Annotated in this window: 43 protein-coding genes; 4 read left to right on the top strand and 39 right to left on the bottom strand. The window is 39.2% G+C overall.

Translation table 11 applies throughout. The features are described 5' to 3' along the window. Positions 1-442: 442 nt before the first annotated feature. From BM000_RS12545 to BM000_RS12530, 4 genes are all read right to left on the bottom strand, one after another. Complete coding sequence (locus tag BM000_RS12545; protein ID WP_091498972.1) at positions 443-808, bottom strand: hypothetical protein; 366 nt, start codon at positions 806-808, stop codon at positions 443-445. Positions 809-844: 36 nt separating this feature from the next. Further along, the gene (locus tag BM000_RS12540; protein WP_091498971.1) at positions 845-2212 is read right to left on the bottom strand and encodes a dipeptidase; all 1368 of its coding nucleotides are present in this window, start codon (positions 2210-2212) and stop codon (positions 845-847) included. Between the two features lie 15 nt (positions 2213-2227). Continuing rightward, positions 2228-2698: an S-ribosylhomocysteine lyase gene (locus BM000_RS12535; RefSeq protein WP_091498970.1), complete on the bottom strand. Its 471-nt coding sequence runs from the start codon at positions 2696-2698 to the stop codon at positions 2228-2230. Between the two features lie 128 nt (positions 2699-2826). Next, a complete protein-coding gene (locus tag BM000_RS12530) occupies positions 2827-3456 on the bottom strand; it encodes a YhcN/YlaJ family sporulation lipoprotein (RefSeq protein WP_091498968.1) in 630 nt (209 codons plus the stop codon). A gap of 165 nt (positions 3457-3621) precedes the next feature. On the opposite strand from BM000_RS12530, the gene BM000_RS12525 reads away from it, so the two are divergent. After that, positions 3622-3858 carry a YhdB family protein gene (locus tag BM000_RS12525; protein ID WP_091498967.1) on the top strand — a complete coding sequence of 79 codons (237 nt, stop codon included), beginning with the start codon at positions 3622-3624 and terminating at the stop codon, positions 3856-3858. A 39-nt stretch (positions 3859-3897) separates the two neighbouring features. Here BM000_RS12525 and BM000_RS12520 read toward each other — a convergent pair whose 3' ends face one another. Beyond that, a complete protein-coding gene (locus tag BM000_RS12520; RefSeq protein WP_245751659.1) occupies positions 3898-4716 on the bottom strand; it encodes a S1C family serine protease in 819 nt (272 codons plus the stop codon). Positions 4717-4841: 125 nt separating this feature from the next. Here BM000_RS12520 and BM000_RS12515 point away from each other — a divergent pair, with 125 nt between their 5' ends. Continuing rightward, a complete protein-coding gene (locus BM000_RS12515) occupies positions 4842-5387 on the top strand; it encodes a beta-class carbonic anhydrase (protein WP_091498965.1) in 546 nt (181 codons plus the stop codon). 95 nt (positions 5388-5482) lie between these two features. Here the strand turns inward: BM000_RS12515 and BM000_RS12510 are convergent, their stop codons facing one another. The 26 genes from BM000_RS12510 to BM000_RS12380 all read right to left on the bottom strand — a co-directional run bounded on the left by BM000_RS12510 (position 5483) and on the right by BM000_RS12380 (position 34244). Next, on the bottom strand, positions 5483-6553 hold the full coding sequence (locus BM000_RS12510; protein ID WP_091498963.1) for an undecaprenyldiphospho-muramoylpentapeptide beta-N-acetylglucosaminyltransferase: 1071 nt from the start codon (positions 6551-6553) through the stop codon (positions 5483-5485). 73 nt (positions 6554-6626) lie between these two features. Further along, on the bottom strand, positions 6627-7127 hold the full coding sequence (locus tag BM000_RS12505; RefSeq protein ID WP_091498961.1) for a hypothetical protein: 501 nt from the start codon (positions 7125-7127) through the stop codon (positions 6627-6629). A gap of 584 nt (positions 7128-7711) precedes the next feature. Continuing rightward, complete coding sequence (locus BM000_RS12500; RefSeq protein WP_091498956.1) at positions 7712-13657, bottom strand: Ig-like domain-containing protein; 5946 nt, start codon at positions 13655-13657, stop codon at positions 7712-7714. Then, on the bottom strand, positions 13650-14099 hold the full coding sequence (locus tag BM000_RS12495; RefSeq protein ID WP_091498954.1) for a hypothetical protein: 450 nt from the start codon (positions 14097-14099) through the stop codon (positions 13650-13652). Before BM000_RS12495 ends, BM000_RS12500 begins: the two co-directional genes overlap by 8 nt. Before the next feature lie 11 nt (positions 14100-14110). Next, positions 14111-16036: a serine/threonine-protein kinase gene (locus BM000_RS12490; protein ID WP_091498952.1), complete on the bottom strand. Its 1926-nt coding sequence runs from the start codon at positions 16034-16036 to the stop codon at positions 14111-14113. A 15-nt stretch (positions 16037-16051) separates the two neighbouring features. Continuing rightward, entirely contained in the window at positions 16052-16819 is a 768-nt protein-coding gene (locus tag BM000_RS12485) for a PP2C family protein-serine/threonine phosphatase (protein ID WP_091498951.1), read from the bottom strand. A gap of 26 nt (positions 16820-16845) precedes the next feature. After that, a complete protein-coding gene (locus tag BM000_RS12480) occupies positions 16846-17763 on the bottom strand; it encodes a PP2C family protein-serine/threonine phosphatase (protein ID WP_091498949.1) in 918 nt (305 codons plus the stop codon). 6 nt (positions 17764-17769) lie between these two features. After that, positions 17770-19302 carry a DUF6382 domain-containing protein gene (locus BM000_RS12475; protein ID WP_091498947.1) on the bottom strand — a complete coding sequence of 511 codons (1533 nt, stop codon included), beginning with the start codon at positions 19300-19302 and terminating at the stop codon, positions 17770-17772. 36 nt (positions 19303-19338) lie between these two features. Next, positions 19339-19854 carry an A24 family peptidase gene (locus BM000_RS12470; protein WP_091498941.1) on the bottom strand — a complete coding sequence of 172 codons (516 nt, stop codon included), beginning with the start codon at positions 19852-19854 and terminating at the stop codon, positions 19339-19341. 22 nt (positions 19855-19876) lie between these two features. Then, positions 19877-20470 carry a TadE/TadG family type IV pilus assembly protein gene (locus BM000_RS12465; RefSeq protein ID WP_091498939.1) on the bottom strand — a complete coding sequence of 198 codons (594 nt, stop codon included), beginning with the start codon at positions 20468-20470 and terminating at the stop codon, positions 19877-19879. Positions 20471-20626: 156 nt separating this feature from the next. Further along, positions 20627-21250, bottom strand: a complete 624-nt coding sequence (locus tag BM000_RS12460) for a DUF4352 domain-containing protein (protein WP_091498938.1) — start codon at positions 21248-21250, stop codon at positions 20627-20629. A gap of 121 nt (positions 21251-21371) precedes the next feature. Next, a complete protein-coding gene (locus tag BM000_RS12455) occupies positions 21372-21971 on the bottom strand; it encodes a DUF4352 domain-containing protein (protein ID WP_091498936.1) in 600 nt (199 codons plus the stop codon). A gap of 462 nt (positions 21972-22433) precedes the next feature. Beyond that, positions 22434-23054, bottom strand: coding sequence for a DUF4352 domain-containing protein (locus BM000_RS12450; RefSeq protein WP_177178299.1), 621 nt, complete (start codon positions 23052-23054; stop codon positions 22434-22436). 257 nt (positions 23055-23311) lie between these two features. After that, positions 23312-23950: a DUF4352 domain-containing protein gene (locus BM000_RS12445; protein WP_091498927.1), complete on the bottom strand. Its 639-nt coding sequence runs from the start codon at positions 23948-23950 to the stop codon at positions 23312-23314. A 17-nt stretch (positions 23951-23967) separates the two neighbouring features. Then, positions 23968-26334, bottom strand: a complete 2367-nt coding sequence (locus BM000_RS12440) for a DUF5702 domain-containing protein (protein ID WP_091498926.1) — start codon at positions 26332-26334, stop codon at positions 23968-23970. Between the two features lie 34 nt (positions 26335-26368). Beyond that, entirely contained in the window at positions 26369-26980 is a 612-nt protein-coding gene (locus tag BM000_RS12435; protein WP_091498924.1) for a hypothetical protein, read from the bottom strand. Between the two features lie 36 nt (positions 26981-27016). Further along, a complete protein-coding gene (locus BM000_RS12430; protein ID WP_091498923.1) occupies positions 27017-27196 on the bottom strand; it encodes a Flp1 family type IVb pilin in 180 nt (59 codons plus the stop codon). Between the two features lie 71 nt (positions 27197-27267). Continuing rightward, on the bottom strand, positions 27268-28134 hold the full coding sequence (locus BM000_RS12425; protein ID WP_091498922.1) for a type II secretion system F family protein: 867 nt from the start codon (positions 28132-28134) through the stop codon (positions 27268-27270). Between the two features lie 5 nt (positions 28135-28139). Further along, on the bottom strand, positions 28140-29039 hold the full coding sequence (locus BM000_RS12420; RefSeq protein ID WP_091498921.1) for a type II secretion system F family protein: 900 nt from the start codon (positions 29037-29039) through the stop codon (positions 28140-28142). A gap of 20 nt (positions 29040-29059) precedes the next feature. After that, positions 29060-30277 (bottom strand): TadA family conjugal transfer-associated ATPase, encoded by a 1218-nt coding sequence (locus tag BM000_RS12415; protein WP_091498920.1) that lies wholly within the window; start codon positions 30275-30277, stop codon positions 29060-29062. Next, entirely contained in the window at positions 30267-31376 is a 1110-nt protein-coding gene (locus tag BM000_RS12410) for an AAA family ATPase (RefSeq protein ID WP_091498919.1), read from the bottom strand. The genes BM000_RS12415 and BM000_RS12410 overlap by 11 nt, the downstream gene beginning before the upstream one ends. 596 nt (positions 31377-31972) lie before the next feature. Beyond that, the gene (locus BM000_RS12405; RefSeq protein ID WP_091498918.1) at positions 31973-32449 is read right to left on the bottom strand and encodes a hypothetical protein; all 477 of its coding nucleotides are present in this window, start codon (positions 32447-32449) and stop codon (positions 31973-31975) included. Positions 32450-32716: 267 nt separating this feature from the next. Then, positions 32717-33160 (bottom strand): hypothetical protein, encoded by a 444-nt coding sequence (locus BM000_RS12395; protein WP_091498915.1) that lies wholly within the window; start codon positions 33158-33160, stop codon positions 32717-32719. A gap of 10 nt (positions 33161-33170) precedes the next feature. Continuing rightward, positions 33171-33386 carry a hypothetical protein gene (locus BM000_RS12390; RefSeq protein WP_143063939.1) on the bottom strand — a complete coding sequence of 72 codons (216 nt, stop codon included), beginning with the start codon at positions 33384-33386 and terminating at the stop codon, positions 33171-33173. Between the two features lie 143 nt (positions 33387-33529). Next, positions 33530-33787, bottom strand: a complete 258-nt coding sequence (locus BM000_RS12385) for a hypothetical protein (protein ID WP_091498905.1) — start codon at positions 33785-33787, stop codon at positions 33530-33532. A gap of 244 nt (positions 33788-34031) precedes the next feature. Next, complete coding sequence (locus tag BM000_RS12380; RefSeq protein ID WP_091498904.1) at positions 34032-34244, bottom strand: hypothetical protein; 213 nt, start codon at positions 34242-34244, stop codon at positions 34032-34034. 1073 nt (positions 34245-35317) lie between these two features. Between BM000_RS12380 and BM000_RS12370 the strand changes: the two genes are divergently transcribed. Next, the gene (locus tag BM000_RS12370) at positions 35318-36211 is read left to right on the top strand and encodes a helix-turn-helix domain-containing protein (RefSeq protein WP_218144101.1); all 894 of its coding nucleotides are present in this window, start codon (positions 35318-35320) and stop codon (positions 36209-36211) included. 23 nt (positions 36212-36234) lie between these two features. Here BM000_RS12370 and BM000_RS12365 read toward each other — a convergent pair whose 3' ends face one another. From BM000_RS12365 to BM000_RS12345, 5 genes are all read right to left on the bottom strand, one after another. Beyond that, positions 36235-37434 (bottom strand): amidohydrolase, encoded by a 1200-nt coding sequence (locus BM000_RS12365; protein ID WP_091498899.1) that lies wholly within the window; start codon positions 37432-37434, stop codon positions 36235-36237. 105 nt (positions 37435-37539) lie between these two features. Next, entirely contained in the window at positions 37540-38184 is a 645-nt protein-coding gene (locus tag BM000_RS12360) for an ABC transporter permease (protein WP_091498895.1), read from the bottom strand. A gap of 19 nt (positions 38185-38203) precedes the next feature. Next, positions 38204-39112, bottom strand: coding sequence for a glycine betaine ABC transporter substrate-binding protein (locus tag BM000_RS12355; protein WP_091498892.1), 909 nt, complete (start codon positions 39110-39112; stop codon positions 38204-38206). Between the two features lie 37 nt (positions 39113-39149). After that, positions 39150-39791 (bottom strand): ABC transporter permease, encoded by a 642-nt coding sequence (locus BM000_RS12350; protein WP_091498889.1) that lies wholly within the window; start codon positions 39789-39791, stop codon positions 39150-39152. Next, positions 39788-40903 carry a betaine/proline/choline family ABC transporter ATP-binding protein gene (locus BM000_RS12345; protein WP_091498885.1) on the bottom strand — a complete coding sequence of 372 codons (1116 nt, stop codon included), beginning with the start codon at positions 40901-40903 and terminating at the stop codon, positions 39788-39790. The genes BM000_RS12350 and BM000_RS12345 overlap by 4 nt, the downstream gene beginning before the upstream one ends. Before the next feature lie 413 nt (positions 40904-41316). Here BM000_RS12345 and BM000_RS12340 point away from each other — a divergent pair, with 413 nt between their 5' ends. Beyond that, positions 41317-41862 carry a GbsR/MarR family transcriptional regulator gene (locus tag BM000_RS12340; RefSeq protein WP_091498883.1) on the top strand — a complete coding sequence of 182 codons (546 nt, stop codon included), beginning with the start codon at positions 41317-41319 and terminating at the stop codon, positions 41860-41862. Positions 41863-41874: 12 nt separating this feature from the next. Here BM000_RS12340 and BM000_RS12335 read toward each other — a convergent pair whose 3' ends face one another. From BM000_RS12335 to queG, 3 genes are read right to left on the bottom strand one after another with little or no spacing between them, the layout of a single operon-like run. Further along, entirely contained in the window at positions 41875-42354 is a 480-nt protein-coding gene (locus BM000_RS12335; RefSeq protein ID WP_091498881.1) for a tRNA (cytidine(34)-2'-O)-methyltransferase, read from the bottom strand. Between the two features lie 33 nt (positions 42355-42387). Continuing rightward, the gene (locus BM000_RS12330; RefSeq protein WP_091498879.1) at positions 42388-43260 is read right to left on the bottom strand and encodes an amidase domain-containing protein; all 873 of its coding nucleotides are present in this window, start codon (positions 43258-43260) and stop codon (positions 42388-42390) included. A 45-nt stretch (positions 43261-43305) separates the two neighbouring features. Continuing rightward, on the bottom strand, positions 43306-44445 hold the full coding sequence (gene queG / locus BM000_RS12325; RefSeq protein WP_091498877.1) for a tRNA epoxyqueuosine(34) reductase QueG: 1140 nt from the start codon (positions 44443-44445) through the stop codon (positions 43306-43308). Positions 44446-44554 lie beyond the last annotated feature (109 nt).

Genomic DNA, 44554 nt, shown 5'->3' with positions numbered 1-44554 from the left:
TTAATCTTTCAATTTATGCTCACACAAATAAAAGAAGGGGTAAGCATACCTATCATCAAGCATTCAGCAGTCCCGTAGACTCCTATGGGAACAAATCACTTCGATGGGGTGAGTAATCGCAACCCCAGCGCGAGCCGAAGATCCACTTTGTCTAGTGTTCTGTGCTTGACAAAGTTAGCTGAGGCCGTGCCCATGGCTAGCGCGAAACTGAGGAAACGAAGATGTCTCGTTTGTGCCAGTGGGTGAAAGCGAAGGGACTGCTGAATGCAACACGCTATGCTAGTTAGTGGATTTTTTCATGTCTTTATTTTTAGCTAACTACATTTAAAAACTCAATAATAAGTTTTAATGTTCGCATTTTCCTATGTTAATATGAATTATGAAATTGACTCACCTAAAAAACCTTTGTCATTATTTTTTAAATAATGACAAAGGTTTAATTTTAAACATATTTGGAATTCCATTTCTTGCAACAACAATGCTTTTTTTCAACAGTGTAACCAACAACATTATGCCCTAATCGCCTTAATAAACGAATTCCGATGTTTTTTTCTACCGAGTTTGCCGCCATAACATATAGGTCAGTCTTTGGTAAAAGCTGATGGTTTCGTTTAATATAGGCGATTGGCAAAGCAATTTTATTAGCTTTCGTGCTTTTTGCGGATTGATGGTAATCTCTTAAATCAACCTGAATCTTCTTCTGATTAAACTGGCACTCATCTAGACATACTGCTCGTCGCACCGGAACATATCTAACATAGCTCAAATAAACAACACATAATGTTATGATCGTTAATATAATGATCAATTTCTTTCCTCCGATTTTTTAAGTGATCTCGCTTACTTAAGAAAGAACTGAGCGATAAAAATCGACTAATGTAAGGATACCACGATCGTAGTTATTAAGTGGAAAGCTTTCATTCGGTGAATGAAGCCGGTCATCCGGTGTACCAAAACCAAGTAGAACAATTGGAATATTAAAAATTGAATCAAGCCATTCAACTACTGGAATTGAGCCACCCATTCTGACAAATACAGCTTCTTTATTAAAACCAATCTGATAGCTTTTTGCTGCCTGCTTAATTAGGGGGTGATTAGGGTCAACTTTATAAGCTTTAGCAGATAGTGGCTCTTTTTTTATTGATACGCGCACACCCTTTGGCGTATGCTGATTAATATGATCAATTAAGTAATTCTGAATATCAACCGGGTTCTGACCAGGAACTAATCGACAGGTTAGCTTTGCCGTAGCATATGATGGAATAATCGTTTTGGTACCTTCACCCTGGTACCCACCAAACATCCCATTAACCTCTAAGGTCGGACGCCCCATCGTATGCTCGGCTGCAGTATAGCCTAATTCAGAGACTGTTTCAGGAATGCCAATTGATGATACATAGTTTTCTGCTGGGACATCGGCAATCAGTTGACGCTCTTCGTCTGACAAAGGTTCAATTTGATCATAAAAATGCTTAACTTGGACAACCTCATTTTCATCCTTCATTGTTGACAGAATATGAGCCAGCGCCATTAACGGATTCTTCACCGCACCACCATATAAACCCGAATGAAGATCATTATCTGGACCACTTACGGTAAATTCGAGACCTGTAAATCCTTTTAAACCATACAGAATGGTCGGTTGATCATTTGCAACCATACCAGAATCTGAGATAATGGCAAAGTCAGCCCGATATTGCTCCTTTTTTTGTTCAAGTAACTCATAAAGGTGTTCTGACCCAATTTCTTCTTCCCCTTCAATACAAACCTTTACATTTAACGGTAATTTACCCTCTGTTTTCAAAAACGCCTCAAATACTGCTAGATGCATAAAGGTTTGCCCTTTATCATCACTTGCCCCTCTTGCATATAAGCGACCTGCTTTTACGGTCGGCTTAAATGGATCTGAGTCCCAAAGCTCAAGTGGATCAGCTGGTTGCACATCATAATGACCATAAACAAGCACTGTAGGTGCACCTTCTCCTGCGCCCAACCATTCTCCATAAACAACCGGGTGACCAACAGTGTCTTGAAGTTCAATCTGTTCAAATCCAATTTGTTCAAGATATTGTTTGACAAAGTGTGCCGCTTCACTAACATTTTGCTGATATTTTTGATCAGTGCTAATACTTGGAATACTTAAGAAGGTACAAAGCGACTCTAACTGTTGATCACGATGCTCCTCTAGATATTTAATTACTGCATCTTTCATCTTCATCCCCACCTTCTATTCGGAAAAAACATTTGGCCAGCTATGTTTTTTGGCTAGCATTTGCTCAGCAATTTGTTGTGCATCACTCAAGCTGTGACTTGCAGCCCAGCCACACTGAACCTCATTACAGGCTGGTACTTCAGTAGCTATTAAAACATCTAGCAACGTTTTTTCGAACGCTAAAGTGACTTCTTCAAAGGAATCATTATTTAAAATACTTAAGTAAAAACCGGTCTGACAGCCCATTGGCCCAATATCAAGCACATTATCCAAGTGATTACGAATTAATTCTGCCATTAAATGCTCAAGGGAGTGCAATCCAGGCATTTCCATATGTTCTTGGTTAGGTTGGCAAAAGCGTAAATCATATTTATAAACCTTATCGCCATTTGTACCTGTTGTGACACCAACAAGTCTTATGTATGGTGCAACAACTTTAGTATGGTCTAGATTAAAGCTTTCAACATTCATTTTTTCCATTTTCATGCTCCTTTACGTGATCATCTCTTTATTTAAGATACCACATAAATAATCTGAATCCAATTAATGAACCCCGTAGATTATGCAAAAAAAAAAACGCAAAGACTGGTGATCTTATCTTTGCGTTTAACTAATTAACGATTGCGATTTGGAAAAATACGGTCTACCATTTCACCGAATTGATCGAAAAAACCTTCAATAGGATGGCCGTTCTCAACATCATTACGATAATTTGCCGCCAAATCAACAAAATCGGGGTTTGAAGAAACAAAAACATTGTTTATTTCTTTATCTGAATTTTTAACTGCCTCAGTTACTTTTTCTTCAATATCATCAGACACATTGTTATCATCTTCTGTTACTTCATTATTATCTATTTCACAAGCAACATAAGCATTATCACCCATTTTTAAAACGTAAGCACCGTCAATTTCATCAACAGATTGGTTTACTTGCTCAGCAAGTTCATCAGCAACGTGATATTGATCACTTCCCGTGTTTCTATTTACACCTTCTCGCCCTCTACGATCTAATGGACCATCTTCAAAAACAGTGTCACGCTGATTTTGATCAAGCATTTGACCTGGGGCACCAGGGTACTGATAATTATCATATGATGGATCATATTGCGTGTTCTGACGATTTCTAACGGGCTCAATGTTATTCATATTACGATCTTGCATAGTTTGACCGTTATTGGTACCGCAACCAGCTAATAAGGTTACTGTTATGCCGGTAGCAAAAAGCACTTGCTTTATTTGCATTGTTCATCCCTCCTTAATTATTTAATCTTTTATAATCTGTGCATTAAGGAAAGTACGATACAATGAAATGGCAGGAATACAAACCAGAATTATCCACGCTTCTTAATTAATGAACTGGCTATACTATTAGTGTCCCAATTTGTTCTGTAAAGGAGCGATGGCTATATGTGTGGTCTTGATTACGACAAAGCACTATACTATACAATGTGGCAACAATGGGATGACCTTTTAGTCGTCATGGTCAGGACAACTGATGATATTTTAGCCAAGAAAATTGAAAGCTTTCTTCACGCCTTTCGATTTGAAAAAAACACGCAAAAAATAATTGGCTTACACGAAAATTTACTTCACTATTTAGACCATGCCATGCATTCCAATGTTGCAACTATAGTTAATGCCTAGTCTTTTTCCAACAGGGGCCCTACTTACGGGCCTCTTTGTTTATTGTAGCTCTTGTAAAGCTTGAATCGGTATTGCTAAACCAACTTTTCCATGTTGGTCGTTATTACTAACTGCGTATATAACACCAATGACAAGACCTTGGTTATTAATAACCGGACTTCCACTGTTTCCTCGATACACAGGTGCATTAATTAACATAACATCGGTATTCAGACTTGTTGCGTTAGTTATGCCAATCCAATCTCCTTTGTTGGCAATGCCATTAAAACGAAGCGGATTACCAATGAAACGAATAGATTGCTGTTGGTCAAAATGGGCTTCGTCAGCTAACTCTAAGAACGGTAACCCGGTTTCGTCAACTTTAATAATAGCAAGATCTAAATCATCGTCTTTTCTTACAATTTCACCATGATAAAGACCGTGATTAGGATAAGCTACTGTTACAGCTTCATTATCCTTAACAACATGTGCATTTGTCACGATATAGCCATCCATACTAATACCAAAGCCAGTTCCTTTGCTATCAGTTGTTTCAATCACGACTACAGCTTCCTTGTACATTTGAATATCTGGATCAGCGGATAATTGAGCCGATGTAATTAAAAAATCAATGGCTGGAATTGAAAATGTTTTAGGCAATAGGGCGATAGCATTTAGCAACAAAGCCGCAATAATAATCGCATAAATCCATTTAGGAAATCTGCGTTTACGTAACATATTTCTCTCCTTTTCTCGTCTTCTTTTTTCAGCGATTATTTGCTTATCAGCCTCCAAAATGGCTAACATTTCATCCTCACTTAAGTCTTCAAACAAGTCTCTATCTATTACTTGCTCAGCTACATCTTCTTCCTCTCGCAAATTGAACACCTCATTTGTGATAGCAAATTTTTTGTTATTACCCAGGAAATAAAACAAAAAAGTTCAACATACAATGTTTTTTTTGATATAATTTATTATAAAATAAAAATAGGGGGGATTTTTAAATGTTACTTGATGATATTTTAGAGCACAACTATAAATTTGTCGAAAATAAAGAGTACATCGATTATGAAACCGATAGTGTGCCCACAAAACACGCCGTTATTTTGACTTGTATGGATACAAGATTAACAGAACTTTTACCGAAAGCCATGAGCTTTAAGAATGGCGATGTAAAAGTTTTAAAAACAGCTGGGGCCCTGATAAAAAACCCTTACGGTAGTGTCATGCGCAGTATTTTAGTAGCTGTCCATGCCTTGCAAGCTGATGAAGTGTATGTAGTTGGCCATCATAATTGTGGGATGAGCAATTTAGATACAGACTTTTTATTTGAACGTATGAAAATTAATGGTGTAAGTGAAGCGGACTTTGAAAGTATAGAAATTGATGTCCATGAATGGTTTAGAGGGTTTGATCAAATTGAGGATTCAGTTAAAAGCTCTGTTGAATTAATTGAGAGCCATCCCCTTCTCCCAGATGATGTGCCTGTGCATGGGCTAGTCATTGACCCAGCAACAGGCAAGCTAGACATGGTCGTTAACGGGTACTAGCTGTTAAACAAAATGCTCACTTAACCAGAAATCATATTAGTTAAGAAAACGAATGATCCCTCTGAGAATGGATCATTCGTTTTGTACTTTCATCATCATTTAGCTAACTTGTAAATCTCTTCAATCACGAGTGCTGTTGCATTCTGACGTTGATAATTCTGCATGTTTACTTTCATATTTGCCGACGCATTAACTAACTGATTAAACTTCTCTGTAAAATACGTTGCGCTCAAATTTTCCTCATATAATACTTCAGCATAGCCCTGCTTTTCAAAGGCAGCTGCGTTTAACAGTTGGTCACCTCGACTTGCTTGTTTCGAGAGCGGAATAAGGAGCATCGGTTTCTGTAAAGCAAGAAATTCAAAGATCGCATTGGCTCCCGCACGTGAAATAACTAAATCAGTTGCTGCTAATAGGTCTGGTAACTCCTCACCAACATACTCATATTGCATATAACCATATTTCTTTAGCGATGGTTCAAGATTACCTTTTCCGCAAATATGAATAATTTGATGACTTTTTGTTAAAGCGTCTAGTTCAGCCCTTACTGCCTCATTTATTCGTTGTGCACCTGCGCTACCGCCCATCACCATTACAACCGGCTTAGCCTCCGAGAGTCCAGCGATTCTTAGCCCTTTCCTTCGATCACCGTTAAACAACTCAGGACGGATGACCGCACCGATCCATTTAGCTTTATCTGCTGGTAAGTGCGCTAATGTCTCGGGAAAAGTTGCTAAGATTTTTTTGGCAAAGGGCATTGCTAGCTTATTGGCTAAGCCTGGTGTCAGATCTGATTCATGAATAACTGCAGGTACACCTTTTAAGCGCGCACCAATTAAGACTGGTACTGAAACAAATCCACCCTTGGAAAAAATGACGTTAGGCCTCGTCTTTCTTAAAATTCCCAAAGTTTGCCTAATGCCATTTAGCACCTTAAATGGATCTTTAAAGTTCTCAATTGACATGTATCTACGTAATTTTCCAGTTGAGATTGGGTGATAGGTTACCCCTTCAATATCAGCAATTAAATTACGTTCAATGCCATTTTTCGATCCAATATAATCAATCTGCCATCCATCTTGTTTAAGAATCGGTATAATAGCTAGGTTGACCATTACATGGCCGGCAGTGCCACCACCCGTTAGCACAATTTGCTTCTTATCCATCTTTTCAAAACCTTTCTACATAACATTGATTCAATATGATTTTAGCATATAAATACGATCTAAGGTTAATCATTTATAATTGAAACGATTGGGCAACCTTGAGCAACTCTGCTTTTGTTACCCTTCCAGAGGATGCTTCTTTTCCAATAATACTGGATCGGAATTCAAGCTTATAGCTCAATCCATCTTTTTCCCACACTAAAACCTGAGCGAAATCATTTGTCATATACTGACCATTTATCGCTCGATCTAATTCAACAATTTCTCCATCAGCAAGCTCTTCAAAGAAACCATCAGTAACCTGATAGGTCAACAAATCATTGTTTCTAGAGTAAAAGCTTATATCTAGAGCTTCATAGGTAGTACCAGAAATTTGATAAGGATCTGAAATGATGAATTCAACTTGCATCGGGACATATTGTGGTGTTTCAGGATTAAAGGAGACTGTTGAAATGGCTTCTGCCACAGGTGCCTTTTCATAATCATAATAGCCTTCTGGAATCTGCTCAGTTGCTTGACAACCAACTAATAAGACAAGCAGTGTGAACCAAAAAAACGTTTTCCATTCTTTCATTGTCATGCCTCCTTAGATTCATTTTAACAAATAATCCCACATAAAGATAGACGAGCTTAGATTAATTTTTGTTACAAAATACTTTCTAATTGACTACAAAACATTACAGTTAGAAAGGCCTGTCCGCTCACTTCATTAGCTAAAATAAATTCAGGTACTTATGTCGAGCTTTACGTATTGCATAATCCGTTATTACCCATACTTAAGATGCGTAGGGATATGATGAAGGATTTCAAATGAACATTTTATACACTGCCATTCTTTTATCTTCTCTTTGTTCTGGTTTATGATCTGCATACCTCCATTAAACACGTTCCCAGTCATAATTCTCAATCCCAACTAACTATCTCCCTCCCTATATATTAGCAACCGCCTTTGCGTTACCCAAACACAGTCTCTACTTTACTCGTTAACAAAAACCGTTCCTAAGTTGCTAGGTTTTATTTAATTACTTTCTATACAGTTATTTTTGTCTCCTTGAATAGGCAGCCATTTTAGTTAAAAATACGAATAAAGATGAATTCGTCCTTTACTAGAAACTAAAAAAGATGCACATTATAAAATGCGCATCTTTAACTAGTCATTTATTTGTCTATTCTTCTTTTTTTATATAGAATTGCACCACCCGTTCCACTAAGTGCGAGAAGGCCGATAAGGGAACCTGCGAATAGTGGCCGGTTTTCATACCACTTCATAAATACAGTTTTCTCAGCGATCTCAAAGCTAAGATCAAGCGTTGTTTCGTTTCCAGCAAGATCATAGGCTTGTGCACTAATCTGGTAGTTAGCAGGATCAGTAAAGCGGATTTGTGCTGAGCCCTCTGCAAGCTCATCAAGATGATCTTCACCATTAATTGTTAACGATTGAATAACATCCTCATCATTAAGGAGTGTCAAATCAACTGAGACATTTTCATAATAGCGAGCTTCATCTTCCACCCCTTCAATAATAAATTCTGGTGGGGTCATATCAATAATAAATTCAACCGTTAACTGTTTGATATTACCGGCACGGTCAACAACCTCAAAGTACAGAACATGCTTTCCTTCTGTTTCAATTGGTTGACCAAGCTCATAAGGCTGACCATTTAGTGTTAACGCAATAATTTCATAATCTGTCATATCCTCAATGAAGAATTCAGGAATAACAACATCGTTAAAATATTGATTTGATAATGGTTCTGTAAAACGAATAATTGGCGCTGTTTTATCAATCGTAAACACAATCGTCCGCTCAGTTACGTTTTCAGCTAGATCGGCAATTGAAGCGCGTAACACATAATCCTGTTCATCCACTAATGTTGTTCCATTTACAAATGTGTCACCATTCAGTGTAACCGTTGAACCTTCTTCATCTAAGTGTAAATCTGAATAAGTGACGATCGGCGTCATTGATTCATTAAAATAGCCTTCAATAATTCCCGAAATATCTAGTTCTGGTCTCGTTGTATCAACGGTAAAGCTTACATTTAATGTTGTCACATTTCCCGCACGATCAGAAGCAGTGACCTCATAATTGTACTGCATTTCTTCAGAAGCCGTTGGGACATTTCCTGCTATATTTGAGCCGCCGTTTAGAACGACTGAATCAATCGTATCGACGTCTGGCTGATCAAGCTCAAAAAATGGTGTGAAGACACGATTAATATACGAACCATCCTCAATAATTTCGCCACCCACACTCATTCTTGGTGTAATTTCAGGTGCTGTTTTATCAACGGTAAAGCTTATTTCCATTTGGTCTTGGTGACCTGCTTTATCAACAGCATTGACAATCATTTGATAATCGCCTTCCTCAGTAAACGTGTGACTTAACGTAGCTGTTGATTCCCGATAGGCTTGTTCATTAACAGAAAAATTACCTAATGGGTAATTGACACCATCTCGCGTTACGGACACTGTTTGCTGGTCTAGGTTTACATCACGAACACGAATCGTAACTGGTCGGTCCATGTTATAATATTCACCATTCTCAACACCTTCAATCTCAATAACAGGACGAATCGTATCAATTACAAACTGCTTGTTAACAGTACTGGCAGCATTACCAGCGGCATCAGTAGCCTCCATGGCAATCGTATAGGCACCATCTTGATCAAACCGATAGTTTAACCTAGACTCGAAACTACTAGTACGCCAGCCTGGACCACGATTACCTTCTACAGTATCAGTATATGTTTGACCATTTCTAGTAATCTCAAAATTAACTGTATTTGAACTAAAGTGACGCTCTCTCACTAGAAACTGAGCTGTTTGAGCTGACGGGTAGTAGGTACCATCCGTAATTTGATTGGCCTGAAGGACAGGCGCGGTTGCATCAACCGTAAAGCGGATCGTCTCATGTTCACTCGTATTCCCCGCTCGATCTGTAGCACGCAATCTAATCTCAAAGACACCCTCATCATTGGTACGAAACACATGTCGCCAGTCAGCGCTGGTATCACTAAATGAAACATTCGCTACATCACGATAACGTTCCATCTCACCAGACTGATAATTCAACTTGTATACTGCTAAGTTCGTTCGATCTGGGTTAAGATTATCGTCAGTTACACGAACCGTAACAGGCCGATTACGATTATAGTATTGCCCATCTGCAACACCAGTCAATGACAGCGTTGGTGCAGTCTGATCTACAGCAAAGGTTTGAGTTGCTGTGTCAGCGACGTTACCAGCTGCATCAATAGCATCAACGACGACACGGTAAGTCCCATCTTGATCAAAGTCTAGCGCAAGCTGGCTTCTACGACCACTATTACGCCAGTTGGACAGCTGTTGATGATCATAGCGGACATAGTTGCCATTACGATTACGACGATAAACCCGGATTGTGACGTCATTTGTTTGGTAATTATTTTCAATAACCTCAATGTCCTGCCTTACCGGCTGATTATTGTAACGGGCAAGATCACTTAACTGAATGACAGGCTTGGTATTATCAACAACAAAGCGAATTGATTGCTTACGCGAATGTCCGGCATAATCCTCAACCGACACCGTTAACGTATAGTCACCATCAGCTTGATAAAAATCTTCGGTAAAGACAAACTGATAAGTCTCCTCATCAACATGCTCCCAGACTCCAAGTTCATCATTTGTCCATCCCTGTGTTGTACTATCTGGTGCAGTTTTTTCTATTCTTACCGTCTGTTCTTTAATATGAAGCTCTGTTAATTCAATCGGCACAAGTTTATTAATGCCTTCACTTCGAATAAATTCTGCTATAACAAACTCACCATCTAATTGCTTACCAACTGAAAGGACAGGAGCAGTCTTATCAATGGTAAAGCTGATTGACTCAGTTGAACGATTGTCAGCTCGGTCAATCGATTCAATAAAGACGTCATAGCTTCCTTCCTCGGTAAAGCCATAATTTAAACGGGCAATCGATTCTCGGAAAATGCGACGGGTAATTTCAAACTCACCCACCTCGTAAGGTTCACCGTCTTTTGTTACTTCAATCCGATTTATATCAAAGTCATGATCAGTAATCTCGATTTCCATGAGGCGATCTTCCTCATAGTGAACGTCACCTTCAATACCTCTAACAGTAATAGACGGGAAGGCGGAATCAATGGTGAATTCTGTTTCTACTGCTTCAGCTTGATTACCAGCTGCATCTTCCGCCTCGAGTCTAACTCTATAGAAGCCATCACGGAAAGTCTCAAAAACAGCCGACGACTGTTCACCGTGATGCATCCACTCAGGACCAATTTGGTTTAAGACACTGTCAGAGATATCCTCTCCATTGCGCGACATCGTCAAGTCAACCTGATTTGTTGGGAAGTATTTTTCAAATACCGATAGAGTCAAGGATTGATTTTCACTATAAAAGCCGCCATGATCAACTCCCGTTATTCCGACAACTGGTGCCTCTTTATCAATGGTAAAGCGGACTACCTTTGTTTCGGCAATGTTACCAGCTAAGTCAGTACCATCAAGCGTAAGACGATAAACACCCTCTGCTGCAAATGTCTCCGCTAAGGTAATCGTTTGGGCGGTCGTAACAGGTTCATTGTCAGTATGATAGCTTTCAAATACGCCACTTTGTTCATTCCATTTCTCTACCGTTAATGATGACTGTTCTAGATTAAGAAATGGACTGCCAATCGTAATTGACACATCACGTGGATGGTTATAATGGCGATGATCGTCAACCCCATCGACAATTAATTCAGGTGCGGACTGGTTGATCGTAAACGTCTTTGCAGCTGAATTTGCTTGATTACCTGCCTGATCTGTCGCGCTAACGGAGAGTCGATAGGTCCCGTCCTCATCAAACAAGTAAGTAGCACGAGTTACGCTACCATCATTGCGCCACTCAGGAAAAGCATGTTGATAATCCTGAAAATGACCATCCCGATCCTGCTTTTCAATTGCAACTGTAACCGTATTGGACTGATAGTGCTCCTCGGTAACAATAATTTCAGCAATAGCCTGCTCATTGTAATACCGATCTAATTGGCTGACTTCAATAACAGGTGCGGTATCATCTACTACAAATGAGAAATAATCATTGCTAACACGACCTGCCCGATCCTCAGCCATAATTTCTATTATATAGTATCCATCCTCTAACCAAAGATTGTTCTCAACAATAAAGTCATAGCGCTTTTGATCTGTTTCAGCTTGAAGCCATTGACCAAGCTGGTCTTGCGCATATATTGTCTCTGAACCATCAGCTAAGATCCTGGTCATCGTTAACTGTTTGGTATCAAGGTGAGGTTCTTCAATGATAATGTTGAGGAACTGATCAAACCCAAGCTCCTCAATATCTGTCTGATTAATATGGGCGCCTTGCTCAATCGAACTATTCAGTTCAATAATTGGATCATGTTCATCCACCAACACGGATCCGTTATAGCTGGTCTCTCGGCCAAATTGATTAACAGCTGTTACGTCAATTTGATAATACCCTTCAGCTAACGCTTTAGTTACCGAGGTGTAGAGGCCATCTGTACTTAAGTCAGTTTTTGTTAAGAAATCCTCCATCTCACCAGTGGTGGGATTTTGCTTTTGTACACTGAAATCAGTTGCGTCTAAATCAAGGGTAAGATCCGCTAAGGTAAAGGTGAGAACGACCGGTTCAAAATAAACATCCGTCACGTCTTCTCCCTGTTCGTCAGTAACTCGAACAGTTGGCTGATCAAAATCAACCACAACTGTCTGATTATATGTTGTTAGGTTCCCAGCGTAATCACGTGCTTCTACCTCAATATGGTAAACACCTGACCGATTCATATTAAATAACACGTTTAGTCGATCATCTTCTTCACGAGTAGATAGACGGACTGCTTCACGACCAGTGAGATCCTCTCGTTCAATTGACACATTGGTTTGGTCGATGTCTAAATTAAGATCGGCAACCTCAAGGGTGACCCTCCCAATCGCTTCATCAGATCGGTCAGGGACCTGCTCGCCCTGCTGATCAATTAAGTCAATAACAGGTGCAGTGCTATCGACGGTAAAGCTTAATTGATCAAGCTCATGAGTTACGCCACCAGCGTCTTCAACAGCTAAGTCCAGCTGATAAAAACCATCAGGAAGTGCTTCTGAGAGAGTAGCTGTTGTTCCATCTCTGACAATCCCCTCAGTTAGCTCATAGGCTGCGCCATCACGGGTAATATCGAGGGCAACAGCAGCAATTGGCGCTTGGTTTTCCAGTACCAAATAAAGATCACCTGACTGAACATGGGCAGCTGATTGAATTGGTTCGCCGTCAACACTTAGTTCAAGAACTGGACCATCATTGTTGATGTAAAAAGTTAGACTTTCTTCACGATGATGACCAGCTCGATCTGAAGCGAGGACCTCTACGTGATAGATCCCATCCGAATCAGTTGTGAATTCAGTCGAAAATGTAGAGCTATCGCCATTCCTGCTTATTGACTGCCCTTCACCATTAACGTTAACTTCGAGTAATCCTTCAGAGGTGTACAGATCATCTATTTCAACTGTTACAGTCGGATAATCTTCACCTATCCACCATCTGTCGTCAGGGTAATAAACAGCTCCATCCGCCACACCAGAAATATTAATCACTGGTGCTTGCGTGTCTTTAATAATGGTTAAATTAATTGGGTTCTGATCACTTGGAATGCCCCAATCATTGGATTCAGCAATATTGAGAGAGAGCTCAAGCCAACCATCTTCCTCAGGTAATGAATAACGCACCTCAAATAGGCCTTGAAACTCATCCTGATCAGCTCCAACTGGTGCAAGCAAATCTGGCTCAATCGTGTTCCCTTCAAAAGTAGCCGTTAATGAAAAAGGCTGTTCCTGCCGCTCATTATCTTCATCAAAATATTGACTTAAATCAAGCGTTAGCTTGACCTGATTATCAATTGTAAACCACTCTTGGTCAAATGGAAATGTCTCACGCGCATCCCATTCTATACCGTCATAGGTCACCTTTATTTGTAACTCACTTGAAGAAAAAGCATCGCTACTAAAAATGATTAAAAAGAGTAAAGTAATAGCAATAGTCGGAAATATAAATATCTTTTTCTTCTTTTGATATAATTCAGCCAATTTTTTCCCCTCCATTTGATATGACTTCTTCTGCATCGGTGATGACAAAATCATCCTCAACAATAAAATCAGCTTGTTCATTTGTCAGCAGTGTGGTTGCATCCTCATCATCTGACAATAGTTCTGTCTCGGGTAGATACGCTTCTGCTTGAACGTTTACCGGTTCCCCAGCCTGTAAAAGTTCTGTTTCCTCTGTCTGTCCCGTAGTAAAGGGAGCAGCTTGATCTTTACGAAGCACAATTTGGCTCGTTGTCCGCTTGCCACTCTCAGTTAAATCAGCCTGATAGTGAAATGATTTTGGCTGCTTTGACTTTAACCAACTTGAACCCGTCAGGTCGGCTAATGCTTGCTTAATATCTAGCTTAATAAACAACCAGATTGCTAGCACTAAGCAAATAGCAGCCAACGCAAGTCCGCCATAAAACATAATTTGATAACCCATCTACTCCCCTCCTATAGTACTGACAAATTTTCAAGTCGTCGTCTTAAGCGTTGTAAATTCTCATGTTCTGTTGCACCATCCTGCTCATTTGCTTGCTCATATAAATCTCGAGCCGCCTGATAGCTTCTTTCCACTTCATCGCGTTCCTGCTCAAGGTCAATTAACAGGTTTGCTAAACGGACATAACCTTCGATTAAGTCAGGATTATCGTCAATAATTTGCTCAAATTGGGCGATTGCTAGTGAATGACGGCCCATTTCCTGATAAATAGAGCCAATTGTTATACGCACCCGTTCCTCGTTAGCAATGCCTTCCTCAAGTAAGCGACTGTAGTAATCAATGGCTTGCTCAAAATCAGCAATCGCATCATTCTCTATCCCTCGACTGTAATATGCTTGGGCAAGGTTTCGGATAAACAGCTCCTGGTACTGAATCGATAATGTTTCATCATTTAAAATAGTCAACAATTCATTTGCCTTTTCTAAAATATCAATTGCACGGGTATTGGCCTGATCAATCTGTGCTTTATAAGATAAATAAATATTTGCTAATGCTTGATAATTATCAATTTTCTTTTGATCATTTGGCAAAGAATCGGTGTATGCTTCCAAGTCATGTAATTCTTCTGAGAAAGCTTGATACTCAATATTTAAGCTACTAAGTGTTGTCGCTAAGGTTTTATAGTAAATAACATCAGGTAGCACTTCTTCATTAATCTGGCGAAAATAATGGAGGGCCCGACTATAATCACGTTTAAGATCGAAATAGGTCATCCCGACTTTAAATAGCACGTTATCGTCTGTGTCAATACGGCCATAGCCTTGATTAATATACTGCTCAAGTTTGTCTAAGCCACTATCGACGTCACCGCGATTAATATAGATATTTAAAATATTGATATAGGCCTCAGCACGGCGATTATCTTCTTCAATTGCTGCCTCCATTAATTGAATGGCACGCGAATCATTACCATCAATCAACTCACTCCGAGCTTGATTAATTAAATCAACATAATGCTCAAATTGCTCTTGGCGCATGCCATTATAGCCTAGAATCGTTGTCGTCGAAAAAACAAAAAAGAACAAAAATGGAATAATAAAGGCGACTAAACGTTGGTATAATTTTTTTTTGTAACCCTGGGTAAGCTTGTCAATATTAGCTAAATCGTAGGAGAGCTCAGCACAGGATTGATAGCGCTGATCAGGCTCTGTTTGGGTACAGCGATGAATGATGTGTTCAAGTCCCTCTGGTAATGATGCATCCCATTGTCGAATGGGTCGTACTTCAAATGGAGGCTCACTTAAACTTCGGCCAGTCACAAGATGATAAAGGGTAACACCTAAGCTATAAATATCGGTTCGCGCATCGGTTTGTTTTCCTGATAATTGCTCTGGTGATGCATATCCCTTTGTACCCAAGTTAACTGTATCAGTTGAATGATTCACCTTATATTCCCGGGCAATGCCAAAGTCAATCAATTTAATCTTGCCATTTGGCGTCAGCATAATATTATCTGGCTTCATATCACGGTAGACAATCGGTGGCTCCCTCGTATGCAAGTAGTCAAGAACATCACTAAGCTGTCTTGCCCATTTGATCACATCCTTTGCAGGTAAGCGACCATGCGAATCGAGTACTTCTTTTAATGACTGCCCTTCTATGTAATCCATCACCACATAAATATCACCTTTTGATTCAATAATGTCATAGATTCTGGGCAACGCGTGATGTTCAAGCCGTTTCAGCATATTTGCTTCTACCACAAGGCTGTTAATTAGTAACTCATTATCCTTACCCTTGCGCTTACGAATATCCTTGACAACAAGTGATTTATTCAGTCTATTATCCATAGCCAAATAGACGACACTCATCCCACCCCGACCAATCTCTTTCAAGATTTCATAGCGGCCATCAACAATAGTACCTATCTTCAACATGCTTTTCCCCCTTCCTTAGCTCTTTCTCACAAAAATTGCAGATAAATCATCCACTTCCCCGCGTTTAACGATCCGCTTTGCTAGCTGCTTAACCGCTTCGTTACCTGATTCACGTGTTGCAATGGTTTGATCAATCAAGTATAACTGAAGTTCTGCTTCGGTTAGCTGATGATAAAAGCCATCGGTACAAAGTAAGAAGGTATCATTGACTTGACATTTGGCGTGACTAACAGCCAGTTTAATCGTTGACTGCACCCCAATACACTGGAGGAGAACATGACGCTTTGGGTGATTCTGGGCCTCTTCCTTAGTCAGTGAGCCTCGGGCAACCTCTCGCGCCACAAGCGATTGATCCTCAGTTAGTTGCTTAACCGCGTCGTTCAATTGATAAGCACGACTATCACCAACCTGTGCGAGATAATAGTGCTGATCAATCACTAACAGTGCTGTCAGTGTTGTACCAAGCTGAACGTGATTGTTCTCACCATAATTAACTATTTTTTCATTTAGACGATGAACCTGTTGCTCAAGACTTGCCCATATTTGATCAGACTCCACACCATACTCAAGCTGTTGAGGGAGCTGCTTAGAAAACCAGCTAGACAAACCGCGAATGACGGTTGCACTTGCTAACTCGCCTTTATCGAGACCGCCCATCCCGTCACATACGACAAACAAACCGATTTCACCTAATTTTGTACGTGCTGTTTTTATTAATAAGCCATCTTGATTGGCTGGTTTTTGGGGACCTTTTTGTGAATAATATGCTGATAAGAATGCCATACTTCCTCCCCCTTACATCTTCTTTATTAACCTAAGAAAAGCTGGGCCACCTTATGCTTAAATCCACGCGGTCTGACAAGATAGCGTGGCTGAATCAGCATTAAAGTAATGTTATCGGTAGCACCTTCACTTGCACTAACCAACTGAACGAGCAGATCAGCTTGCTGTTGAAAGCGACTCGGCTGATTCGTTAACAATTCGATCGCACTTATCAGCTTTTGTTCAGGTAAAATGGTATGAACACCATCACTACATAACACAAAGATATCCGCTATTTGATAGGCACCTTGCGTGAAATAAGGATCTAACTTCGCTTCAATCCCTAGACACTGGAGCAAGACATGCCGCTTGGGATGTGACTGTGCTGCCTGTTTTGAAAGTTGCCCTTGCTTTACCTGTTGATTAACCCAGGAGTGATCATCGGTTAGCTGCGTTAAGGTTTGGTTTGGTGCCAACGCTTCTGTTTCTGGCTCAATCGGATACAGACGATCGGTTTGATCAAAGCGATAGGGTTGAATTTTCTCCCAATGATAGATTCGACTATCGCCAACATGCCCAACGAAGTACCGTCCTTTATAGAGGACAAGAAGAGTTAACGTACTTCCTAGTTTTTTCTGATAAAAATCACCATATTCAATGAGCTTGTCATTTAAGGTACTAAAGGCTAATGGCAATGCCTGTTCAAGATAGATAAATGGGTGATCAGCTAGAAACAAATTAGCACCATACTGATCAAGCCAGTTCTCAAAAAAATCAACAATTGTCTGACTGGCCAAATCACCATACTGATAACCACCCATCCCATCTGCAACTAACGCAAATAAAAGTTCATCACCAACAGAGTCCTTTATTAGCCTAAGCAGCATGCGATCCTCGTTCACTTTTTTTACTGGCCCTTTATCTGTCGTTAGTCCGATTGACCATGCTTTGGTTCTTTTGAACATAGCGCATTAATCCTTTTGAAACGTATAGTCAACCTTACCAATTGTTACTTGATCACCGTGACTTAGCGAATAGCTCTTGTAGGCAACCATCGCTTCTCCATTTTTTTTACTTCCATTTTTCGAGCCTAAGTCCTTAATTGAATATCCTTGCTCAGTTTGGATAAGCTCAAGGTGGGTCCTTGATACACCAACCGAATCCTCCATGTAATCAACACTGGCTGCATTACGGCCGATTAAAAACGGGTCACGGCTGATCGTAATTTTCTCCGTTTTCCCTTGCCGGTTTACGGCTAAGTATGCAACAGCTGGAGCAGCGTCATCTCCTTCATCTTCATCAAGTAACACCGTTGCATTCGGTTGCGAGAGCAGCGTTGTTTGATTCTCTAACTCTTGGAAATAGGTTGCTGCATCAACCGGCGCCTCTGTTGCTACTGGCTCTACCAGCTCTGCTTGATCTTGTGCTGCTGAACCTGTCTCCGCATCCTGCTCTTTATGCTTATCTTTACTAAATAACCGTTTAATACCCGACTGTTCATTCTGCTCGCTTTCTACTTCAGCTTCCACAGCTTCTGTTTTACCGTCGTAAATAAAGGCAACATAGATAGCAGCAGCGACAATGATTAATGATAAGCTGATACTGATATAGAACATGCTATCACTAGCCATCGTGGTGTAGACGCGCCAAACAATTGCTAAAGCAAGTAGTGCTAAACAAGCAATAATAATTGGGCTCGGCTTTTTCTTTTCAGTAGGCTCTTGATCTCCTTCAGAGTTTAATGCTTTTTTCGGTACCTGCTTTGCCTTTGGTGCGAGTTTTGGAGTCGGTTTCTGACTTGGTTTTGGTACTGGCTTCGGCTTTGCAACAGGCTTTTGCTCAGTCGGTTCTGGTTTAGGTGCTGGCTTAGCCGGCTGAACAGTCCCACTCGTATGCAGACTGCTTTGGGCAGGCTCTGCTGTTTTTAACTGTTGAAGCTTGTCTTTCAGCTCCTTAATATTAAAGTTGGGACTTTGGAGATATTTAGCCAGTTGTTGAACACCATGACCCGTTAACTCATCAACATGACCAACTAAGTAAAACAATAAAGTTCGTAACTCCTCTGCTAGTGACGGTTTCTCGTCAAGCTCTGCTATCGGCAAATAGAGCAGCTCTATTGATTTAAAGTCCTTGCCGATGAAAATAAAATCCTCGTGAATGGCAAATTGATTCTCCGTTAGCATATACTCTTCACTTGCCTCTAAAGCAAGGGCAATTTGAAAGAGTAGTTGATAAAATGCCGGCATCGTCAGTTTTTCTTCTCTTAGACGGTGGGAAAGAATCTTCTTACCAGTAATGTTGTAATAAAGTTTAACCTGAAAATCTAATTCTTCAATTTCAATAGGTAGAATTCGGTCAATTTCATTTGCTTTCAGCATATTTACTTGAATTCGAACAAGCTCATCACTTGTAATGGGGACTTGTTCAGACCCACTAATTAATAGATAATGGCCGTTTTGTTGGACAAAATCATAATTCAATCGATAAATGGTTGTTTCTGACATCAGCTATCCCTTCCCTCTCAATAAATTTTCTATTGGCTATATGTAAAACAAAATAGTCGCAATAACTCCCGGAAGAACAGCATACATAAACGGGAATTGCACAATATCTTTCTTCATCCAAGCTTCCTTTGCTTGTTCTTTTTTAGTCAACTTTTCGACAAAAAACGCGAGTGCTTTAGCTACCATTCGTTTAATAAATACAGCCCGGTATAGTAGCAAAACAACGGCAATAAACCCAGCAAACAAAATGGAATACATTAAGCTATATAACGCAAATTCCATCCCCATCAGCGCACCGATTGCGCTAAAGAGCTTAACATCACCTGCGCCAACGCCTTTAATAAAATATAAAAACAGTAAGATAACGGTACTAACGATCAACCCAAGACCGGCAAACAACATGCCATCAATAATGCCATTACGAATAATAAAATAAATGAAGCCAACAACAATACCAGATCCGGTCAACTTATTGGGTATCTTCTGAAAGCGAGCGTCAAAATAAAAAGCAATTAAGATAAAAACAGCTAGTAAGTATACATTAAACCCCATCTCTCTTTACACCTCTCTTCGCCTATGAGCCTAGCCAAGCGCGCTCAACCGCTTTTTTTCGTAAAACAAAGGTACGATCCAGAAACGGAATCGGCAAGTCTAACTCATAGGTCGCCACAATCTCAACATACTTACTCGATCCATCAATGACTGGCAATACAGCTGATTCCACCTGAACATTACTTGCTTCAATAATATTCATCCTGTCCTCTTCCTCTAAATGCCGCTGTACTACATAGGTCAAAGCTGATGCTTGAGCGGAGGAAATCAAGCCACCCGTAGAATCCTTCAGTAACTGCATCCCCTCACTACCCAATGTCTCAATTAGTTCTGCCTCAATATGCTGTTGATTATCATTTAGATCACTAATAATTTCATCATATTGGCTACCAATATAGTTCTGAACGCTCTCGGCTACAACCTTGACTGGATAAACCTGTGTTGCAATTTGTTTAGCTGACTCTGAAGTTGCCCGATTAAGTGCAATATCAGTCAGAGCAAACCTGACCATATAGATGAGAAAAACAAGGAATAGAATAAAAATCGGCATAAATACCGCAGCTTCTAAGGTGATACTGCCATCTTGCTTACGAAACCATCTCTTTAGACCTTGCAAATGATCAACTCCTTTCTAAATATTTCTTAGCATTCATGGTAAGCTCATTCATTTTTAAGCATTAAATTAAGCTTAATCTACAATGTTCTTCCCTTTCCCTAAGACACAACATGATTGTGAATAAGGGAAAAGGAAGAGTTATCTTCCTCTCATTTATTACTCAACCTCATCTAAATCAAACTCCCAACGCACCTCGTTACTTAGTGAATCCAAAGCTAACTCACCAAAGGATAACTGATATGTATCCTCAATTGAATAATCGAACAAAAACTGCCCTGTTACTGTTTCATCTGGCTCAATGACTCCTTCAAAATTATCAACTGAATCAAAAGAATCATATGGCGCCATTCCCCCACCTCTAAGATCATGAAGTCTAGCAAGTAATATATCCTCACTTGCTATTCCTTCATCACCAATATTGGTGATCGTAATATCAATAATGACAAAGGTTCCATTATCAGGAGTCTGATAGGGATCATCTTCATCCATTTCTTCAACAAATTTAACAGATGTTGGTGTTGCCTCAAACTCTCCGATTGGTGTCTCGAGTATCCCAATATCACCCAGTTTTAATAAATCACCACTATCTTGTGTCGTCTCATTATCACTATCTGATGTTTCAGTTTCACTTAAGCCCAACGAATCTTCTTCTTCCGTTAAATTCGTAGTGGACTCATTGTTGCTCCCAGCATTTCCATCCTCTTCCGTAGCAGTTTTACATCCTATTAGAGCAAATAAGATAACTAAAGCGTAAATTAATAATCTAGATAGATTATGCATTAAAGCTAATCATCCTCTCAAAATTAATACAATAGTTTAAAGAATGGTTTTTTCTTTTCCCCCGTGCACAAATCTTTTTATTCATGAGGGAAAAGAAGGAATTAACCTTCCTTTCCAGTCATCACTGGGCATCATCTGAATTTAAATGCCATCGGACTTCATTACTTAATGATTCCAAGTAATCTGCACCAAAGGAAAACTCATAAACTTCCTCGTTAGTAAAATCAAATAATAACTCACCACTCATACTAGCTCCGGGTTCAATTTCCCCTTCGAAATTCTCTATCGTATTAAAATCTAGAAAGGGAGCAATTCCAGCACCGTCTAAATTCTCTAAATTAGCGGATTTAACTAATTCTTCACTTAATAAAGTTTGATCATCTATATTTTCAATAGTTAATTCCACAATGATGAAAGTACCATTATACGGCGTTTCATTAATATCTCCATCATCAATTTCATCTTCAAATCTAAATGCTGTTGGCGTAACTTGAAAATTCCCTAATTCTGTTTCTAGTGTTCCTACTTCACCTAAGTCTAATATTTCACTGTTATCTGAAGTAGAGGTATTGTCCTCTCCTTCATCTTCTTTAGTAGAATCATTATCATTAGATCTGCCTTCTGCATTTTCCTCTGGCACTTCCTCAATTATTACATTGTTATTACTACATGCAATTAACAAGAGAAATCCCATTAATATTGGAATTAATATTTTTTTCATTTATCCCACTCCTTATTAATAAGAGAAATGTGCTTCTCTATTGAATTTAAATTGATTCCCTTCAACACTTCCGTGTAATACACCAGTGCTATTTAGCATTTGTGCAATTTCAGGCATAAATAATAATTGCTTTGACGTTGTTAAATGACCACTTACATAGGTCATGTGTTAATTAAATTACTTCTCTTTCCCTTGTACATAGAATTTATGTATAAGGGAAAAGGAAGAAATCACGCTTCCTTTTCAAAATTTTCTATTCCGCCTCCTCTCCGTGTAATGCCCAGCGGATTTCGTTCGTATAGCGCCAGGTACCTTTTAGTCCTCTGACAACGTCCCTTTATTTAAGGATTACGCAGAATATCCTTCCACCCTCACGTGTCCGTAATGGTAGCACACCCAAAGTTTCTATCTTAGTACGTTCAATGCTAAAACACTAAAAGTATCTTCAATGCCTTTTCAGTCCTAATTCGCTTCATCTGAGTGAATTCTATATAATACTTCGTTACTTAAAGACTCCAGATAAGCAGCGCCAAATGATAATTCATACTCATCTTCAAGAGAAAAATCAAATAATAGTTCTCCTTCTAGAAATTCTCCTGGTGCTATCTCACCTTCGAAGTTATCAATTGAATTAAATTCATCATAAGGACGAATACCTGCACCTTCTAAGTTTTGAAGATTAACCGTTTGTACGATTTCGCCACTGTTAATTGGCTCATCACCAACATTTTCAAGTGTAAGACTTATAACAATAAACGTGCCGTTATCAGGTGATTGGTAAGGGTCATCTTCCTCCATCTCTTCAATAAATATAATTTTAGTTGGTGTTACCTGAAAATCACCAATTGCTGTTTCTAAGGTTCCTGTTTCCCCCAACTCTAGCAATTGAACCTCATTGTTTGTCTCGTCCCCATCTGAATCACTCTCATCTTCTTCATCGGTAGAATCAGCAGGAGCAGTATCTTCTGTACCTGCTGGATTGTTTCCGTTTATCTCCTCACCATTTTCTTCAGGTGTATTATTATTATTACAAGCGACTAATAACACAAAACCTATTAATATTGAAACTAATAATTTTCTCATATGATACACTCCTGACTTAGTAAAAGAAATGTGCTTCTCTATTGAATTTAAATTGATTACCTTCAACACTTCCATGTAAGACACCAGTACTGTTTAGCATCTGTGCAATCTCAGGCACAAACAATAATTGCTTTGCAGTTTTTATCTCTCCACTTACATATGTCATATGTTGATTAAATTACTTCTCTTTCCCTCATACACAGACTATTTATGTATCAGGGAAAAGGAAGAGGTCACACTTCCTTTTACTCTCTAGATTAATTTGCTTCATCAAGGTTAAATTCCCAAACTAATTCATTGGTTAATGACTCTAAGAGATTTGCACCAAATCTTAAATTATAAGTATCTTCTTCCCTAAATCTAAATAAAAGTTGCCCTGATACCTCTTCGCCTGGTTCGATATCCCCCTCAAAGTGCTCAACAATATCTAACGCTGTTTCGTTTGGTCTTCCTCCCGATTCACTATCCGTAATAGTGGCCATAGCAACATCTTCACTAATTAATGTTTCGTTGCCGATATTATTGATGCTTAAATCAACTGCTATATACTTTTGACTTCCAGAAAGATGCTCTTCAGGCCCGTCAATAAATGCAAAAGAATGTACTGTAATTTCGTAATCACCAATTGCAGTTTCCATTAGACCCTTCTCACCTAGAGACAATAAGCCGCTACTTGACCCTGCTGTGTCTTCAGGGGCGTCGTCTTCTGAGTCTAAATCATCTGAATCTGCATCTTCCTCATCTCCTGTGTTTCCCCCATCGTCATTTGTATCCTCTTCACCTGGTGTTTCAACAATATTGTCTGCATCATTACTATCTACACCATCATTTCCACATCCAACTATTATCAATAACGCACCAACACATAACACCATTAATTTAATTAGCTTATCCACATTGACACACCCCTCTTTTAATATGAAAAATGAGCATTTCTTTCAAACTTAAATTGATTTCCTTCTACACTCCCGTTCAGAATACCTGTATGATTTAACATTTGTGCAATCTCGGGTACGAAAAGTAGTTGTTTTGAGCTTCTAGCATTACCCTCAACATAGGTCATATGTTCTGTTAATTTCTTTTTAGTATCATGTTCAATAACCGCTGCAATACGTCTATATCTAGCTTGTGTAGTAGGGTTCATAAATAAAAATAGTCTTAAGTAATCATGATAATTCCACTCTAATAACGGAATCATATTACTCATAAAAAGAACTGGCTCGCCTTTCCCAAGTTCTTGAAGATCCTCTAACGATGTCATTAAAGAATATCTTAATGCTGCTAAAAATACTGCAAGCGGATGCGTAGCGGCTCGAACAAGTGGGTGCTTAAATGCGTCAATGAAGTTGACAGCGAATCTAACCGCAAACAATTGTGCTAATGCAGCAGCATAATTTGCACCAGGCTCATGGAGACCATAAATTATATATTCAACTTGACGATTTTTGTATTCAAAGTTCTCAGGATGAGCTAATGATACTTTAGGCTTTGCACTTTCAAAATACATAAGAATGTACTCATTAACATACAGCTCATCTCGCGCATTTAGTAATGCCTTGCCCAGATCACTGAATAAAGAGTCTAATAGTCCCATTGCACCTTTAGCACTGTTACTTGAACCATCACTATAATCAATACCTCCTCCTGCTATACCTTCAGCGTGTGCGTTATAACTAGCCAAAATAGCAGAAAGCTCATTATAAACTTCTTCAGTAATTAGATTTTCAAGACTACTCAGCTCATTAAATATCTCATCATTACTATTCTCAGCTTCGGCTCGATTTTCTTCTTCCTTATTCTCATCTTGTTCAAAGTCTTTTCTTTCACCAGTTAAATGGTCACTACCTTCAGTAGTAGATTCTCTTGCAGTATCTGCTGCCGCTTTCAACTGTGTATGGCCATCTTCTAATGAAGATTTTGAGACACCATTAATATTGTTCTTAACTGGTCTTAGTATGTCAGGGACTCCATCAAAAGCTTCAAGAGCTTCATCAAGAGGCGTTTTAATCTGATCAAAATACTCAGGCTCATACGGATAATCCTTTACTTTCTCCATTTCCTCGCGCATCTTTGCAACGGCATCATCTATATCACTTGTATCTGTTGGCGTATCGCCTTCAATTGACATCACATCACCGTAATTCTCATTGCTCTGTTCCTCTGCCTTTTCAATAGCTTTAATAATCTTTTGGTTTTCTTCTTTAGCTATCCCTATTGAATTGCTTATTTCTTCTAAATCTCTAATAATGCCTTCAGCTGACGTATACATTTCATTTGCTTTCTTTTCAGCCTTTTCCTTAAATGTTGCCTGATCTTGCTGCTCTTGCTCTATATCAGCATTATTATCTTCAATTGTCTTTTTGTTTGCATCAAGCTCTTTTTCAATCTCATCAATATCGTCTTGAAGATCTTCAAGGTCGTCCTCTAAGTCTCCTCGCCTATCGTCATCTTCCTCATCTGAAATATCATCTTCTAGATCTTGAATTTGTTGTTCTAAACGCCTTTTCCTTTCTTCTAAACGCTCATTGGCTATATCTAACCTGTCATTCTCACTCTCTAGTCGCTCAATTCGCACAGATGTATCTAAGTATGTTTGATAATGATAAACAATATCAGAGTATAAACGAACATCTGGATAATCACTGTGGCTTGTCGAGTTCATATTAAGTTGAAAGCTTTCTAATCGATCATTTATGCCAATTTCGCGCTCTTCTCCACCATTTAAGAAATCATCACTTTTATCAAGTAGTTCCTCACGATTTTCAAATGGCTTCTGGACAGCTTCAGCTATATCAATAAACTCTGAAGCACTTTTCATGGCTTCAGCAAGAAAGCTAAAGTTATCAATCAAGTTTATTGCAATTTCAATTGGAGCTTTATATTTCATTTCTTCAAGAATTTGATGTTTAAGTATTTTCTCGTCCGATAAAGGACGACTTGCTGTTAAGCTGTAGTCTTCTAAATTCGGTTGAATATAGTCAAAGTATTGATCATCCGGTTCGACCTCAAGATTTGCACTAATGACTTCGTTAAAAATAGCTTGTGCATCACTTTCCTCTATGCCAAATAAACCATATTTTCTCAATTCACTATCGTGTCCAGCTAAAGCTGACCGGACAGCACTCTGCAACGCATATTCAGTTTGCTGTTCAACTGCTAGGATACGTGCATAGTCGATTAAAATAGCGTTGAAAGCAAATACGATGGCTGTAATCAAAATGAAGAATAGTGAAACAGACCCTTTAGGATCTTCCTTAAATTTTCTCAACCACCTCTTCACATCTTATCCCCTCCTAGCAGCCAAAAAGCATTTGTTAATTTGCATTAAAAACTCTCTCCCCATAGTGGAGAATAAAATCGGTTGTTCGAATAACCTCGACTGGATCCTTAACTGAAGCATAGGCTGTTACCTCGAAGCTTCCATTCATAATTAAGTCAGCAACCAAATCAGGGACTTTTAAGTCACCTGATACCGTAACCTTTACTTGTGGGTTTATTGACGCCATATTTGGTGCCTCAACAACCACATTTGCACTGGGTAACATACCTGGTGCTTCAGCATGCGCACGATCAAGCTTATCTGCTGTTGAGCCTATTTGTGCTCCTGGGAATACCTTTTGGATAAAGCTCATACCGATGGCGTTACTCCGCCAGTACAAGCCATCACCATCCATGGTTGAGTATTGGTTCATGGCAAACTCACCTGTGTAAAAGTCTTTTTTACTGTTATCCCAACTAAAGGCTACTCGCTCAGCAATCAAATGCGCCCGTTGATAAATGACAACCTGCTCATAAATAACAAGGCTGAACAAAATTAAGGCGATTGTCATCACGAAGATGCCCGGGAAGATCAACGTTGTTTCCAACGTAAACATCCCCTTATCTTCTCGTTTAAGCTGTTTTAGTTTTTTCAAGAAAGTAGTCATACGCTAGTTCCTTTCTTAGCAAATACGACGTTATGATTAGTTACCTGGCAATTGGTTACCAATGTTATCAAGTAAGCCTTGGACCCATGTTGTTAACTGTTCACTAAACATAAGCGCAACTGCAACTAACACCACAATAATAAGTAAGATTTCTAATGTTCCTAAGCCTTCTTCGTCTTGTAAAAAATTTAAAAATTTTGCCTGTAAGTAGTTCATTATTCTTTCCCCTCTCATTTTATAAAAAAATAAATTTATTAGTAAAAGCAACAAGGTTGCTAGACTAAGCCTTAAAAGATAGCTAATGCTGGATACGCTACAATTAATAGAATGGCAACAAAGATAAACACCATTGGAAAGACAAGCTTTGAAGAGGCCTGTTCTCCTCGTGTTTTCGAGATTGCCTTTCTTTTTTCCCAAAGGGTATGGGCAAGCTCACGCAATGACAGTGAAAGCTGATCACCACCACGGCGATAGTTTAATAGTATGGTCGTAGTAAAGGCTGACACCTCTTGCACACCACAGCGCTTACTAAACTCCTCCATCACCTGACTAAAGGATTCCCCATTTTGAATCTTTGTCACACTTTCCTTTAGCTCTTTATAGAGTGGGTTGTCATCATCTTGCTTCATCATTGTGCATCGAATTAGCGCCTTCTGACAGGTTTCTCCTGCATTAACAAGGAGCGCAATTTTACTGGCGAACTCGGGTAATTCAAAGATAATTGCTTGTTTACGCAGCTTAACTTTGTCATCAAGTTTTTTTATTGAAATGGCTGGTAGTAACACAGCCATCATTCCACCTAGAATTAGCATCCGCTGATCACCGCCATTGGCCAGCGCAAGTAAGGCACCACCTAATAAGCAAATGAGAATACTTGAAATAATTTCAGCAAGATACATTTTAGTATAGGCTTGGATTTCACGACCAGCTTGATACAGCGTAGCAACTTTTTGTTGAATTGCCACCAGACGACTTGATAAGCGGTAAATTAGGCGCGTCTTATCAATTAAGTACAAGCCAGCAGGTGCTAAAAAGACAAATTGAAATGGTTCTTTATATGGCTCAATAAAAGCCTGATATTTTTTCCCTGCTAGTAATAAAGGCAGCAGGCAAACAACAATAATAGCAGCACTTACGATTTGCACAGTATTCATAGCAATCACACCTTAATATTCATAATGCGTTGGCAGAGCCAAAAGGAAAATAAAATAATAGCTAGACTAATCGTCATCACAATCGGTCCAAAGTCCGCCCACGAATAGAGTGGCTTCATATACTCAGCAGAAGAATAGCTTAGGACACCAACCATAAGTACTGGTGCTAGGGTAATCGCGTTGGACTCAAATTTCTTCTGAGCAACCATGACCGAAATTTCTTGCTGAATCTCAAACTTTTCACTAATCATCGTTGACGTTCGTCGAATGACCTCGACCAGATCACCACCTGTTCGTTTACAGGTAATAAAGACATCGGTAAAGTTAGTAATATCCTCAACACCAGCTCGCTTACTAAAGTCTTCAATCGCAATCTCAATTGGCTCTCGATTGGCAACACGTTTGTTAATAATTTCGAGTTCTTTAATAATAAGTGTCTCTGGATCAGGATAAATCAGCGATAAATCTTTAACTACTTCAACAAAGGCGTTCTCAATTGATCGTCCAGCAACAAGTGAAGTTGATAGGGAAAAGAGGGCCTGTTGAAATTGTTGACTTAACTCATTCTGACGTTTCTGAATCATCCGCTGACGGTAAACCTTTGGAAAGAATAAACCCACACTAGCGAACAGGATTGACATAATGATACTTTGGTAAAAAACATAGCCAATCACGAATAGTAATGCCCCAGCAACAGCTGCAATAAATAAATATTCAGCCACAGTGTAATAATAGGTTTGATAGTCGGTTGGACCACTTTTTTGAACCTTTTTGGTTTGAAAAGCTTGGAATAGCTTCGACTGTTTTGGCTCTTTTGCTGGTTGCCTTCCCTTTTTCTTTCGACTTAATGCTATCAAACCGACTGTGAGTATAAGAGCCAAGCCAATTACCAAGATTAATCTCATCGCCTCACCCCCTTTAATAGTTATTTAATTCCTGCTAGTTCAAGCTTGGTTGTATTTTGCAGGGCATACTCAGTTGGCTCCAATGAACCGATGATCTTGCCATCTTCATCCTCACCCTGTTCAACAAATTGGTAAAGCGGATTAATGACGATCTCATCTGCTTCAACACCAATCACTTCACTGATCGCAACCACTTTCCTTGAGTGGTCTCTTAGACGTGATAGGTGAATCATAATATCAATAGCTGAACTAATTTGCTTGCGAATAACCGGAATAGGAAAGTCAGCACCACTAAGTACCATCGTCTCCAATCGACTAATCATATCAATCGTTGAATTGGCGTGCCCAGTTGATAACGAACCATCATGACCCGTATTCATCGCTTGCAACATATCTAGCGCCTCAACACCACGCACCTCACCAACAACGACACGATCGGGACGCATCCGTAAAGATGATTTGATCAGGTCACGCATGGTAATTTCACCTTTACCCTCGGTATTCGCATTTCGTGTTTCTAAGCTGACAAGGTTAGGAATGTTCTTAATTTGTAGCTCTGCTGAGTCCTCAATTGTGATAATCCGCTCACCGGCAGGGATAAAATTGGATAGCACGTTAAGGAATGTTGTTTTACCAGAGCCCGTTCCACCACTGATAAAAATATTGTAGCGTGCTTCAATTAATTGTTTTAAAAAGCTAGCGACATCCTCTGCGATCGAGCCTTTCGCAATCAGGTCATGAATGGTCAATGGCTGCTCGGGAAACTTACGAATGGTCATTGTAGGCCCCTTTAAAGCAATTGGTGGAAGAACAATATTGACACGGGAGCCATCCTCCAGCCGTGCATCAACAATTGGGCTAGAAGCATTGACCGTTCGATTGACCTTCCCGACGATCATCTGAATAATATCCTCAAGTCGTTCACTACTTTCAAATTGCACGTCTGCTTGAAAGATGGCACCATTCTGCTCAAGAAAGATGTCCTTATGCGAATTAATCATAATTTCAGTAACCGATTTATCATCGATTAAAGGTTGAAGCACATCTAAACCACGAAAAGCATTATAGACGCGCTCAATTAGTGTTTTCATTTTATTAGCTGTCAGTGTTTGCTGATTAGCTTGCTCAAAGACGAGCTGTTCAATATGCTTTTTCAGCTCAGCATCTGTCATTTCTCTACTGCTGTTTAAAGTCTCACGGACTTGTTCAATTAAGGTCTTGGTTAGATCATGATTCATTTAACACCACCCCTTGCTTGTGTAGTGCTGTGACAAGCTGTTGAATATGTTGATTGAACACAGTCACTGAGGTAAGCTGTTCCCGTTTTACGAGCACCTTCCATTCAGGGACATAGGGTAGGAACGCTGTAACATCAACATTAAATGACTCAAGCCGTTGGTCAAGCTGGCCGGTGTACCGATTGAGAACAAAGGTAACACGGTCCTTTAAGCTTGCATCATTAAGTAGTGTGTGCCACTCTTCAAACAAGTAGCTCGTTTTATGAAAGCTATAAAGGTCATAATTAAGTAACCAATAAATATGATCAGTTACGCTTAGCGCTGCTAAGGTACGTTCATTCACCGAACTATCCAAGTCGATTACAATGTAACTGTACTTATTCAGTTCAACTAAAGTCTGAATAAGTGTTTCGATCTCGTTAGCGACTAACTCAGTTACTTCCTCTGCACTAGGGGCAAAATTAAAATAGTCGATTGCTGTTTTTTTATCCGTCAGTGTATAGGCCTCAAACTGCTCGGCTAGTTGCTCAGGATCAGCTTTTATGTAATAGAGTAACGGTGATGAAGAAGGCTGATCTTCAATGTTAAAGAGTATTGGAATTGAGTTTACTAACTCGAGACTGATATAAATGACTTGATGATCCTGATTAGCTAACTCCCTGGCTAAACCAAATGCTGTTGTCGTCTTGCCTGCTCCACCACCTGCAGAGTATGTAGCAAGTACTTGAGTAGCAGTATGTGATTTCTTCTGTTTTTGCTTGGTCCCGTCTTTTTCATAGTAGAACTTGAGTACGCCAGCTAACAGTTGCCCTAATGGCTGATATTTGCGCAGCGTTAAGGCTTCACTACCCTCTTCCGCTTCAGCTAGATATACCGTTAAGTCAATCTCTCCATCTTCATCTGCTGATCCGAGAAAATCTTTAGTCGTTAGCAGGATATTTACAGGTTCCTTTCCTAGTAGAAATTGTTGGAGCGCTTCCCGCTTTGAAAACAATTTGATATCAAACCGCGCTGCGTACTCAGAGTTTCTAATATAACGAGCAAATGATTCAATATAAGTGCGATCCTGATCAGCAACAATCATCGTTATCTTCTTCATGCCAACCCCTCACTTTCTAAACTTTTTTATCTATTAACAAATAAAACATCTCGAATTCAAAAAAAAACCAAGTTAAGATCCTTTGTTTACTTTACAAAGTAATCAGAAAAATCGAAATAGGTTAAAAGCATGTTTTTTTACTCATAAAACAGCTACTTAGTTCGTTTGTCTTATGGTAAAAGTTTGGTTATCACCTCCTATTTAAGTGATTTGGTCAATCATATTAAGCTTATTTTGTTTTTTTAAAAAAGTATTAAATGGCTCTGAACATTTTCATGGTAGTATTCTTGGTGTATTTATTATTGAGGCTATTAAAAGAAGTAGGACCTTTGGTTGGTTACTATAGGAAACTGACAAAAGACCGAGATGCCAAAAGCTATGCTAAGTAACGATCAGAAAATTTATCCAATTAACGCCTTTAGCTTTTTACTTCCCATATTAAATTGTTGTTAAACTTTAATTACCAAATTTAGTCCATAGGTACTAAAAACGTTTTAGAGCAGTAAAAAAACACCTTATTCTCCTTTAAAATGGATGGAATAACGTGTTTTTGAATTAACTAAAAACTTAATATAACTATGTTTAGAACAGGATTTTTACATTATTATTTTCTGATTGGACAACCAGTCTTTGACGGCATGGAAAATCAAATAAAATAGGACTATTGACGCGAGTAAAAAACCCAGAAAAACAAGCGATAATTGAATATTTTTTATTTCATTAAGTAGATAGAGACCTAAATGTGCGGTTAGATAAACGAGAATACTAAGTAACAACAGAAGTGGCAACATGACAAACAGCCACCATTGCCTAATCTCTACACGATCACATTTAAGGTCATAATGCTGATCCGTATATAGTTTGTGTTTTGTCGTCATAATTAATTTCTTCGGTTCAGTAGTAAAGTGATATTGCCTTGGCATCTGAAACAGCTGTTTACTGGGACCGAGCAGCCAATCGAATAATAAAACCAACAGGCCCAACTTTCTCCGTCGATGAAAGACAATATGATGTAAGACCCAGCCGTGCTCAAACTGCTTCAGTTCATAATAAGGATGTTGGATATCAATCAATTTCATTCCTCCTTAAAAAATTGATTTAAAAAACTCAGCAATGACGCGTAAAATATTGTTGCCGATAAGGAAAGCAAGAAGAAAGGATAAGACACATGACAAGACAACAATGGAGCCAAATGTTCCTGCTGGCTCAGTTTTATCAATAAAGATAAGCAATGCAATGCCTACGATGAGACAAAAATAATTTAAATAGATTTTTTTGATGAGAACCATCTCCTTTATCATTTTTTTATCGGGCTAATTAAAGCTAAAAAGCTATTCCAATTAAAACAAGCCTTGTGCTCTGGTGAATAAAACAAGAAAGTAAGTAGCCATTGTCAGGACAAGACTTAATGCTACCTTAAGCATAACGATGCGAAGTTCTGCCACAACATCAGCGTCTAAGTAAACACCCGTTCGTTTATCCGAGCGCTTCATTAGAAAGTTATACATAAAATGGCCCAGTAAGACCGAAGCGTTCGTCTGAAAGAAGGCAAGGCGATCTTCGGCATCTAAAAAAGGGGTATTAAAAAAATAGCCAAAACTAAACATCGCCCACGTAATTAAATAGGCAAGAAATGCATAATAACGATAGTTAGCAGTCTTTGTGATTTTGGGAAAGCTACTAAGCTTGAAGAAGTGGTCAGCAAGATCAATAATAAGGATATGATTAACGACCTGCGTGAGTATAGCTACAACAAAAATAATTGTATAATCATTACTAAACACAAGTCACCTCCTAGCAACTTCTCCGTTGTTTTGCTCGCCAATGCAAATAAATAATACCTTTAATTAAACAAACACCGATCATACTTCCGACTAGGTTCCAAATGAGATCACTAACTTCACCTTGAAATCTCAGCATAGCTCTTCCTAGCAGTATGCCACAACTAACATAAATAATTGTTTCAATAATCATTTTCTTCCCTCTAAGCTTGAGGTATTTTTTAACCATGAGCATTGCCCTTATGTCGGCAGTTTTAAAACTGATATATATACTGCGGTACCTAGCAATCCGCTTTTTAAGATTCAATTTATTGCTTAATTAATCTAACAAGGTTATTGTCAATCAAAAAAAGGCAGCCTCTTCTATTTAAATTAATGACGCTTACCCTTGAAATAGGTAATTAAATAAATAACCAGCATTACTGACGTAACAACGCCAATTATTTGATATTGCGGCTTAACAAGTTCATTTAACAAAAGCCCATACACAACAACCGTAATTAGACATTCTCTGTTCGTCAGGTAAGTATAGCAGTTGTGAATAAGCGCATGCCATAACGATAAAATGATATTCCAGAGAAGACCAAGCCAAGCAGCAAAGTGCAGGAAGAGAATAACTCCTTCAATCATGAGGTCAACACGTTCATATTAAACTTCAATTTTGATTGCTCTTTTTTAAATCTAATACTCGGCATAATCCCCCTCCTAAGTCCCACTTAATACCATTTGAAATGCGTTACCTCGACAAACAACCACAATACATTGTGGTTGACAAGAGCGAAGTTATAAAGTTGTTTCCTTTTGGATAAGTTGAGTAAGCAGCTAACTTAAATTAATAAGTAATTCAGCATGCGCTCATTAGTCATGTCTTATTTTACTGAGAATTTAGCCATTTCTTATAATCCTTCCATTCATCAATCATTAAGGCAATTGTACAACCTAAAAAAATATTTGCTAAATTGCTAGTCGGATCAGTATTAAAAATTAATTTCCCACCAATTACAACAATTACTAAGGTAATCAAGTTGAATAAAACCAAATTAAAAAGCATACGCTTCCATTTAAGCTGCAGATATTGCTGAACCATCAATGATCACCTCTGATAATCTATCAAAATTTCTAGCATAAACCCGATCAAAATGAGAAGCGCACAAACTGATAAAACGACTTTATTTAATTTAGGAAAATGATTAGCTCCATCACTTTTATTTTTTTTCACTTTATAAGAAAATCTAAAACAATAGATCGACAGAATGATTTTAGCGAAATTGATCGTCAATTGAAGGATATCGTAATTATGTCTCCCTATTAACGATGGTACATTTAACAGCATATAGCCCATGATTGTATAAAATAGGGGTGATCTTACCACTTTAATTATCATTTTCCCACCTCTTATTTATTCTAACAAAATATCTCAGAGCAGGCGTCTTTATGTTTTACCACTGGTAATGCTTCGGATCATCCAAGTAGCTTGATAACTCAGCTTTATATCTTCTATAATTGTAACCGTATCGTGACCAGCAAAAAGTCAAAAAAGCAATTGATGGTCCAGAAATTAGCGCGCTTTCGAGTAGCCGATCATATTTTTGATCGATAATTTTGATTAGTAAAAAATAGTCGAAATCAATGAACTTCCTCTCTCCACTTAGATTAGCATTATTTTTTAAGAATATTAGGTTTTAACGATAAAATTATTTGAGATTAATCGACTTTAATTACTATACTAGCAATCAAAAAGATTACATAAAATACTTCCACATTTGAAACTTTGCGTATCAAAGGCCCAATCCCACAACAAAGCGCCCTTGTTATTAGTCACTATCAAATTCTCAAACAAATAATTTACGATAATAAAAAAAACCAACGCTCATATCGATATAGTTTGATCAGTCCATACTAACAACTGCTTTTAGGATAACTATTAAAAAGCTGAAGAACAATTGTGCCAGATAAGAAATAAAAGCATAGTTTAATCATTTGATCCTCTTCCTTCCTAATAACTCTGTATACCATTCCAATTATTCATAAAATTTTTTGTTTTGTGCTATTCTTATTTATTATTGTAGATTCTTCTCTTCATTATTAGCAACCACAATTAATTACTGTTGACAAATGCTGAATTTTACTTATAATTGTAATTTTAAGGGGTGGTTTGATTTGGAAAAAAGCATGCAGCTATTCTCACAGCGCATAAAAGAAATAAGACAAAAGCTTTGCTTCAGTCAAGCTGATGTTTCTGAACAGACAGGCATTTCATTGGGGACATTAAGAGGATTGGAGAATGGCAAAGTAATGCCCAGGCTTGATACACTAAAGTTCTTATCAAACCTCTATAAGCATAACTTAATTGAGGTCTACGCCACCTGCTTAGTTGGGAATTATCAAGCGTTACTAACCACCTATAACCGGGCTGAAGCTAAAATAGCCTATCAAAATTACGCAGAACTTGGTGATGAAATTACAGAGTTAATAGCGCTTCGCGAGCACACAAGTAGTGAATTTTTTGCTACGCAGATTACCCAGCGAATGGCGTTGTTGTCAGCGATCATCCTTACCGAACGAGATAATGATCGGCGTGGTGCGCTTCGTGTACTTACTAACGCGCTCAAACAGACAACACCGACCTTTTCAACACGTACATACGAACAGTTTTACTATTCTGATTTGGAGAAACGGCTGCTGATGACGATTGGTTTACTTAGTCGTTTCACTGAGCACAAGCCTGCTACGCTTAAACTATTTCAATTTGTCCACCAAACATCTTCAGCTTCCATTTTACATATTAAAGCCTGTTATCATCTTGCACTTTATTACATAGAATCGAAACAATTTCAACTAGCACGTGACTGTATTAATGAAGGAAAAGAACATGCACAGGAGCAAAATCAAATGTATAGTCTCGGTTATTTCGGCTTAGCTGAGGCAAAACTGGCTTATCAACATAATGAGCCGGACTGGCAGAAGCAGGCTGAACAAATTAACCTCATCCGTAACTACTTTAATTTACCATTTGTAGCAATTGAAACAGATGCATTGCCATTATTTTATTGAAAAAGGTGCAAGCACAGAAGTGCTCACACCTTTTGTTCATCGCTACGCTCGGCTAGAAAATCTAACGCCGCTGATGCCAGTACCTTGGCGCCATTGCGTAACGCTGTTTCATCAATATCGAACTTCGGATGGTGATAGGGGTACGTGAAGCCTTTTTCTTTATTAGCTGAACCAGTAAAGAAGTAAGTCCCCGGAATTGCTCCGGTAAAATAAGAAAAATCCTCTGCGCCCATATTTGGCTCCATCACGTGAATATTTTGCTCTGGCAAAACATCGGCTGCGGCTTTGACTAAAAGTTGATTAAGGGCACGGTCATTTTTTAAAGCGGGATAGCCGAACTTATAATCAAGGTCAAAATCGGCACCGAACGCTGCGACCGTATGCTTGGTAATCTGTTTAATCCAGTCGGCTATTTGATAGCGCACGTCTTCATCAAAGGTACGTACCGTCCCTTCAATGCGTGCCGATCCGGGAATGACATTGGCTGTTTCACCAGCTTGAAAGGCCCCAATCGTCAGTACCGCTGGTTTTAACGGATCAACCTTGCGACTAACAACTTGGTGTAAGCTGGAGACGAGCTGGGCGCCAATTTGAATCACATCAGTGGTGTCATGGGGAAAGGCACCATGCCCACCAACACCTTTAATGGTTAGCTCAAAATCATCGCTTGCACCTAGGATGACCTGATCATTGTGCCAAACATGACCGACCGGTAAGTAATTTTCCATGTGGGTCGCGAAGATCGCATCAACACCCGTCAACGCACCATCCTCGACCATTGGCTTGGCACCACCGGGGTCCTGCTCTTCGGCGTGCTGATGAATAAAGACAATCGTGCCACACAGCTGATCTTGATAAGCAGCAAATGCCTTGCTAATGCCAAGGGCTATGGCAGTATGGGCGTCATGCCCACAAGCATGCATCACACCTGAATTTTTTGATTTATAGGGTACATCATTTTCTTCTTGGATGGGCAGGGCATCAAAATCAGCTCGAATAGCCACGGTCTTGCCTGGCTTTCCACCTCTAAGCGTCGCAACGACACCGCGACCGCCAACATGATCACGCACTTCTAGACCAAGCTGGCGTTGATAATCAGCAATTACTTTCGCTGTGCGCTCTTCTTGAAATGACAGCTCGGGATACATATGCAAGTCTCTTCTTAGCTCAACCATTTCAGCAAATAATTGATCAATTTTAGCAAAAATCTTGGATTTATCCATTTTTAAACCCCTTCAGTATTCTTAATTGGTAAACGTTATGCTTAATGCTTGTCTTTAAGCATGTTAAAAAGATGCCGATAGTTATCGGCATCTTTTTAGGTTAGGCTAGCTGGCAAATCGTTTCTTGGTTCGCTTTTCAACGATCCCGAGAATTAAATCAGCGATAATTGCCAGTGCCGCTGCTGGCACTGCGCCTGCATAAATTCGAATATCGTTTTGAAAACTAATACCACTAATAATTTCACGGCCTAGTCCACCACCACCGATATATGGGGCAATGGTTGCAACCGCTACAGCAATAACTGCGGCCACACGTAAGCCAGCCATCAAGAACGGAATTGACAAGGGAAACTCTACCTTCATCAATAATTGAAAGGGGGTCATCCCAATCCCTTTGCCTGCTTCTGTCACACCATCAGCTACCTCACGCACTCCAACATAGGTGTTGCGGACAATTGGTAATAGTGAATACAGAAACAAGCCAATCACAACTGTTTGGAAGCCAAGCCCGAAGTAAAGCAATAGGATCGCCAGCATGGCAATACTGGGGATTAGCTGCAAAATATTTACCAGTGATAGAATTACAGGTGCAAGCTTCTTAAACTTGGCGGCTAGTATACCGAGCGGAATGCCGACAACTAAAGCTAGAAAAATTGCGTAGATGACCATTAAAATATGTTCAATGGTTAAATCAATTAATTCGGCTGAATGATCTGCCATATAACGGCCAAGGTCGATTATAAAATCCATGTTGGGCTCCCCTCTTTATTTATTCAGTTAAAAACCCTTGTTCCTCTAAAAATTCACGGGCAACATCTGCTGTCGAGCGTCCCTCGAAATCAACCTCACGAATCATCGCTGACATTTGCTCAGTTGAGACTGCACCAACTAGTTCTTCAAAGATGTCATTTACTTCTGGGTACTCCTCTAACACATCATTTAAGGCAACAAGTGATGCATCGTATGGCGGGAAGAATTGGACATCATCCTCAAGTAAACGAAGATCATACTCAATAATTTGTGGATCAACCGTATAAGCAGTGACCACATCTACTTCATCTCTAGCAATCGCTTCATACATTAGCGAAATCTCCATTCCTCTAACATCACCAAAGCTAAAGCCATACGCCTCCTGAAAGCCTCGATAACCATCATTATCACGTTCAACCCAAGTCGTATCAGTACCAACCACTACATTATCAGCAAATTGTTCTAAATCAGAGACAACGGTAATGTCATTTTCTTCGGCAAAGCCTTCCTGCACCGCAATTGCATATTCATTTGCATAGCCTAGCGAATCAAACCATGTCAGCTCATAAGCTGGATTAAAAAATTCCTGGGCATTTGCAATTGTTTGTTCTGGATCAGTAGTATATTCAACATCATCAAAATAGTTATTGTAGACTTCTCCAGAAAATAATAAAGCAAAATCAAATTCCTGACGATCTAATGAAGCTAAAATCTGTGGGCTTGCTTGAATATCCTCAGTAATGTTAACTTCATGATCAGTATGTTCTTCTATCATAATTTTCACTAGTTGGGCGGCAATCTTGGGATCAGTATAAGTCTGTGCCCCAAACTCAAATACTTCACCACCAGCAGCCGAACCTCCGCCACCACAGGCAGCAACTACTAATAAACTAAGCGTCAATAAGCTCGCTAATACTATTTTTTTCATTTTAAGATAAACCCCTTTTTTATTTTTTTCAAAAAACTTATGCTCTTGATAATTTTTTCTCAACAAAACCCAAGACTAAGTCAATAATTAAGGCAAGTAAGATCGCCATAACTGTACCTGTAAAAATCATAAACCGATTGTTTGAGCCAATTCCAGCTACAACCAAATCACCTAATCCACCTGCGCCAATAACAGTCGCAAGGGTTGTCCAGCTAATAATATAAACGGTTGTTGTTCGAATTCCTGACATAATATATGGAATAGAAATGGGTAATTCAATTTTTATTAAGCGCTGAAATTTGTTATAGCCCATTCCCTTAGCCGCTTCAACAATTCCTTGGTCAATTGACTCTATTCCAGCATAGGTGTTTCGTAATAAAGGTAATAAAGCATACAAAAACAGTGCAAGTACAGCTGGTCGAAAGCCAATGCCTAATACCGGAATGAGCAGGGCAAACATCGCTATCGTTGGAATGGTTTGAAAGAAGTTGGCAATATTGAAAATGGCATTTCTAAGCCGATCTCCCTTTAAACGGGTCATAAAAATAGCTAACGGAATGGTGAGGATGATTGCAAACAGAATCGCAACGAAAGCAATAGAAAGATGCTCCCATAAATAAGTCAAAATGTTCTGATAACGAATTGACCAAAAATCAAGATAATCTTCAATTAAGTTCATGACGTCACACCACTTTTACTCCCAAATTTTTCATGTAACTTTTCAAGTAGTAGTTCTTGGTCAAGTACCCCGATATACGTATCATCTGGTTCGATAATGGGGGCAATTGTATCCTTACTCGCAACAAATTTTTCTACCTCAGCCGTTCGACGATAGGCAATAATCTTCCGATTGACGAGCTCTGTCAGTGGCTTATCGGTAGAACGAACGGCGTCATAAAGTGAGGCAATTCCAATGTATTTTTCCTCAGCATCAACCACAGGTAATTGATCTTTTTTATGCGTAACCATTAGGGAAATCACATCATCAACTGATTGCGTTATCGTTGCATACGGGAAGTCTTCATCAACAAATGCGGTCATAGGTGGTAAGCCTTTTGCCTGCTCTAATCGCTCAGCCCCTATAAATTCTTCAACAAATTCATTAGCTGGTGAGGTTAGGAGATCATGTGGTGTCCCTTTTTGAACAACCTGACCGTCACGCATTAAAATAATTTGATCAGCAATTTTGATTGCTTCATCCATGTCGTGGGTAACAAAAATAATTGTTTTTTGAATGTCCTCTTGTAATTTAACTAACTCATCCTGAAGCTGCTCGCGACTAATGGGATCGAGGGCACTGAATGGTTCATCCATCAGAATAATCTTTGGTTCAGCAGCTAAAGCGCGGATAACGCCAATGCGTTGCTGTTGTCCACCACTTAGCTCATTCGGATAACGTGATTTATAAACCTCAGGATCTAGATCAACCATTTTTAATAATTCATCAACTTTGGTAGCAATTCGTTCCTTATCCCATTTTAATAGTTTTGGTACCGCAGCAACATTATCGTAAATTGTCATATGTGGGAAAAGACCAATACTTTGAATGACATAGCCCATTTGTCGTCGTAAATCGATCGGATTAATATCCTTAATGCGCTTGCCATCAATGGTTAGCTCACCCTCGGTATAATCAATTAAGCGATTTAACAACTTCATCGTTGTGGTTTTTCCACAACCACTTGGTCCAATGAGGACATTAATCTTGCCTTCTTCAAAAGTTAAATCAATGCCTTTAAGTGCTTGAAAGCCATCCTCATAAACCTTGTTAATGTTCTTTAATTGAATCAAAAGCTGTCCCTTCCTTCATCTGTTCTTTTTTGTACTAAATTAATTCTAGCGAAAAATGTCGAATAAACAAAATGCGATATAAACTTTAAATTGTACAAACTTTATACAAAATAAAGTGTATAGATTGTATAAACAACTTATCCTTATAATATCGTCGATTTCCTCTTAAATAATACCCTATATGCAATTTGGAGTTGATTTTTCACTATGCTACACTTAGTGAACAACAGTTACAGTGTGTCTAAGGTGCAAGATATTAATTGAGATAGAACAAACTGTTATTGCAGGACGATACAAAAAGGTTAGCGTTACTGACTGTTGCCAACCAATGTCACATTGCTTTGTAATCCAACAGCATTTTATACCCTTCTCTAAACTAGACCAAACACAAAAAACTAAAAAGGCTGATGTTAATGACACATGAAGACAAGCTTGAACAGATTAAGCACCGTGTTAGTGAGCAGATTGCTGAGAACATGAAGTCATATGGTTTTCCTGCGACAATAGGCCGTGTGATTGCAGCAATTTATTATCAAGGACGCGCCCTTGATTTAGATGAGCTAGCTGAAAGCACCGGGATGAGTAAGACACGGATGAGTCAAGTATTAAGAGAAATGGTTCATTATAATATTGCAGAGAAAGCGTTTGTCAAGGGATCTCGAAAGGATCATTATACAGTTGAAGAGGATTACTATCAGACGTTTATTTCGCTATTTACTTCTAATTGGCGAGATGTCATTGTGCGTAATCGGAAGATAGAGTCACGCATTATGCAGGACTTGCTTGAAATTAACGCTGATCCAGAGGCTTCAGATGAGATTAAGCAAAGCACCCAACTATACATTAACGATTCACATGATTCAATGGCTTATTATGATTGGATAGAACGTCTTGTCGAATTGTTTGAATCACAGCGAATTTTCGATATTGTTCCGAAAAAAGACGCTACTCACGAATGAGTGCGTCTTTTTTCAATGCATATTGGGAAAGCCTTGCTGTTTAAGAACATCATAGACAAGAATCGCAGCTGTATTCGACAAATTAAGAGAGCGCACTTTGTCATTGTCAGCCATATGTATACGTAGACAACGCTCCTCCTTACCCACTAATAGTTCTCGTGGGATACCATTCGTTTCACGACCAAAAACAAAAAATAAATCCTGGTTAGCTTCACTAAAATCAAAATCGGTATAATATTTCGTCCCAAAATTTTCAATGTAATAAAAATTACCGTTTGGATGTGCTTGATAAAGATCTGCTAAAGAATCATGGTTGTAGATATCGACATCATGCCAATAATCGAGCCCCGCCCGGCGAAGCATCTTATCATCGGTTGAAAAACCTAATGGATGGATGAGATGGAGCTTAGCGTTTGTTGCTAAGCAAGTGCGCGCAATGTTACCTGTATTTGCTGGAATTTCTGGTTGATATAGGACAATATGAATGGCCAATTGGTTCACCTCAATCTAATAATCACCTGAATATTATAGCATATCACTACTACCAATTCGAAAAAATTTATACTGACAATTTGGTGTCCAAGCCATTGAATCTTGATAATCCCAGTAGCGATGGCGACTATTATTCGTATGCGCATTAACTAAAGGCATACCCGCTTCATCAAAAGCGACCACAATGGTATTGTGATCAAAACGACCATCCCCTTGAAAATCATAGCAAATAACATCCCCTAGGTTTAATTTCTCAGGTGAATCGACTTGATAACCGCGTAATCCTTGGGTTGAGCCACTTAAATACCACCGAAACGAATGGGCAACCGACCAACTAAAGCTCCAATTGTTCTGCTGATACCACCAACCTGAGGAACGATTCGGATAGCCGCGAAAAGGCGCACCGCCAGCTCTTAAGCATTGTGAAATATAATTCGTACAATCATTCTCCTCGAAGAAATGATAAGCCGGATTAGCATCATTCCACCAGCGTTCTGCATATTGGACAGCAGCTCTACGGTCATAATTAAAGCGAACTTGATCCTCTACAGGTGTTAATTCAATTGTCGTTCGATCACGATCATGGCCAGTATTAATCACAGGCGGCGTAAGCTCAGAGTTGCTAACTATTTTTTTGTCAACGAAATGGGCCTGGTGTGCTCTGGTTTGCTCTTCCTGATAAAAACGGTTGCCATCCTTAACAAGAAAAGAGACATGTAGTTGATAAAAAACGTCTTCTTGATCATGTGAGGTTCGCCGTTTACTGGTCACATGTCCCTCCCCTTTAATACGTGTTACCTCCTGGCCTCTTGCTTGGTGGCGCTTTACAACATGCGTTACCCAGTTGTCAGCCCGATTCGCTAGCTTTTCCTGCCAGAATTGATTAATCTGTGCTCGATTATTCATTATCTATCACCCCTCTTCATTAATTTATGAAGAGAGTGAAGCTATTTATACCTGCGCTTGTTCAAATGCCAAGCCTTTCTCCATTTCATTTCGGACTTCTGGGTCCTGCTCTATTTCCAGAGCAGACCTAATCGCATCATAGCTGTCATAACGACCAATTTTCCCAATCGCCCAAGCAGCTGTGCCCCTAATAACCGGACGAGGATCATCTCGCATTAGTCTTATTAACTCATCGACAGCCGTTTGCTCCCGATAATGAGCAAGGGCAAGAATAGCGTTACGTTGAATTGGTTTTTTCCCGCGCCACGAACCCGACATTTTACCGAATCTCTCCTTAAATTCTTTATTGCTAATTGATAACAAGGGAATAAGCTCTGGTTTCACTAACTCTGGATCAGGTTCTAGCTCTGGATGATGGTGAACGTCAATGCCTTTGTTTTTTGGACAGACTAATTGACAAGTATCAAAGCCATATAATTGATTACCGATTTTACTACGGTATTCATCTGCAAGAAATCCTTTCGTTTGCGTGACAAAGGCAATGCAGTTCTGAGCATTTAATCGACCAGGAGCAACTAACGCACCCGTTGGACAATTATCTAAACACATGGTACAGTCACCACACTGATCATCCAGTGGTTGATCAGATGGGAAGGGGACGTTGGTAATCATTTCACCAAGGTAAACATAGGAGCCGAATTCAGGGGTAATAATAAAACTATTTTTCCCGCTCCACCCAATTCCGGCCCGCTCGGCCACAGCACGATCAGACAATTCACCCGTATCTACCATTGAACGTGAACGAAAGCCGGGAACGCGTTCAGCAATAAAAGCCGTTAACAGCTCAAGTCGGCTATTTAAAACATCATGATAATCATGTCCCCACGAAGCCCGACAAAAGTTCCCGCGTCGCTGACCTTTTTTATTAAGCGGGCGATCCCTCATCCGAGATGGATAGGCAACAGCAATGGCAATAATCGATTCGGCATCCTCTAAGTGCAAGGCTGGATTAGTCCGTTCCTCAAGCGTGCCCTTTTCAAAACCTGATTGAAAGCCATCCTCCTGCTGCATCTGCAAGCGCGCCTTCATCTCAGCAAAAGGATTCGCGGCAGCAAAGCCAATTTTATCAATACCAATTTGTTTAGCATATGAAATAATTTCTTCTTTCAATTGTTCATTAGCCACTGTAGTCACCTCCCTTTATCCAGTCTTCATGAGTTTATTGCGTTGTGTATTGGTCTCGGCGGATATAGCGCACCGGCTCACGGATTTAGCTCCACTTGCGCGGATATAA

This window comes from Amphibacillus marinus, assembly GCF_900110345.1.
Lineage (GTDB): Bacteria > Bacillota > Bacilli > Bacillales > Amphibacillaceae > Amphibacillus_D > Amphibacillus_D marinus.
This window is presented reverse-complemented; position numbering and strand designations above follow the sequence as displayed.

Bases quoted from the DNA above. Each gene is read 5' to 3' on its own strand.
- BM000_RS12540 (WP_091498971.1), bottom strand. From the start codon at position 2,212: ATGAAAGATGCAGTAATTAAATATCTAGAGGAGCATCGTGATCAACAG.
- BM000_RS12535 (WP_091498970.1), bottom strand. From the start codon at position 2,698: ATGAAAATGGAAAAAATGAATGTTGAAAGCTTTAATCTAGACCATACT.
- BM000_RS12530 (WP_091498968.1), bottom strand. From the start codon at position 3,456: ATGCAAATAAAGCAAGTGCTTTTTGCTACCGGCATAACAGTAACCTTA.
- BM000_RS12525 (WP_091498967.1), top strand. From the start codon at position 3,622: ATGTGTGGTCTTGATTACGACAAAGCACTATACTATACAATGTGGCAA.
- BM000_RS12515 (WP_091498965.1), top strand. From the start codon at position 4,842: ATGTTACTTGATGATATTTTAGAGCACAACTATAAATTTGTCGAAAAT.
- BM000_RS12510 (WP_091498963.1), bottom strand. From the start codon at position 6,553: ATGGATAAGAAGCAAATTGTGCTAACGGGTGGTGGCACTGCCGGCCAT.
- BM000_RS12505 (WP_091498961.1), bottom strand. From the start codon at position 7,127: ATGAAAGAATGGAAAACGTTTTTTTGGTTCACACTGCTTGTCTTATTA.
- BM000_RS12495 (WP_091498954.1), bottom strand. From the start codon at position 14,099: ATGGGTTATCAAATTATGTTTTATGGCGGACTTGCGTTGGCTGCTATT.
- BM000_RS12490 (WP_091498952.1), bottom strand. From the start codon at position 16,036: ATGTTGAAGATAGGTACTATTGTTGATGGCCGCTATGAAATCTTGAAA.
- BM000_RS12485 (WP_091498951.1), bottom strand. From the start codon at position 16,819: ATGGCATTCTTATCAGCATATTATTCACAAAAAGGTCCCCAAAAACCA.
- BM000_RS12480 (WP_091498949.1), bottom strand. From the start codon at position 17,763: ATGTTCAAAAGAACCAAAGCATGGTCAATCGGACTAACGACAGATAAA.
- BM000_RS12475 (WP_091498947.1), bottom strand. From the start codon at position 19,302: ATGTCAGAAACAACCATTTATCGATTGAATTATGATTTTGTCCAACAA.
- BM000_RS12470 (WP_091498941.1), bottom strand. From the start codon at position 19,854: ATGGGGTTTAATGTATACTTACTAGCTGTTTTTATCTTAATTGCTTTT.
- BM000_RS12460 (WP_091498938.1), bottom strand. From the start codon at position 21,250: ATGCATAATCTATCTAGATTATTAATTTACGCTTTAGTTATCTTATTT.
- BM000_RS12455 (WP_091498936.1), bottom strand. From the start codon at position 21,971: ATGAAAAAAATATTAATTCCAATATTAATGGGATTTCTCTTGTTAATT.
- BM000_RS12450 (WP_177178299.1), bottom strand. From the start codon at position 23,054: ATGAGAAAATTATTAGTTTCAATATTAATAGGTTTTGTGTTATTAGTC.
- BM000_RS12435 (WP_091498924.1), bottom strand. From the start codon at position 26,980: ATGACTACTTTCTTGAAAAAACTAAAACAGCTTAAACGAGAAGATAAG.
- BM000_RS12430 (WP_091498923.1), bottom strand. From the start codon at position 27,196: ATGAACTACTTACAGGCAAAATTTTTAAATTTTTTACAAGACGAAGAA.
- BM000_RS12425 (WP_091498922.1), bottom strand. From the start codon at position 28,134: ATGAATACTGTGCAAATCGTAAGTGCTGCTATTATTGTTGTTTGCCTG.
- BM000_RS12420 (WP_091498921.1), bottom strand. From the start codon at position 29,039: ATGAGATTAATCTTGGTAATTGGCTTGGCTCTTATACTCACAGTCGGT.
- BM000_RS12415 (WP_091498920.1), bottom strand. From the start codon at position 30,277: ATGAATCATGATCTAACCAAGACCTTAATTGAACAAGTCCGTGAGACT.
- BM000_RS12410 (WP_091498919.1), bottom strand. From the start codon at position 31,376: ATGAAGAAGATAACGATGATTGTTGCTGATCAGGATCGCACTTATATT.
- BM000_RS12390 (WP_143063939.1), bottom strand. From the start codon at position 33,386: ATGGTTAAAAAATACCTCAAGCTTAGAGGGAAGAAAATGATTATTGAA.
- BM000_RS12385 (WP_091498905.1), bottom strand. From the start codon at position 33,787: ATGATTGAAGGAGTTATTCTCTTCCTGCACTTTGCTGCTTGGCTTGGT.
- BM000_RS12380 (WP_091498904.1), bottom strand. From the start codon at position 34,244: ATGGTTCAGCAATATCTGCAGCTTAAATGGAAGCGTATGCTTTTTAAT.
- BM000_RS12365 (WP_091498899.1), bottom strand. From the start codon at position 37,434: ATGGATAAATCCAAGATTTTTGCTAAAATTGATCAATTATTTGCTGAA.
- BM000_RS12360 (WP_091498895.1), bottom strand. From the start codon at position 38,184: ATGGATTTTATAATCGACCTTGGCCGTTATATGGCAGATCATTCAGCC.
- BM000_RS12355 (WP_091498892.1), bottom strand. From the start codon at position 39,112: ATGAAAAAAATAGTATTAGCGAGCTTATTGACGCTTAGTTTATTAGTA.
- BM000_RS12350 (WP_091498889.1), bottom strand. From the start codon at position 39,791: ATGAACTTAATTGAAGATTATCTTGATTTTTGGTCAATTCGTTATCAG.
- BM000_RS12340 (WP_091498883.1), top strand. From the start codon at position 41,317: ATGACACATGAAGACAAGCTTGAACAGATTAAGCACCGTGTTAGTGAG.
- BM000_RS12330 (WP_091498879.1), bottom strand. From the start codon at position 43,260: ATGAATAATCGAGCACAGATTAATCAATTCTGGCAGGAAAAGCTAGCG.